The organism is Cyclobacterium sp. (assembly GCF_014762705.1).
Taxonomy (GTDB): domain Bacteria; phylum Bacteroidota; class Bacteroidia; order Cytophagales; family Cyclobacteriaceae; genus Cyclobacterium.
The window spans coordinates 1-57,671 of the sequence record NZ_JABURL010000084.1 but is presented as its reverse complement, the minus strand read 5'-3'; the positions used below and the strand labels follow the sequence as shown (position 1 = coordinate 57,671).

General features: G+C 42.0%; 50 protein-coding genes (1 of these 50 running past the window's edge). 28 read left to right on the top strand and 22 right to left on the bottom strand.

The genetic code is table 11. The features are described 5' to 3' along the window. Together HUJ21_RS15975 and HUJ21_RS15970 are read left to right on the top strand one after the other, a co-directional pair. Positions 1-377 carry the 3' portion of a PKD domain-containing protein gene (locus tag HUJ21_RS15975; RefSeq protein ID WP_291371525.1) on the top strand. 1,114 nt of this gene lie to the left of the window's left edge, so 377 of the gene's 1,491 nt are visible here — the last part of the coding sequence; its start codon lies off the left edge, out of view; its stop codon occupies positions 375-377. A gap of 5 nt (positions 378-382) precedes the next feature. After that, positions 383-1,507 (top strand): glycoside hydrolase family 16 protein, encoded by a 1,125-nt coding sequence (locus tag HUJ21_RS15970; RefSeq protein WP_366483701.1) that lies wholly within the window; start codon positions 383-385, stop codon positions 1,505-1,507. A 536-nt stretch (positions 1,508-2,043) separates the two neighbouring features. Here the strand turns inward: HUJ21_RS15970 and HUJ21_RS15965 are convergent. The 3 genes from HUJ21_RS15965 to HUJ21_RS15955 all read right to left on the bottom strand — a co-directional run bounded on the left by HUJ21_RS15965 (position 2,044) and on the right by HUJ21_RS15955 (position 6,530). Then, positions 2,044-4,053: a cytochrome c biogenesis protein CcdA gene (locus HUJ21_RS15965; RefSeq protein WP_291371523.1), complete on the bottom strand. Its 2,010-nt coding sequence runs from the start codon at positions 4,051-4,053 to the stop codon at positions 2,044-2,046. 93 nt (positions 4,054-4,146) lie between these two features. Continuing rightward, positions 4,147-5,538: a dipeptidase gene (locus tag HUJ21_RS15960; protein ID WP_291371521.1), complete on the bottom strand. Its 1,392-nt coding sequence runs from the start codon at positions 5,536-5,538 to the stop codon at positions 4,147-4,149. Between the two features lie 56 nt (positions 5,539-5,594). Continuing rightward, positions 5,595-6,530 carry a hydrogen peroxide-inducible genes activator gene (locus tag HUJ21_RS15955; protein WP_291371519.1) on the bottom strand — a complete coding sequence of 312 codons (936 nt, stop codon included), beginning with the start codon at positions 6,528-6,530 and terminating at the stop codon, positions 5,595-5,597. A 123-nt stretch (positions 6,531-6,653) separates the two neighbouring features. Here HUJ21_RS15955 and HUJ21_RS15950 point away from each other — a divergent pair, with 123 nt between their 5' ends. From HUJ21_RS15950 to HUJ21_RS15935, 4 genes are all read left to right on the top strand, one after another. After that, positions 6,654-7,682 carry a Fe(3+) ABC transporter substrate-binding protein gene (locus tag HUJ21_RS15950; RefSeq protein ID WP_291371517.1) on the top strand — a complete coding sequence of 343 codons (1,029 nt, stop codon included), beginning with the start codon at positions 6,654-6,656 and terminating at the stop codon, positions 7,680-7,682. A gap of 32 nt (positions 7,683-7,714) precedes the next feature. Next, complete coding sequence (locus tag HUJ21_RS15945; RefSeq protein ID WP_291371515.1) at positions 7,715-9,349, top strand: iron ABC transporter permease; 1,635 nt, start codon at positions 7,715-7,717, stop codon at positions 9,347-9,349. 20 nt (positions 9,350-9,369) lie between these two features. Further along, positions 9,370-10,407 (top strand): ABC transporter ATP-binding protein, encoded by a 1,038-nt coding sequence (locus HUJ21_RS15940; RefSeq protein ID WP_291371513.1) that lies wholly within the window; start codon positions 9,370-9,372, stop codon positions 10,405-10,407. Positions 10,408-10,599: 192 nt separating this feature from the next. Continuing rightward, the gene (locus tag HUJ21_RS15935; protein WP_291371511.1) at positions 10,600-11,796 is read left to right on the top strand and encodes a redoxin domain-containing protein; all 1,197 of its coding nucleotides are present in this window, start codon (positions 10,600-10,602) and stop codon (positions 11,794-11,796) included. 107 nt (positions 11,797-11,903) lie between these two features. On the opposite strand, the gene HUJ21_RS15930 is transcribed toward HUJ21_RS15935, so the two are convergent. The 3 genes from HUJ21_RS15930 to HUJ21_RS15920 are packed head-to-tail and all read right to left on the bottom strand — an operon-like array spanning position 11,904 to position 15,070. Continuing rightward, complete coding sequence (locus HUJ21_RS15930; RefSeq protein ID WP_291371509.1) at positions 11,904-13,433, bottom strand: magnesium chelatase; 1,530 nt, start codon at positions 13,431-13,433, stop codon at positions 11,904-11,906. A 3-nt stretch (positions 13,434-13,436) separates the two neighbouring features. Then, on the bottom strand, positions 13,437-14,537 hold the full coding sequence (locus tag HUJ21_RS15925) for a VWA domain-containing protein (protein ID WP_291371507.1): 1,101 nt from the start codon (positions 14,535-14,537) through the stop codon (positions 13,437-13,439). A 53-nt stretch (positions 14,538-14,590) separates the two neighbouring features. After that, complete coding sequence (locus tag HUJ21_RS15920) at positions 14,591-15,070, bottom strand: GNAT family N-acetyltransferase (RefSeq protein ID WP_291371505.1); 480 nt, start codon at positions 15,068-15,070, stop codon at positions 14,591-14,593. A gap of 128 nt (positions 15,071-15,198) precedes the next feature. On the opposite strand from HUJ21_RS15920, the gene HUJ21_RS15915 reads away from it, so the two are divergent. Together HUJ21_RS15915 and HUJ21_RS15910 are read left to right on the top strand one after the other, a co-directional pair. Next, positions 15,199-15,978, top strand: a complete 780-nt coding sequence (locus HUJ21_RS15915) for a type III pantothenate kinase (RefSeq protein ID WP_291371503.1) — start codon at positions 15,199-15,201, stop codon at positions 15,976-15,978. 91 nt (positions 15,979-16,069) lie between these two features. Continuing rightward, on the top strand, positions 16,070-16,441 hold the full coding sequence (locus HUJ21_RS15910) for a DUF805 domain-containing protein (protein ID WP_291371501.1): 372 nt from the start codon (positions 16,070-16,072) through the stop codon (positions 16,439-16,441). A gap of 17 nt (positions 16,442-16,458) precedes the next feature. On the opposite strand, the gene HUJ21_RS15905 is transcribed toward HUJ21_RS15910, so the two are convergent. The 3 genes from HUJ21_RS15905 to HUJ21_RS15895 form a co-directional block, all read right to left on the bottom strand. After that, on the bottom strand, positions 16,459-18,030 hold the full coding sequence (locus HUJ21_RS15905) for an Rne/Rng family ribonuclease (protein ID WP_166150875.1): 1,572 nt from the start codon (positions 18,028-18,030) through the stop codon (positions 16,459-16,461). Between the two features lie 178 nt (positions 18,031-18,208). Then, entirely contained in the window at positions 18,209-19,030 is an 822-nt protein-coding gene (locus HUJ21_RS15900) for a tetratricopeptide repeat protein (protein ID WP_291371499.1), read from the bottom strand. 20 nt (positions 19,031-19,050) lie between these two features. Next, positions 19,051-19,359 (bottom strand): HU family DNA-binding protein, encoded by a 309-nt coding sequence (locus HUJ21_RS15895; protein ID WP_166150879.1) that lies wholly within the window; start codon positions 19,357-19,359, stop codon positions 19,051-19,053. 162 nt (positions 19,360-19,521) lie between these two features. On the opposite strand from HUJ21_RS15895, the gene mutY reads away from it, so the two are divergent. The 5 genes from mutY (at position 19,522) to HUJ21_RS15870 (ending at position 28,862) form a co-directional block, all read left to right on the top strand. Further along, entirely contained in the window at positions 19,522-20,604 is a 1,083-nt protein-coding gene (mutY, locus tag HUJ21_RS15890) for an A/G-specific adenine glycosylase (protein WP_291371497.1), read from the top strand. A gap of 50 nt (positions 20,605-20,654) precedes the next feature. Then, positions 20,655-21,119, top strand: a complete 465-nt coding sequence (ssb, locus tag HUJ21_RS15885) for a single-stranded DNA-binding protein (protein WP_166150883.1) — start codon at positions 20,655-20,657, stop codon at positions 21,117-21,119. A 57-nt stretch (positions 21,120-21,176) separates the two neighbouring features. Further along, positions 21,177-22,526 (top strand): gliding motility-associated protein GldE, encoded by a 1,350-nt coding sequence (gene gldE, locus HUJ21_RS15880; protein WP_291371494.1) that lies wholly within the window; start codon positions 21,177-21,179, stop codon positions 22,524-22,526. Positions 22,527-22,891: 365 nt separating this feature from the next. Beyond that, positions 22,892-27,385 carry a glutamate synthase large subunit gene (gene gltB, locus HUJ21_RS15875; protein ID WP_291371492.1) on the top strand — a complete coding sequence of 1,498 codons (4,494 nt, stop codon included), beginning with the start codon at positions 22,892-22,894 and terminating at the stop codon, positions 27,383-27,385. Position 27,386: 1 nt separating this feature from the next. Continuing rightward, positions 27,387-28,862: a glutamate synthase subunit beta gene (locus HUJ21_RS15870; RefSeq protein ID WP_291371490.1), complete on the top strand. Its 1,476-nt coding sequence runs from the start codon at positions 27,387-27,389 to the stop codon at positions 28,860-28,862. 390 nt (positions 28,863-29,252) lie between these two features. On the opposite strand, the gene HUJ21_RS15865 is transcribed toward HUJ21_RS15870, so the two are convergent. The 3 genes from HUJ21_RS15865 to HUJ21_RS15855 all read right to left on the bottom strand — a co-directional run bounded on the left by HUJ21_RS15865 (position 29,253) and on the right by HUJ21_RS15855 (position 31,810). After that, positions 29,253-29,852, bottom strand: a complete 600-nt coding sequence (locus HUJ21_RS15865) for a TIGR04282 family arsenosugar biosynthesis glycosyltransferase (protein ID WP_291371488.1) — start codon at positions 29,850-29,852, stop codon at positions 29,253-29,255. 117 nt (positions 29,853-29,969) lie between these two features. Continuing rightward, positions 29,970-30,395: a DUF4890 domain-containing protein gene (locus HUJ21_RS15860; RefSeq protein ID WP_291371486.1), complete on the bottom strand. Its 426-nt coding sequence runs from the start codon at positions 30,393-30,395 to the stop codon at positions 29,970-29,972. An 89-nt stretch (positions 30,396-30,484) separates the two neighbouring features. Beyond that, positions 30,485-31,810: an NAD(P)/FAD-dependent oxidoreductase gene (locus HUJ21_RS15855; RefSeq protein ID WP_291371484.1), complete on the bottom strand. Its 1,326-nt coding sequence runs from the start codon at positions 31,808-31,810 to the stop codon at positions 30,485-30,487. Positions 31,811-31,978: 168 nt separating this feature from the next. Here HUJ21_RS15855 and HUJ21_RS15850 point away from each other — a divergent pair, with 168 nt between their 5' ends. The 4 genes from HUJ21_RS15850 (at position 31,979) to HUJ21_RS15835 (ending at position 33,926) form a co-directional block, all read left to right on the top strand. Then, complete coding sequence (locus HUJ21_RS15850) at positions 31,979-32,686, top strand: YebC/PmpR family DNA-binding transcriptional regulator (protein ID WP_166150897.1); 708 nt, start codon at positions 31,979-31,981, stop codon at positions 32,684-32,686. Positions 32,687-32,716: 30 nt separating this feature from the next. Then, a complete protein-coding gene (gene yjjX, locus HUJ21_RS15845; RefSeq protein ID WP_166150899.1) occupies positions 32,717-33,286 on the top strand; it encodes an inosine/xanthosine triphosphatase in 570 nt (189 codons plus the stop codon). A gap of 87 nt (positions 33,287-33,373) precedes the next feature. Next, the gene (locus HUJ21_RS15840) at positions 33,374-33,688 is read left to right on the top strand and encodes a thioredoxin family protein (RefSeq protein WP_291371481.1); all 315 of its coding nucleotides are present in this window, start codon (positions 33,374-33,376) and stop codon (positions 33,686-33,688) included. Then, entirely contained in the window at positions 33,669-33,926 is a 258-nt protein-coding gene (locus HUJ21_RS15835) for a hypothetical protein (RefSeq protein WP_291371479.1), read from the top strand. Before HUJ21_RS15840 ends, HUJ21_RS15835 begins: the two co-directional genes overlap by 20 nt. 93 nt (positions 33,927-34,019) lie before the next feature. Here HUJ21_RS15835 and HUJ21_RS15830 read toward each other — a convergent pair whose 3' ends face one another. After that, the gene (locus tag HUJ21_RS15830) at positions 34,020-34,988 is read right to left on the bottom strand and encodes an NTPase (protein WP_291371477.1); all 969 of its coding nucleotides are present in this window, start codon (positions 34,986-34,988) and stop codon (positions 34,020-34,022) included. A 95-nt stretch (positions 34,989-35,083) separates the two neighbouring features. Here HUJ21_RS15830 and HUJ21_RS15825 point away from each other — a divergent pair, with 95 nt between their 5' ends. Next, positions 35,084-35,980, top strand: coding sequence for a M28 family peptidase (locus HUJ21_RS15825; RefSeq protein ID WP_291371475.1), 897 nt, complete (start codon positions 35,084-35,086; stop codon positions 35,978-35,980). 2 nt (positions 35,981-35,982) lie between these two features. Here the strand turns inward: HUJ21_RS15825 and HUJ21_RS15820 are convergent, their stop codons facing one another. The 3 genes from HUJ21_RS15820 to HUJ21_RS15810 form a co-directional block, all read right to left on the bottom strand. Continuing rightward, the gene (locus HUJ21_RS15820) at positions 35,983-37,698 is read right to left on the bottom strand and encodes a capsule assembly Wzi family protein (protein WP_291371473.1); all 1,716 of its coding nucleotides are present in this window, start codon (positions 37,696-37,698) and stop codon (positions 35,983-35,985) included. 7 nt (positions 37,699-37,705) lie between these two features. Continuing rightward, positions 37,706-38,368, bottom strand: a complete 663-nt coding sequence (locus tag HUJ21_RS15815; protein ID WP_291371471.1) for a hypothetical protein — start codon at positions 38,366-38,368, stop codon at positions 37,706-37,708. A gap of 359 nt (positions 38,369-38,727) precedes the next feature. Beyond that, positions 38,728-41,253: a bifunctional UDP-N-acetylmuramoyl-tripeptide:D-alanyl-D-alanine ligase/alanine racemase gene (locus HUJ21_RS15810; protein WP_291371469.1), complete on the bottom strand. Its 2,526-nt coding sequence runs from the start codon at positions 41,251-41,253 to the stop codon at positions 38,728-38,730. A 97-nt stretch (positions 41,254-41,350) separates the two neighbouring features. Between HUJ21_RS15810 and HUJ21_RS15805 the strand changes: the two genes are divergently transcribed. Further along, complete coding sequence (locus HUJ21_RS15805) at positions 41,351-41,773, top strand: hypothetical protein (protein ID WP_291371467.1); 423 nt, start codon at positions 41,351-41,353, stop codon at positions 41,771-41,773. 354 nt (positions 41,774-42,127) lie between these two features. Here HUJ21_RS15805 and HUJ21_RS15800 read toward each other — a convergent pair whose 3' ends face one another. From HUJ21_RS15800 to HUJ21_RS15785, 4 genes are all read right to left on the bottom strand, one after another. Further along, positions 42,128-42,694 carry a DUF3244 domain-containing protein gene (locus HUJ21_RS15800; protein WP_291371465.1) on the bottom strand — a complete coding sequence of 189 codons (567 nt, stop codon included), beginning with the start codon at positions 42,692-42,694 and terminating at the stop codon, positions 42,128-42,130. A gap of 393 nt (positions 42,695-43,087) precedes the next feature. Then, on the bottom strand, positions 43,088-43,459 hold the full coding sequence (locus HUJ21_RS15795) for a hypothetical protein (RefSeq protein WP_291371463.1): 372 nt from the start codon (positions 43,457-43,459) through the stop codon (positions 43,088-43,090). 100 nt (positions 43,460-43,559) lie between these two features. Further along, the gene (locus tag HUJ21_RS15790) at positions 43,560-45,743 is read right to left on the bottom strand and encodes a S9 family peptidase (protein ID WP_291371461.1); all 2,184 of its coding nucleotides are present in this window, start codon (positions 45,741-45,743) and stop codon (positions 43,560-43,562) included. Between the two features lie 142 nt (positions 45,744-45,885). Then, positions 45,886-47,115: a histidinol-phosphatase gene (locus HUJ21_RS15785; protein WP_291371459.1), complete on the bottom strand. Its 1,230-nt coding sequence runs from the start codon at positions 47,113-47,115 to the stop codon at positions 45,886-45,888. A gap of 141 nt (positions 47,116-47,256) precedes the next feature. Between HUJ21_RS15785 and HUJ21_RS15780 the strand changes: the two genes are divergently transcribed. The 4 genes from HUJ21_RS15780 (at position 47,257) to HUJ21_RS15765 (ending at position 51,964) form a co-directional block, all read left to right on the top strand. Beyond that, complete coding sequence (locus tag HUJ21_RS15780; RefSeq protein ID WP_291371457.1) at positions 47,257-47,703, top strand: PA2169 family four-helix-bundle protein; 447 nt, start codon at positions 47,257-47,259, stop codon at positions 47,701-47,703. Positions 47,704-47,824: 121 nt separating this feature from the next. Then, positions 47,825-49,162, top strand: coding sequence for a pitrilysin family protein (locus HUJ21_RS15775; RefSeq protein ID WP_291371455.1), 1,338 nt, complete (start codon positions 47,825-47,827; stop codon positions 49,160-49,162). An 18-nt stretch (positions 49,163-49,180) separates the two neighbouring features. After that, positions 49,181-51,229, top strand: coding sequence for a pitrilysin family protein (locus HUJ21_RS15770; RefSeq protein WP_291371453.1), 2,049 nt, complete (start codon positions 49,181-49,183; stop codon positions 51,227-51,229). 18 nt (positions 51,230-51,247) lie between these two features. Beyond that, positions 51,248-51,964 (top strand): peptidase, M16 family protein, encoded by a 717-nt coding sequence (locus HUJ21_RS15765; RefSeq protein WP_291371451.1) that lies wholly within the window; start codon positions 51,248-51,250, stop codon positions 51,962-51,964. A 35-nt stretch (positions 51,965-51,999) separates the two neighbouring features. Here HUJ21_RS15765 and HUJ21_RS15760 read toward each other — a convergent pair whose 3' ends face one another. Next, positions 52,000-52,443: a DoxX family protein gene (locus HUJ21_RS15760; RefSeq protein WP_166150927.1), complete on the bottom strand. Its 444-nt coding sequence runs from the start codon at positions 52,441-52,443 to the stop codon at positions 52,000-52,002. A gap of 71 nt (positions 52,444-52,514) precedes the next feature. After that, positions 52,515-54,161, bottom strand: a complete 1,647-nt coding sequence (locus tag HUJ21_RS15755; protein WP_291371448.1) for a M61 family peptidase — start codon at positions 54,159-54,161, stop codon at positions 52,515-52,517. A gap of 115 nt (positions 54,162-54,276) precedes the next feature. On the opposite strand from HUJ21_RS15755, the gene rpmH reads away from it, so the two are divergent. The 5 genes from rpmH to HUJ21_RS15730 all read left to right on the top strand — a co-directional run. Continuing rightward, positions 54,277-54,435: a 50S ribosomal protein L34 gene (gene rpmH, locus HUJ21_RS15750; protein WP_092170336.1), complete on the top strand. Its 159-nt coding sequence runs from the start codon at positions 54,277-54,279 to the stop codon at positions 54,433-54,435. 45 nt (positions 54,436-54,480) lie between these two features. After that, on the top strand, positions 54,481-54,864 hold the full coding sequence (gene rnpA / locus HUJ21_RS15745; protein WP_291371445.1) for a ribonuclease P protein component: 384 nt from the start codon (positions 54,481-54,483) through the stop codon (positions 54,862-54,864). Then, positions 54,857-56,521, top strand: coding sequence for a S41 family peptidase (locus HUJ21_RS15740; RefSeq protein ID WP_291371443.1), 1,665 nt, complete (start codon positions 54,857-54,859; stop codon positions 56,519-56,521). Before rnpA ends, HUJ21_RS15740 begins: the two co-directional genes overlap by 8 nt. Before the next feature lie 22 nt (positions 56,522-56,543). Further along, positions 56,544-57,233: a tRNA (adenosine(37)-N6)-threonylcarbamoyltransferase complex dimerization subunit type 1 TsaB gene (tsaB, locus tag HUJ21_RS15735; protein WP_291371441.1), complete on the top strand. Its 690-nt coding sequence runs from the start codon at positions 56,544-56,546 to the stop codon at positions 57,231-57,233. Next, the coding region (locus HUJ21_RS15730) for a DUF2480 family protein (protein WP_291371439.1) at positions 57,230-57,671 on the top strand (442 nt) is incomplete at its 3' end. The genes tsaB and HUJ21_RS15730, both read left to right, overlap by 4 nt.

Below are 57,671 nucleotides of genomic sequence, written 5' to 3'. Positions count from 1 at the left end.
ATGATCCGATGGAAGACATCTTTGGAGAACCCTATATGGGATTAGAAGAAGAAGGATGCCAGCCGGTAGCCAACCTTTCCGGCACGGTTGGTGAAGCCTGGGGGGCAGGAACACATACTTTTAGTTTTACAGAGGCTACCGAATCTGAAAATGCCCGCATTACGGTCACTGGTACCGGAGCTTTTATTGCCTTGCCAAAAGCCTTTAACCAGGGGGAATATGAAACAGGGCCTCCTGTAGAAGACAGGTCGGTTTCCTACGAGGTAATCGGATACGTCAATGAAGATGGTCAGGAAGAATTGACTTTGACCATAGACATTACCGATTCAGGTGGCGTATTCTGGACTTTTGTACTTATTCCTGAAGTTGAATCATGATGCTTATGATGACGAAATTATTTCAGATGGTTTCATTAGTGCTCACCTTATTTTCTGCAAGCAGTTGCAATCAGGAAGAAGTGGACCAGCGGGTGTTGCTGCCACAAAACCTGGAGGTGACCGTGGAAGAGGGAGAAAATGGATTGGTACAGGTAAGCTTCACCGCTGATCAGGCCAACTTCTTCCGGGTGAGTTTTGGTGCTGGAAGTGATATGCCGGAGCTGGTAAGTGGAAATCAATCCAGCTACCGGTACGATTCCCCAGGTGAGTATACCATAATAGTACAGGCCCATGCCACTGAAACTGATTTTATTAAAGAGGAACGAAGCGTTACCATTACCGAACAAATGCTGGGCATAGGATTTCCGGACTCAGGCTTCTCCTCTCCCATGACTTATGAGGCCTATGATTTGGTCTGGAACGATGAGTTTGAAGCGCAGACACTTTCTTCTGATTGGGTATTTGAAATCGGCGATGGTTGTCCTAACTTATGTGGATGGGGCAACAATGAACTGCAGTATTACCGCAGAGAAAATACGGAGCTGAAGGATGGCTACCTCGTGATTACCGCCAAGGAGGAAAATATGGGGGGTAAAAACTATACTTCTTCCAGGCTCAAGACACAGGGACAGCAAAATTTTCAATTCGGAAGAATCGATATCCGGGCAGCCTTACCTCAGGGACAAGGTATTTGGCCGGCTTTCTGGATGCTGGGAGAAAATATTACCGAGGTCCCCTGGCCTGCTTGTGGAGAGATCGATATCATGGAAATGATCGGCGGTGACACCGATGGCAGAGACAATACCGTTCATGGTACCCTGCATTGGGATAATAATGGAAACTACGCTTCCGATGGCGGAAAGAAATCCCTATCCGATGGGGCTATCCTGAAAGATAATTTTCATGTTTATTCCCTGATCTGGGAGGAAAACCAAATCACCTGGTTGCTGGATGATGAGGTATTTCATTCGATGGACATTTCGCCTTCAGCCATGGATGAGTTCAGGGAGCCCTTCTTTATGCTGATCAACATGGCAGTGGGGGGTAACTGGCCAGGCAATCCCGATGCCAGTACCCGTTTTCCACAGCAACTGGCAGTGGACTATGTGCGGGTTTTTGAGCGGGAATAGAATTTATTTGATTGCCAATTGGTTTAAAAAAAGCGGAATCTTACGATTCCGCTTTTTTTTTCGCCTTACAGAGTAGAGATCCGCTAAACTGGTTTTCTAAACCTGATTAGGTTTGTTTCAGAGAATGCAAATTCCATAATCTTTATATGGTTCAAAAAAGCAGGAACCATATAAGGAATATAAGTGCATTGAAGGGTGCTTGCATTAGCAAAACGATTCTTTTTTTACCTGAGCGGGTGTGACCAAAATCATGAAACATGTCCATTTAAAAATATCTCACCATGTAAATCAAAAACCCTTATATGTACTTCAATGCCTTATATGGTTTAAAAAAGCAGGAACCATATATGGCATTGAAGGGTGCTTGCATTATCAAAACGATTCTTTTTTTACCTGAACGGGTGTGACCAAAATCATGATACATGTTCATTGAAAATATGTCACCATGTAAATCAAAAACCCTTATATGTGCTTCTATGCCTTATATGGTTAAAAAAAAGCAAGAACCATAATTTTGGTAAAAAACCGTTTATTTCCTACTGCCGCCTGGCAAATTCGGTCTTGGCGGCATCCAGAAAATCGATAAATTTTTGAATATCCGTCTCATAGGCAATGGGGCTTACCAACAATTCTTCCTTATGGTCCAGGATCACATAATAGGGCTGGGCGTTGTTGTTAAATCTGGTGATTTGAAAGTCTGCATTCTGTTTGCCTATGGTGCTTTTCACCTTGTTGTCATAGCTTGAAGTATACCATTCTGCTTCAGGTAGTTCGTACCGTTCATCAATGTACAGGGCCACCATCACAAAATCTTCTTTTAGCCGGCTCAATACCCTGGGGTCTGACCAAACACGGGCTTCCATTTCCCGGCAATTGACACAGCCATGTCCTGTAAAATCAATAAACAGGGGTTTGTCCTGTCTTTTGGCAGCAGCCAATGCCTGCTCATAATCAAAATAGCCCTGTATTCCATGGGGGAAATGGAGAAAATCGGCATATTTGGGCACTTCATCAAGGGTTTGATCTGATGAGAAGGAGTTTTCTCTGCTGATTTTCACGAGGTCAAAATCATGGGATGACAAAGGTGGAAGGTATCCACTCAGGGCTTTTAATGGCGCTCCCCACATTCCGGGAATCATGTACAGTACGAAAACAAAAGTAACCATGGCAAGAAGCAGCCTTGGAACCCCCAAATATTCCATGGGACTGTCGTGTGGCAGGCGCAGTTTGCCCAGCAGGTAGATACCCAGGAGAGCAAAGATGACGATCCAGATGGCCAGGTAAATTTCTCTGTCTAGCATGCCCCAATGGTATACCTGATCAGCAATACTCAGGAATTTAAATGCGAGGGCAAGTTCCAGGAAACCTAAAACTACTTTGACAGAATTGAGCCAGCCGCCTGATTTTGGCAGAGAGTTGAGCCATTCGGGGAAAATGGCAAATAAGGTGAATGGAAGCGCAAAAGCCAGTGAAAAGGCAAACATGCCCAAAATGGGCTTTAACAAGGCTCCGCCCGCAGAACTAATCAGAATTGATCCAACAATCGGGCCGGTACAGGAAAAAGACACCAGCACGAGGGTAAAGGCCATGAAGAAAATGCCCACCATGCCCCCTTTATCCGCCTTGGCATCCATTTTATTTACAAAGCCCGTTGGCAGATTGATCTCAAATAAGCCAAGAAAAGCCAGGGCAAAGAAAATGAATACGGCAAAAAAGAAAACATTGGGAATCCAGTGGGTGGACAGCCAATTGGCAAATTCAGGACCCTGTATGGCAGCCACAATGGTACCCGCTATGGTGTAAATGGCAATGATGGAAAAACCATATATAAAGGCATTTCTAAACCCCTGAACCTTGGATTTGGCCCTGCCCGTAAAAAAAGTTACCGTCATGGGTATCATAGGAAACACACAGGGTGTAAGCAAAGCGGCTAAACCTGCAAGGAAAGCAATGACCAGAAATCCGATTAGCGACTCCTCCGGCCGTTCCAGAGAAATACTTTCCGAGGATTCAGTTGAATCTTCCAGCTCATTAAAAACGCCGGCATCTGCTTCACCTGACTCGGGCCCGGAGGCCTGTGCATTGCCCAGGGCAATGCTGAATTCCTCCTGATAATTGATGCACTGATTGGTAATGTCAGAACACATTTGGTATTCCAGGGTACCCTTGATCAGTGCATTTTCATCTTGTACTAACAGGGTTTGCCGGAATTCCCCTTCTTTTTCGAAATAAGTAACATCACCTTCCCATATTTCATCATATTTTGTCTTTGGGTCAATGGCCTGCAGCTTACCAAGCGGGCTGATCCCTGTGGTGTCTTCCCAAACGATTGCTGTCAGGATAGGGCCTAGATCCGGATCAAAATCATTGGAATAGATGTACCAATTGATTGGGATGTCTGCTTTAAAGATCAGGTTTACTTCCTCCCCTGTCTTTGGCTCAGGGTTTTCCAGGGCGATATCCCATTTAGGGGGAGCAATCACCTGGGCCTGTAAGCCATAGGTAAAAAGGAAAATAAATAGGAAGACTAATTTGTTTGAATGCATTATGGATAGATTAATTGCCTTATGGTCCGGTACCTTTTGCTAATTAAAAAACGGGATGATAAGTTCCTGTTTTACTTCAATAAGCGCAAATGCTTATTTTTTCTTACCCAAAAGGTTAAAATGCTTGAAGAATAAAGCGATGGTTTCAATGCCCTTGAAATAATTATCCACTCCGTAATGTTCATTGGGCGAATGAATGGCATCTGTGTCCAAACCAAAGCCAAGTAAAATCGGATCCAGGCCAAGAACTTTTTGAAACAATGCCGTGATAGGAATGGATCCTCCTTCCCTGGTAGGAATCGCTTTCTTTCCGAAAGCCTCAAGTATGGCGGCTTCTGCTGCTTTATAACCTATGGAATCTGTAGGAACCACTGCTGCCTGACCACCATGGTGAGGTACCACTTTAACTTTTACTGCGGGAGGAGCAATGCTTTTAAAATGGTTTTCAAATAGTCTAGCGATGCTTTTATGGTCCTGATCGGGCACCAGACGCATGGATATCTTAGCTGCCGCTTTGGAGGGAAGTACCGTTTTGGCTCCCTCCCCAATGTAGCCACCCCAAATGCCATTTACATCCAATGTGGGTCGTATACCTACCCGCTCAATGGTGGTATATCCTTTTTCTCCGTATGTTTCTTTGATATCCAGCTTTCTTTTAAATTCACCTTCGTCAAAAGGAGCCTGATTCAATTTGTCCCTGTATTCCTTTCCATATTCCCGGACCTGATCATAAAACCCGGGAATGGTAATATGGTTGTTTTCATCGTGCAGTGAGGCGATCATTTTACAAAGCACATTGATGGGATTGGCAACTGATCCGCCAAACGTGCCGCTATGCAGGTCCTTATCGGGCCCGGTAACTTCCACCTGCATGTAAGCCAGCCCCCTTAAACCTACAGTCACAGAGGGATGCTCCAATGAGATCATGGAGGTATCGGATATCAGGACCACATCTGCGGCAAGTTTTTCCTTGTTTGCCCGGACAAAAATGTCCAGGTTTTCGGAGCCTACTTCTTCTTCGCCTTCAATCATGAATTTGACATTACAGGCCAGCTCCCCACTGGCCAGCATGGCTTCAAAAGCCTTAACATGCATGAAAAATTGACCTTTGTCATCTGCCGACCCTCTCGCAAAGATGGCACCATTGGGATGAAGTTTGGTCTTTTTGATTACAGGCTCGAAAGGAGGAGAATCCCACAATTCCAGGGGATCGGCGGGCTGCACATCGTAATGTCCGTAGACCAGTACGGTGGGTGCTTCCGGATTTGTGATTTTCTCGCCGTATACGATGGGATAACCAGCTGTTGGGCATATTTCTGCTTTGTCCACACCGGCTGCTTCCAGGCTGTCCTTCACAAAATCAGCTGCTTTAAAAACTTCATTCTTGTAAGCGGGATCTGCACTGACAGAGGGGATTTTTAACAGATTCACCAATTCTCCTAAAAATCTCTCTGAATTCGATTCAATATATTGTTTTAATGGCATGCCTTAAATTTGCTTGATTTGAAGACCGAAATTAAAACATTTTGAAGGATTTCACCTCATAATTTGAAATTTACAAGCTTTCCATTTTTGTGGGAAAGCATGTGTTTGGGAACAACGTATTGAATCTCCTCAAATAGCAAATTCACCAATTTCTGCTTTAAAAAACTCCTGGTCAGAATAAGGCTGACTTCTCTGATAGGGGCATCGCCTTTGAAGGGGCGCAAACGATTGGATTCCTCTTCACTCAGCCCATCAGTAGCTAGTTCCGGGAGAAGGGTAATGCCCTTATATCGGTTAACCATATTTTTCAGGCCTTCAAGAGACCCGCTTTCATAATGGAAGTTCATCCGTTTGAATTTGTTTTGATCGCAGAGGTTGAGCACCTGATCCCGGAAACAATGCCCTTGTTGCAAAACCCATAGATCCTCCGCCATGATATCGGCCGCAGATACTTCAGACTGTTGCAGCAGGGGATGGTTCTTTGACAGGTAAGCATAAAATTTCTCGTAAAAAATGGGTTTTTCTACAATTCCGGGTTCCTGTAAAGGGGTTACCACCAGGCCGATATCCAACTCATCATTTTTAAGCTTTTTGAGGATATCTTCCGTCACCATTTCCTGAACTTGCAACTGTACTTTGGGGTATTTATGAATAAAATTTTGAATAAACAAAGGCAGGAGATAGGGAGCCAAAGTAGGAATGACACCCATTTTTATCAATCCGCTAACATCTCCCTTTAATTGGTAAACCAGTTCCAGTATTCCTTTGCTTTCAGAGACCACTTTTTTGGCCTGGCCGATGATCATTTCCCCGATTTCCGTTGGAATAACAGGCATTTTTGATCGATCAAAGATGATGATTCCTAATTCCTTTTCCAGTTTGCTTACCTGAGCACTGAGGGTAGGTTGGGTTACAAAGCAAGCCTCAGCAGCCTGGCCAAAATGGCGAAACTTTTCTACAGCCAATATGTATTCCAATTGTTGAATAGTCATTTTCCTAGCCCCGGGTGGTTAAACCTTGCCATTTTTATGAAGGCGTAAATATAAAAATCTTTTTCCTTTTATTTAGATTTGTTTTAAATAATACCTAATTTTGCCTCAAAATGCACCACGATTATGGACAACTTTAAAAGTTTATTATTATTTGCTTCTATCTTCTTGATAGGAATCTTCTCTTGTAAAGAAAACACCGGTGAAGAAGTGAACGTTTACACCCACAGGCATTATGATGCAGATCAGCAGTTATTCGATGCCTTTGCCGAAGAAACGGGGATAAAGGTAAATGTAGTGAGTGCCAGTGCTGATGAGCTTATTCAAAAGCTGGAATTAGAGGGGGAGGGATCACCAGCAGATGTGTTGATCACCGTTGATGCTGGAAGACTACATAGGGCAAAGGAGAAAAACCTGTTTCAGGCGGTTGATTCAGAAGTACTCAATGCAAACATTCCCTCCAAATTTCGCAATCCGGAAGGCATGTGGTTTGGATTGACTTATCGGGCAAGGATTCTTGCTTATCACAAAGAGAGGGTCAATCCCGACGACCTTGATTCTTATGAAAGCCTTACTGAAGAACAATGGAAAGGAAGAATTCTAACCAGGTCTTCAGAAAACATATACAATCAATCTCTTCTTGCATCCCTTATTGTGGCACATGGAGCTGATGCAGCAGAGGAATGGGCTGCCGGACTATTGAACAATATGGCGAGAGACCCCAAAGGTAGTGATAGGGATCAGGTAAAAGCCGTGGCTTCAGGAGAGGGTGATGTGGCTATAGTGAATAGCTATTATATAGGAATAATGTTGAATGATGCCAATGAGGAAACGGTAAAGGCCGCCAAGCAGGTGGGCATTTTCTTCCCAAACCAGAATGACAGGGGTACCCATATCAATGTTTCCGGAGCGGGCGTCACCCGGCATGCACCGAATAAAGAGAATGCCATCAGGTTGATAGAATTTTTATCCGGGGAGAAGGCTCAGGAAGTATTGGCCAATGTAAATTATGAATATCCGGTCAATCCCAATGTAGCACCATCCGAATTGCTTCAGAGCTGGGGAGACTTTAAGGCTGATGAAATTAACCTTTCTCTTCTAGGGGAGAACAACAGCGAGGCAGTTATTATTTTTGATAAAGTAGGTTGGAATTGATCGAAACTGCAGTGGGAGGCAGGATTTAGTTCGTGGGATTAGCCAAAAGAAGGTTTTATTGGTGGAACAGCTGGATGACGGGTACTTTGCTGGTGCTGTTATTGATTGCTACCCCTTTGCTTACCATTTTCCTCAAACTTTTTACTTCGCCCGGAAGCAGCTGGTCTCATTTGACGGAAAATTTACTGGCCGGATATCTTCAAAACACCCTCATTTTATTGATGGGTGTGGCTACAATCACTTTTTTGTTGGGTGTTTCTCTGGCCTGGATAGTGACCCACTATGAGTTTCCCTGGAGAAGGCATTTTGAATGGCTCCTGATTTTGCCATTGGGGTTCCCGGGGTATATTATGGCGTATACCTATACTGGGCTCCTTGATTATTCCGGTCCTTTGCAGGCTTTTTTGAGAAATCAGTTGGATATTCAGGTGGTGGGGAGTTTACTGGATATCATGAATCTTCCAGGGGCTGTATTTATTCTGTCCATTACCTTGTTTCCCTATGTATACCTCTTGTCAAGGGCTTCCTTTTTACAGCAGTCCAGAACATTTCAGGAGGCAGCGGCCTTATTGGGTAGTAATGATTGGTATACTTTTATCAAAGTAGCTTTGCCCATGGCAAGACCAGCCATAGTAGGAGGGATCGCTTTGGCCTCTATGGAAGTGCTGAACGACTATGGTACAGTGAAGTATTTTGGTGTGGGTACTTTTACTACCGGTATTTTCCGCTCTTGGTTTTCCATGGGAGACGTGACCACCGCTATTTATTTGGCTGCAATCCTCATGCTATTGGTATTTTCCATTTTATTTTTGGAAGTCATTCAAAGGGGGAAAAAACGGTTTTCGCCCATCAATTTTATGAATAAGCCCCTGATAAGGCTCCGGCTTTCAAGGGGAAAAAGAGGGATGCTAACTGCAGCCTGTACCTTGGTTTTTCTGATCAGTTTTTTTATTCCCTTTTTGCAGATCATTCAATGGGTTTGGTTAAGCTATGAGAAGTCAATGAATGCTGACTTTTTTTACCTGGTACTGAGGAGCTTTGGCCTGGCTGCCGTTTCCGGTTTGTTGGTTGCTGTTTTTTCAGTGGTATTGTTGTACAGTTTGCGACTTAGTCCCTTTAATTGGCTCAAGAACCTGACGAAAGTTGCGACCCTGGGATATGCCATTCCCGGAGCGGTAATCGCTATAGGCATCATGGTGCCGGTGATAGGTCTGGATCACTGGTTGAGGGATTATTTGTTTATGGGAAATGGGCAAATGATCGTTTCTGGAACTGTTTCGGTATTGCTATTTGCCTATATGGTCCGCTTTATGGCAGTAGGTTATCACCCTCTTGATGCCGGATTTCAGAAAACAGGTATTCAGGTCAATGAGGCGAGTCGGCTTTTGGGTCAGAATTCCTGGAAAACACTCTGGAAAATAGAATTGCCTTTGGTCAAGGCCAGTTTTTTTAGCGCCATCTTGCTGGTTTTTGTAGATGTTTTAAAAGAATTACCCTTAACTTTGATTCTTAGACCGTTTAACTACCATACCCTGGCGACCAAAGCTTTTGACATGGCCACTAATGAAATGATAGCAGAATCGGCTAATTCTGCGCTGATCATTATCCTCACGGGAATATTGCCCATAATATTTCTTAACAGGATGATCCGCAATGTTAACATATAGACAAAATCAGAAATTTTTGCATGGGTATACTCAGGCTACAGGGCATAGATAAACAATATACTACATCTGAAGATTATGCGGTAAAGAACATTTCCTTTGAAGTAAAGGAGGGTGAAATACTTGCGCTGGTGGGTGCAAGCGGTTCTGGTAAAACAACGCTGCTCAGGTTGATTTCCGGGTTGGAGCACCCGGATAGCGGTGCCATTGTATTGTCTGGTAAAACCATGGTGGAAGACAGTAAGTCTGTGCCGGCAAACAAAAGAAAAGTGGGCATGGTATTTCAGGACTATGCCTTATTTCCACACCTGAATATTCTGGAAAACGTAACCTATGGCATTAGGAATGCCAATCAGGATGCGGAGAAGTTGGCCAAAGAATCCTTGCAACTGGTAGGGCTGAAAGAGAATTTCAACAAGTACCCGCATCAGCTTTCCGGAGGTCAACAACAGCGGGTTGCCCTGGCAAGGGCCCTGGCTCCAAACCCAACCATTTTGCTTTTGGATGAGCCTTTTAGCAACCTGGATGCTATGCTAAAGGATCAGGTAAGGGAGGAAATGAGGCAAATTATAAAACGAACAGGAATTACTGCCATTTTTGTTACCCACGATACCAGAGACGCATTATCTACGGCAGACCGCATTGCCATCCTGCACAAAGGTCACCTGCAGCAATTGGATACCCCCCGGAAATTGTATGAAGACCCGGTCAATGCTTATGTGGCCAACTTCTTTGGAAGACGAAATCAAATTTTGGCAACGGCTACCGAAGATGGCTTTTATACCCCTTTTGGTTTTATCGCTGACGAAAGGTCCAGGATATTTCGGGATAAAGTAAGGATACTCTTTCGCCCGGAAGAAATAAAATTCAAAAAGAGTCTGAGACAGGCCCTTATCGGAACAGTGCTCCATTGTGCTTATTTTGGGGATCACCAGATGGTAAAGCTGAGTGATGAAGCTGGTAAGTCCATTTATGTCAGGGCCAGTCCTACCCGGCATTTTCTTATTGGAAGCAGTGTTTTTTTTACCATAAGATCCTTTAAAGCAGAAGATGCCTACTAATTGCTTCAGTTGCCTGGAACTATTTAAGAGCTATTCAGCAGGCGGGGGATTTTAATAGGCAGGTAAAATTTTTCATTCGTTTACACTGAGCTTTAGTTTCTTATGGTTTTATTTAATAGGTATATTGATTAAATTTAATTTTATCAATATACCTATTTCAATATGACCTATTCAAAATCATTAGTTGTATCAATGAAACCTTTCACTTTCCTGTTAATGGTTTCCCTTTTCTCTGCTTGTGGTGAAGGGAAAGAAAATTCGGGTAAAGAAGGGGAGCCTACTTCTGCTGAATCTCCATTTTTCACACCGGATCCTAAGGTGGTGGAGGAAAAGCCGGTGACTACGCTGGCCATTGGGGAGCAGGCACCAGATTTTAAGCTGCCTGGGGTGGATGGACAATATCATGAATTGTCAGATTTTGATGACAAAGAGGTGTTGGTCATTAACTTTACCTGTAACCATTGTCCCACAGCACAGGCATATGAAGAAAGGTTCAACGATCTGGTGAGTACTTACAGTGAGCAGGGAGTGCAGTTTATTGCCATATCTCCCAATTCTCCCATTGCCGTACTTCCTGAAGAACTTGGCTATACTGATCTGAACGATGATTTTGAAAGCATGAAGGTCAGGGCTGAAGAAATGAATTATAACTTCCCCTATCTTTATGATGGGGATGAGCATCATTTTTCAACAGCATATGGCCCTACTGCAACACCCCATATCTTTGTTTTTGATAAAGAAAGGAAACTGACATATCAGGGAAGAATAGATGCCTCTGAAAAACCCGGGACGGGGCAGGCTGAAGATGCCAAATATGCCATTGAAAAAACCCTGAAAGGAGAACAATTGGCTGAAGACAAAGCCACGACTCCTGCTTTTGGTTGTTCCATTAAGTGGGCCTGGAAAAATGAGTACACCCTAAAAGTTAACGAAGACTGGAAGAAAAAGCCAGTGGAACTGAATAAGATCAGCTTGGCTGATTTGGAGGAATTATTGCAGAATGACAGCGATCAGTTGAGGTTGGTGAATTTCTGGGCAACCTGGTGTGGCCCCTGTATTGTAGAATATCCGGAGTTTATCAAAATACAACGGATGTATGGAAACAGAGATTTTGAGTTTGTGTCCGTAAGTCTGGATAATCCGGAATCCGCCGACAAAGCCTTAAAATTCCTCCAGAAAAAACATTCAGCTACCACCAATTATCTGGTGGATACTGACGACAAGTATGCCATCATAGATGTGGTTAAAAATGATTGGGACGGTAGCCTCCCACTGACCTTATTGGTAGAACCTGGTGGAAAAGTCCACTACAAGGTACCCGGAACCATCAAACCCCTGGCGCTCAAAAAAAAGATCGTAGATCACCCCATGATTGGGCGGTATTATTGATAAATCAAAAGTTTGTATTTTTGTAAGCCGGAGGGATTTAAATTAAAGAAGAGAAAAGCCCCTAAACAAAAAGGGAGGGAATAAATTTATCCCCTCCCTTTTTATCTTTAATTGAAATCTTCGTCTTCCTCATCCATGCCTGGTGCACCCAGATCAAACATGCTGCTGAAAAGATCTTTAAACTGCATACCGGTATCCAGCAGTTTTTTACTCAACTGGCTGTATTCGGCCAGGCCGTGAAGGGCAAACTCCATGTAGAATTCCTTTTCTTTTTCCGGAAGGGCTTCCACAAATTGTGTTGTTATTTTTTCCAGCCCAGGGACTTCAAGAAGGGCTTTTTTATATTCTTTATCGCTTTGGGTGGCCAAAATATCCAGACTGTTGCCCTCTCCAAACCAGGACAAGGGAAGTACATAAGGGTTGCCTTCTTTTTCCTTATCTTTTTTCTTTTGTTCTGGAGATGGGAAATATTGTACAAAAAGATTTCTTATGGCTTTTCCGATCAGGTTATAGGCCACCAATCCGGCACCTTCCTGTTCTCCCTCGTACACGAGCTCCACTTTGCCGGTAATAGCGGGAATCACCCCAATGAGGTCCACTATTCTAACCATGGTGTTGGTTTCCCCATTCAGGTAAAGCCTCCTCTCTGCGGCAGAGATCAGATTTTCGTAAGCAGATATTGTCAGCCTGGCCGATACCCCACTTTTTTCGTCCACGTATTCACTTTCACGGGCCTCTACCGCAATCTGTTCGATCAGGTCTTTCATCAGCTCAGGAACATGGATTTTTTCCAATGGCCTTCCTTTCAGTTTTGCTTCCTGCTCAGTGATTTTTCTGCCAATGGCGATACTTTTTGGGTAGTGGGTGATAATTTGGCTTTCTATCCTGTCTTTAAGGGGTGTGACGATGCTACCACGGTTGGTGTAATCTTCAGGATTTGCAGTAAAGACAAATTGGATATCCAGAGGCAATCTGAGTTTGAAGCCCCGGATTTGAATATCGCCTTCCTGAAGGATGTTGAATAAGGCTACCTGAATTCTGGCTTGTAAATCCGGTAATTCGTTGATTACGAAAATAGACCGGTGGGACCGGGGAACCAAACCAAAATGGATGACCCTTTCGTCGTTGTAGGATAGTTTCATGGTCGCTGCCTTGATGGGGTCAACGTCTCCTATCAAATCCGCAACGGATACATCTGGAGTAGCCAGTTTTTCTGTATACCGGTCTTCCTTTGCCCACCAGATAATGGGGGTATCATCTCCCTTTTCTTCAATCACCTGTCGCGCAAATGTAGAAATGGGCATTAGCGGGTCATCATTCAATTCGGCCCCTTTTACCACCGGAACAAAATCATCAAGCAGGAGGGTCATCATTCTGGCAATTCTTGTTTTGGCCTGCCCCCTCAGACCTAGCAAGTTGATGTTGTGTTTGGAAAGTATGGCCCTTTCTATATCAGGGATCACCGTATCTTCATATCCCCATATGCCTTCAAATACATTCTCTTTATTTTTTATTTTCTTGATCAGGTTACTTCTCAGTTCTTCTTTAATGGTTTTGTGTGAATAACCGGAGGCTTTTAACTGGCCTAAAGTTTTTATTTTTTGTATCTCTTTGCTGGTCATTTTTGTGTATTCCATGCTTTAAAAACGTTTGGTTCGGTTTCGCCTGTAATCTTCGAAAATCAAATGACCCAGGCCTTTCAGGTTACTGTAATAGGCATTTCCATTGTTAACCGTCGTGAATTCCTTTACAAATTCTTTGAGGTAAGGGTCGGAGGCAATCATAAAAGTGGTTACAGGAATTTTTAATTTTCTACATTGAGCTGCAAGTTTCAGGGTTTCTTTTAGGATTTTGCTATCAATTCCAAAACTGTTTTTATAATACTTGATGCCAACTTTCATACAGGTGGGTTTCCCATCTGTAATCATAAAAATCTGCTTATTTGGATTTTTTCTTCTTCTCAGCAGATCCATGGCCAGTTCCAAACCAGCCACTGTATTGGTATGATAAGGACCTACTTGCAGGTAGGGGAGATCCTTTATCTCTATTTGCCAGGCATCATTGCCAAATACGATAATATCCAGCGTGTCTTTAGGGTAACGCGTCTTGATGAGTTCAGCCAGTGCCATGGCTACTTTTTTGGCTGGTGTAATCCTGTCTTCTCCATAAAGGATCATGGAGTGTGAAATATCAATCATCAAAACGGTTGATGTCTGGGTACGCATTTCACTTTCCACCACCTCCAGATCATCTTCAGTCAATAAATAGTCTCCGGAAAAACCATGATTGGCCTGGGCATTCCGCAGGGAATCCGTCAGAGCGATCTGATCCAGATTATCCCCAAACTGAAAAGGTCTTCGGTCCGAGCCTCTTTCCTCTCCAGGTCCGGTATGGGTGGTTTTGTGTTGCCCTCCTTTCCCTTTTTTCAACTTTCCGAATATTTCCTCCAACGCGCTTTTCCTTATGGTCTGCTCGGATTTTCCGGTGATTTTTAATTCTCCCTTACCCTGCTTTTCATCCAGATAGCCCTTGGTTTTTAAATCCTCTATAAAATCACCAATCCCATATCCGGGTTTGGTCATGTTATATCGTTTGTCCAGATTGGTAAGCCAACTTAAGGCTTCTGCCACATCTCCACCAGTCATGGTGATTAGCTGTAGAAATATATCCAAAAGCTGTTCAAAGGAATTTTTATCCGGGTCTTTTTGGGGAACGAATTTAGTGAATCTGAATCCTTTCATATTTACACAACAAGAATTAGGCTCCTTGGGTTTTAACTTTTCTAAATACCTTTTCAGGATTGAATGAGTGCGGTTATTTCCTCCGCCTGCAAATGGCAATTGAGCCATTCTTCTTCAAAGCTGGCACCGTATTTTTCGTAAAACTTAATTGCAGGTTCATTCCAATCCAAAACCTGCCACATCATTCCGGTACATTTTTCTTCCAGTGATTTGGCCAGTACCCTTTCAAAAAGCAATTTGCCGGCTCCCTTACCTCTTTCCTGCTCGGTGATGATGTAATCTTCAAGGTAAAGCCTTTTCCCCTTCCAGGTACTGTACCTGAAATAATAAATTGCCGTTCCAATGATCGATTGATCTTCGTCCCTAACTACCACAAAAAAACCAAAAACAGGTTGCGGACCAAAACCGTCTTTTTCCATCATTTCCAAAGTATTGGTCACTTCTTCAGGTGCTTTTTCATACAGAGCCAGCTCCTTGATCAGGTCAAATATCGCTGGCAGATCTTCTTTTTTTCCTTCTCTAACAGTGTACATGATTTGAAATTAATAAAAATGGATCAGATTAGCTGTAAAATCGGGTGCTTACTAAAAAAATAAATATTTGTCTTGAGCAGGGGATTTCTGTATCAGTTTTTATATTTGAAAACGTAATCGTATACGCCATGTTTTTATCAGTAGATGCAGGAAATTCAAATATTGTTTTTGGAATTTATGAGGAAAGCAGTGATTCCTGGCTTAATGTACTCAGGGTAGAAACCACCAAAAAATTATCCGTTTTACAATTGGAAAAAGCTTTGGGTTTGTTTTTTCTGGAGAACGGCCTGCATCCTGACACCATCGATGGCATTGGGGTGAGTACCGTAGTCCCTGATTTAAAAACAATATTGTTGAGATGCACAGAAAATTTTTTTGGTCGGATGCCATACATGATCAATGAAAAAAGTTATGATAAACTCCCGGTTAAAACTTCCAATCCTGAAGAAATAGGGTCTGATTTGATGGCCAATATTACAGCTGCCTATGATTGCTTCAAAGAAGCTTGTATCGTTGTGGATTTTGGCACAGCCCTTACTTTTAGCATCATAGACAGTAAGGGCAATGTGATCGGGATCAATATTGTGCCTGGTATCAAAACGGCTATAAATTCATTGTTTACCGGTACGGCCAGATTGCCAAAAGTAAGCCTGGAGATGCCCGATTCCGTATTGGGGAAAAACACGGTCCACGCCATTCAGGCAGGTATTTTTTATGGATATACGGGATTGGTTAAAGGAATGCTGGCATCCATTTCAGCAGAAACTCAAATGAAATTTAAGGTCCTTGCTACCGGAGGCCTGTCTCCGGTGATGCAGCACCTGTCAGCCGAATTCGACCTCATGGACATCCACCTGACATTGAAGGGGATTTATCAGATTACAAGGATAAATTGTAAAAAAGGTTAACTTTTCAAAAAAATTTGGAGATCTAATTTGGAAATGGCTTTATAAAATTTTAGTTTAAATCTTTTCAATTTCCACCGTAAAACCAGATACTATGAATCCCCAAACACAACCTTTTGATTATTATCTTGATGTATTAAAAAACAAATATGCTCAATTTGAGGGGCGCGCCAGAAGAAGTGAATATTGGTATTTCGTTTTGTTCAATGTACTGGTGAGTATTGGAATCGGCATTGTGGGGACTTTTCTGGACAGTAATTTCCTCAGTATGATTTACAGTTTGGGTGTATTTATTCCTGGTATTGCAGTGGCAGTGAGAAGACTTCACGATACCGGCCGGTCGGGATTGTGGATTTTGATAGGGCTCATTCCAATAATAGGACTAATTGTGCTTATCGTTTTTATGGTCGAGGATAGCAAACCGGATAACCAATATGGTCCCAACCCTAAAACAGCGGTTCAATAATAAAAAAAAAGCGGGTCTTATTCAGACTCGCTTTTAACAATAACTTCTATAGGTTCTCCTGAATGATCCAGGAATTTGTACTCCGTCACCGGTAGTGAAGAATCTTTAATCAGACTGATCCATTTGTAATATTTAAAAAACCATTGTACCCTTTTGGAAATCATGCCATGTGTAAAATAGGCATATAAATAGGGATGCAAGGCTATTTTAATCTTCGATTCGTTTTGATGTGTTGCAAGATGTTCTAAATCTTTTTCCAATTTGTCAGCCACCAATATGGAAGCCTGGATTTTCCCTGTTCCATTGCAGGAAGGGCAGGTCTCTTTTGTGACAATGTTCATTTCGGGCCTGACTCGCTGCCGGGTGATTTGCATCAATCCGAATTTGGTAAGCGGGAGTACCGTGTTTTTAGAGCGGTCATCTCTCATGGCATCTTTCATCGCTTCAAAAATGGCCCGCTTATTTTCTGCCTTTTTCATATCGATAAAATCGATAACGATGATACCCCCCATGTCTCTAAGCCTCAATTGTCTTGCAATTTCTTTTACAGCCACTAAATTGGTTTTCAGGCCTGTATTTTCCTGATCACTTTCCTGATTGGACTTGTTGCCACTGTTTACATCCACCACATGTAGGGCTTCGGTATGCTCAATAATGAGATAACCGCCCTGAGGTAGGCTAACAGCAGATCCAAACAGGCTTTTGATCTGTTTTTCAATACCAAAACTTTCAAAGAGCTTTGCTTTTCCGTTGAAAAGCTTAACAATTTTTTCTTTTTCTGGAGCAATGGATCTTATATAAGATCGCATCTGATCGTAAATTACTTCGTCCTCTACCGTGATTGCGTCGAAAGATTCGTTGAGCAGGTCTCTGATAATAGAAGAGGCCAGACTCATTTCTCCGATGATTTTGTCTTTTACCTTGGCTTTTTGAAGCTTACTCATACCTTCTTCCCAGGCCTCAAGGAGGTTTCTGAGATCTTTATCCAGTTCTGTGACAGATTGTCCTTCTGCAACAGTACGGATAATTACCCCAAAATTTACGGGTTTGATGGATGTGATAAGTCTGGATAACCTTCTTCTTTCTTCGGCACTACGTATCTTTTTGGATACATTGACCGTGTCAGAAAATGGTACCAACACCAGGTATCGACCAGCAAGGGAGAGCTCACAGGATAATCGCGGGCCTTTTGTTGATATCGGTTCTTTGACCACCTGAACAAGAACCTGATTGTTTTTTGACAAAACCTGGGATATTTTACCCAACTTGTCTATTTCCGGTTCGTTTTCAAAACCTTTCAGGTTTAATTCCTTTCGGTTTTTATTCCGGATTAGTTTTACCAGTTTATTTAAACTGTTTACCCGTGGTCCAAGATCTTGATAATGTAAAAAAGCGTCTTTTTCAAAACCTACGTCTATAAAAGCGGCATTCAAGCCATTGACGATTTTCTTTACAGTTCCAAGATAAATATCACCAACCTTAAACTTATTGTCTTCCTCTTCAACGTGAAGTTCAATCAAGCTTTTGTTTTTCAACAAGGCGATGCGACTACCATTTTGAGATGAATCAATTAATAATTCTGAGCTCAAATTGTGTCTCTGTTATAAAATAAAAGAACGTGTTAAATGATTCAAAGAAGTACACTTACTTCTTCTTGTGTCTGTTTTTCCTTAATCTTTTCTTACGCTTGTGCGTAGCAATCTTATGTCTCTTCCTTTTTTTACCGCAAGGCATAATTTTATGGTTTAAAGTTTAACAATATTATAACTATAATCTATCTAAGTAATTCTCTATTCCGGACAGGATCTGAGGATCATCCGTCTTTTCTTTTAAAGACTGCAATTGCTCTTTGGCCCGGGTTTTTTGATTGGATTCAAATAAACTAACCCCCAAATAAAACTGACCCTGAATATTGTCAGGATGATTGGCTACCAGTTTTTCGAATCGCTCTACAGCCCTTTTATACTGTCCGCTTTGCATGGAAAGTATGCCCATATTAAACAAAGCTTCTTCATTATCCGGGTCCTCTTCAAGAATTTCCCTGAGCATGGTTATTCCTTGCATGGGATTGGAAGAAGACACGTATGTCATGGCTATTTTGGTTTTCAGATCAAGTCTTTCAGGTTGGCTTTCCAATACTTTTCCCAGGTACCGCCTGGTATTTTCAGCCATCCTTTTGGTTTTGGCATCATCCATAGAAAACCCAAAAGCCTCGTAATAAGTATTACCGGCCTTTTCCCAGTTTTCAACGCCAGGTATTTTTTCAGCAATTAAACTGTAAAAGAAAGCAGCACTATCAATTTTTCCACCAGCTTCATAAACTTTGGCAATGGAATCTGCAAATATAACAAAATTTTTGTCATCAGGTTCACCTTCCATCTCCGACATGAGGTTTTCGATTACTTCCAGGTCACGTTCATCCAGTGAACTGTTATGAGTGTCTCCATCAGCGGAAAAATCAGATCCCAAACCACCACCGCCTTCAGCAAGTTGCTGCTCCTCATTGTCCACGACTACCATTGGCAATCTGTAGAGCAGGTAAGTAAGCAGCAATCCGGCCAGGACGAAAACAATTTGGGATCTTTTCATAAGTTTAATTTTCCAGGTAATTATTCCTGGGGTGCCAATTCTTTAACGGTTTGGCTGTTCTTGATTTTTTCAATAAAAGATTTGGAAGGTTTAAAAGCGGGAACATAATGCTCATCTATTACGATAGCCGTGTTTTTGGAAATGTTTCTCGCAATTTTTTTAGCTCTTTTCTTGTTGATAAAGCTGCCAAAACCTCTGACATAAATGTTATCTCCTTCCGCCATTGAATCCTTTACAACTTTAAAAAACGCTTCAACGGTTTGTGTAACATCGTCCTTTTGAATTCCTGTCTTCTCTGAAATCTTTGTGATTACCTCTGCTTTAGTCACTGTCTTTAAATTTTATTGTGTAATTCAATAGAGGCTTAACCTCCTATTAACCAAGTAATTTTGGGAGTGCAAATTTACAATAACCATTCCAATTAAAAAATAAAATGAATAAAATTAGCTTGTTTTGCTAAATTAAAATGAATCAACAAACATTTGTTAATTTTGACATTTTCCTATTTCACTGAAAAACTTCTTCGTTGGTATCCGGTTCACCGTCGGGATTTGCCTTGGAGAGGCACAAAGGACCCATATATCATTTGGTTGTCTGAAATTATTTTGCAGCAGACCCGAGTGGCTCAGGGGCTGCCCTATTTTCGTACTTTTGTGGAAAAATTTCCCACAGTGTCACAACTGGCAGCAGCCCCTGAGGAAGAAATACTGCGCACCTGGCAGGGGCTGGGCTATTACAGTCGGGCACGCAACCTGCATGCATGTGCACGGGAGATTGTGGATAAATGGGAAGGCAGCTTTCCGGACAATTACATTGGCCTGCTGAAACTAAAAGGTGTTGGCCCATACACTGCGGCCGCTATTGCCTCCTTTTCGTATCGGGAAGCAGTAGCAGTAGTAGATGGAAATGTGTACAGGCTGCTTTCACGGTATTTTGGCATTTATTCCGATATAGGCTCTACTGCCGGGAAAAAAGAGTTTGAAACGCTTGCCAATCAAATAATTCCTGAAAATCACCCGGATCAATACAACCAGGCAATTATGGAATTTGGTGCCCTGCAATGTGTACCGAAAAACCCGGATTGCGGTAGCTGCCCGCTTCGGGAGAATTGCTTTGCCCGGAAAAACGACATGGTGGCTGCATTGCCGGTCAAGGAGAAAAAAGTAAAGGTGAGATCCAGGTATTTTATTTATTACCACATACAGGCAGGGGAGTATACTGTGGTAAACAGGAGAGGACCCAATGATATCTGGCAAGGCCTTGTAGATTTTCCTTTGGATGAATGTCGATCCATGGAGGAAATCCAATCACCTCAACCTGAAAATCTGTCGCTTTTCAACGAACTTTCTTCATTTGGACCGGTTTTTGGGCTGTCGGGAGAAAAACCACTAAAGCACCTTCTTACCCATCAGAAAATTTTCGCTTCCTTTGTGAAAGTTACCTTGAGACCCGGCCAGAAGGAGGCCTTGGAATCCTGGGCTGAGGGTAAAAATTATGCCCTGGCAGATGAAGAGAGGTTAGAGGAGATGGGCAAACCGAAATTGATCTTGAGGTATTTGAATCAAATCAAATAATTGATTATATTTATTTAGCTTTTTGTACCAACTAAAAATCACAAAAAAATATGGCGGGAGTTAATAAAGTTATTTTGATAGGCAATCTTGGCGCTGACCCTGAAGTCAAGCATTTGGAAGGAGATAAAGTAGTAGCCAACCTTAGGTTAGCGACTACAGAAGCCTATAAAGATCGCTCTGGTAACCGGGTGGAAAATACGGAATGGCATGACCTTGAGCTCTGGGATGGGCAGGCAAGGGTAGCAGAGCAATACCTTAAAAAAGGTAGCCAGATATATGTAGAAGGAAAAATTAAATCCGATACCTGGCAGGATGAGCAGGGCAATAACAGGAAAAAAATCAGGATCAGGGTGCTTAGTTTCACCATGTTGGGATCCAGAAGTACAGGGCAGGATGGAGGCCCATCGGGCATGGAAAATATGTCTGGCAATGCTGCAGGCAGCAACCGAAATCAGGTCGCTTCAGAGCCATCCATTGATAATGAGGAAGATGGGACAGATGATTTACCATTTTGATAGGATAGGGTTTCGGTTAAAATCCTTAGCTTTGCAAAAAATAAGATTAGTTTATTAATGGACGACCCCTACCCGAGTTTGCTGCTGTTGGCCGACTTACTGGCTGTTTCACCGGTTTACCTGGTAGCCAATACGATTTTGTTTTTCGTTTTATTGGTCTTATCAGCCTTGGTTTCCGGATCAGAAGTAGCTTTTTTTTCATTGGACCATGAAGACGTGGAGTCCATTCAGGAAGTGTCTGATGAGCGTTCGAAAAAAATAATTGCACTGATTGAAAACCCTCAAAAGTTATTGAGTACCATATTGATTCTCAATAACATGATCAATATCAGTATTGTGACCCTAACCACATTTTTTACCTGGTCGGTTTTTGGGACTGATACTTCAGGGATCATTATTATCCTATTCCAAACCATAGGTGTCACCTTTGCGATCGTTTTTATCGGTGAGATAATACCAAAAGTATATGCCAATTCCGCCAGGGTTGCTTTTTCCAGGCTGACGGGGAGTTTCATTTATTATTTTTCAATTCTGCTGAGCCCCCTATCCTATATGCTGATGGCAATGAGCAATGTGATAGAAAGACGTATAGAAAGAAAAGGGTATTCCCTGTCTGTGGATGAGTTACACCAGGCTCTGGAAATTACTTCCCTGGACACCAGCAATAATGAAAGAGATATTTTAAAGGGAATAGTAAATTTCGGGACCTTATCCGTAAAACAGGTAATGAAGTCCCGAATGGATCTGACAGCTGTGGACCTGGAGATGGATTTTCATGAGTTAATGGATAAAATCAACAAAAGTGGCTATTCAAGAATTCCGGTTTATGAGGATACCATTGATCATATCAAGGGAATACTTTACATCAAAGATCTTTTGGAACATATTGAAAAGGATGAACATTTCCAATGGCAGGACCTGATCAGGAAAGGGTATTTTATTCCCGAAAACAAAAAGCTGGCAGACTTGCTTAAAAACTTTAAAAACAAGCGGGTTCACATGGCCATCGTAGTTGATGAATATGGAGGCACCTCAGGGCTGGTTACCCTGGAAGACCTGATTGAGGAAATCATTGGTGATATCAACGATGAGTTTGATGAGGTGGAGGAATACTTGTTCAAAAGGCTGGATGACAGAACTTATTTGTTTGAAGGTAAAATTTCCCTTAACGATTTCTGCAAGAAGCTGGAGTTGGACATTCAGCTGTTTGATGATGTTAAAGGGGAGAGTGAATCTCTTGGAGGCTTATTACTGGAGCTGAATTCCAACCTTCCCAAAAACGGAACCAAGATCAGGTTCGAAAACTTTGAATTTACTATAATGGCAGTGGATACCAGAAAAATTAAAAAAGTTAAAGTGGTGATGGATGAGCCTTTAGATAAAAATATCCCAGACCAGGCAGACTGATAGGAGCCAGAGGATCGGACTATTGTAAGAATGAATTTAATTTTTGTTGGAGAGGTTTATTTTTCTGATTTTTTTTTTGTAGTTTTAAAATTGCGTAATTCAAACTTAAAGGGTTAAACAAGGAGGGAGTCTTAATAAAAAGTGGTTTTAATTTAAACCATAAAATTCAATATTAACATAAAATAAGCTTAATTGACTTAAAAATAAAAGATAAACTCTTATTCTCTTAATCATAATTTTTTATTTAGTTCTCAACTATTATTTCATTTTTGTGTTACCTTTATTGTCTTGAATTTAAAAAATGAAAAATTTATTATGAATTTTTCAAACTGGATTCAGTACCAATTACAAATAAATATAACAGAATGAATCAAGGATTATATCGTTCACAATTCGAACATGATGCCTGCGGAATTGGCGCTGTTGTTAATGTGAAAGGGCAGAAAAGCCATGAGACGATAAGTGATGCTTTGCTGATGTTGAGCAATATGGAGCACAGGGGAGGAAGAGGAAGTGACCCCAAGACCGGCGATGGTGCAGGTATCTTGATCCAACTTCCCCATACCTTTCTTAAGGAAATCACTTTAAGGCTTGGTTTTGAGTTGCCTGAGGAGGGAAGCTATGGCGTAGGTATGGTTTTTTTTCCCAGAAATAAGCAGTTATATAAAAAGAGTAAAGCCAGTTTAAATACTATAATAAAGGAATTGGGATTCGAACTCCTGGGCTACAGGGCAGTTCCAACCGACGAAACCATTCCAGGCTCAGGTGCATTGGAAGTGATGCCCAATATTGAACAGGTTTTTGTTCGTCATTCCGACCATCTCTCTGGTCTGGATCTGGAAAGGAAATTATATGTATTGAGAAATTATGCCACCAGAATCATCAACTCCACTATTCCTGGTGTGAATGATGCTTTCTATTTTGCCAGTTTCAGCAGCCAAACCGTAATTTACAAGGGTCAGCTGAGAACTGATCAGGTGTTGACTTTTTACAAAGACCTGCAAAACAATAAATTAACCTCTGCCATTGCATTGGTACACTCCAGGTTTTCTACCAATACCTTTCCCAATTGGCGACTAGCCCAACCGTTCAGGTTTCTTTCTCATAACGGTGAGATCAATACCATCCGGGGCAACCTGAACAAAATGAGGTCCAAAGAAACCCTGATGAAGAGTGGGCTGTTTTCGGATGAGGAACTTCAGATGTTGATGCCGATCACCAATGCCAAGCATTCTGATTCGGCCAACCTGGATGCCATGGTGGAATTACTGACCTTGAGTGGAAGAAGCCTGCCCCACGTAATGATGATGTTGGTTCCGGAAGCCTGGCAGGATAACAAAACCATGGGTAAGAAGAAGAAGGCCTTTTACAAATTTCATGCTTCCCTGGTGGAGCCCTGGGATGGACCTGCGGCTTTGCTTTTTACCGATGGCAAGTCGCTGGGCGCTACCTTGGATAGAAACGGTCTTCGTCCGTTACGGTATTTTGTCACTTCCGACGATCGCTTGATTCTTTCCTCTGAAGCTGGTGCCTTACCTATCAGAGATGCCACCATTGTAGAAAAAGGGAGGGTAAGCCCCGGAAGAATGCTGCTCGCCGATTTGGCCAAAGGAAAAGTGGCATTTGATGAGGAGGTAAAAGAAGAAGTTTGTAACCGAAAGCCCTACGATTCATGGATCAGAAAAGAAAGGTTAAAATTAAGGCTGATTCCTTCGCCTGAAAAACTTTCTTTACCCTATTCTACCGAACAAATCCGAAAAAGACAGACCATATTCGGGTATAGCCAGGAAGATTTGAAAGTATTGCTGGCACCCATGGCTGATACTGCCTATGAACCTATTGGTTCTATGGGGGCGGATACGCCTTTGGCAGTTTTGTCAAAGCAAAGTCAGCATATCTCCAATTATTTCAAACAGCTTTTTGCCCAGGTTAGTAACCCTCCTATTGATCCTATAAGGGAAAGATTGGTGATGTCCTTATTCACCAGAATCGGGGAGAGTTACAATATTTTGGAAGAAAGCCCGACCCATACCCGTCAAATCCATATTTCACAACCAGTACTTCTCAATGAAGACCTGGAAAAATTAAGGAACCTGGAAAATAAAGGGTATCGGTCCGCGACATTGCACGCTCATTTTGTTGCCGACCATCAGCCCGGCAGATTGCTTGAGGCATTAAATAAATTGTGCCAGGAGGCAGAGGATGCCATTAAAGAGGGCAAAAACATTCTGATAATTTCAGATAGGAATTGCCAATCCACCACTGCCCCAATACCTTCTTTGCTGGCAGTAGGGGCTGTTCATCATCACCTGGTCAACCAAAAAATACGTACAAAAGCAGGTATTGTGGTAGAGGCAGGTGACATTAGAGAAACCCATCATTTTGCCACGGTCATTGGGTATGGAGCCAGTGCCATAAACCCTTACCTGGCATTGGAAACACTGCTCTATCTCAACGATAATGAGATGTTGTCCAGGAAGATCCCTCAGAAAAAATTATTTGAAAATTACAAAGAGGCGATAGGAAAGGGTTTATTAAAAGTATTATCCAAAATGGGTATCAGTACCCTTCAGTCTTATCAAAGTGCGCAAATTTTCGAAGCGATCGGACTGGGTCCTGAAGTAATTGAGAGGTGTTTTAAGGGAACAGTAAGCCGAATCAGCGGGGTTTCTTTTGATGAACTGGCGGATGAGGTACTGGTAAGGCATCATGCTGCTTACGAAACCGAAAGCCCTTTATTGGAAGCAGGCGGGATTTATCAATGGAAAAGAAGGGGTGAAAAACATCTTTTCAATCCTGAGACCATACACCTGCTGCAAAAATCTACCCGACTCGGGGATTTTGAGCTGTATAAAAAATTTGCCCAAAAGATCAACGATCAGACCAAGGATGCCTTGACCCTGAGAGGTCTTTTGGAATTTAAGAAAAGAATATCCATTCCATTGGAGGAGGTAGAGCCTGCAGAGAAAATCATGAAGCGGTTTGCCACCGGTGCCATGTCCTTTGGCTCTATCTCACATGAAGCTCACTCTACTTTAGCCATTGCCATGAACCGAATCGGGGCAAAAAGCAATAGCGGAGAGGGTGGAGAAGATGAAATCAGGTTTGAGAAAAAACCGAATGGAGACTGGGAAAGATCTGCCATCAAGCAAGTGGCTTCGGGAAGATTCGGAGTGACAAGCAATTACCTGACCAATGCTTCAGAATTACAGATCAAGATGGCTCAGGGAGCTAAACCAGGTGAGGGAGGACAGCTTCCCGGACACAAGGTGGATGACTGGATCGGAAGAGTAAGACATTCTACCCCTGGGGTAGGCTTGATTTCTCCTCCTCCTCATCATGATATTTATTCCATTGAGGATCTTGCACAGCTAATCTATGATCTCAAAAATGCCAATAGGAAAGCCAGAATCAATGTGAAGCTGGTTTCTCAGGCTGGTGTGGGAACAGTAGCTGCGGGTGTGGCGAAAGCGCAGTCCGATGTGATCCTGATATCGGGGGCAGATGGAGGAACAGGTGCCTCACCCCTGAGTTCTATCAGGCACGCAGGCCTTCCCTGGGAACTTGGCTTATCAGAGGCACACCAAACCCTTGTAAAAAATAATCTGAGGAGCAGGGTTACCTTACAGACGGACGGACAGCTGAGAACAGGAAGAGACCTGGCGATAGCCGCCCTGCTGGGAGCCGAAGAATGGGGAATTTCCACTGGAGCCCTGGTCGTAGAAGGCTGTATCATGATGAGAAAATGTCATCTCAATACCTGCCCGGTAGGGATCGCTACCCAAAATCCGGAACTTCGTAAATTATTTACCGGAGACCCGGAGCATGTGGTAAACTTCTTCCGCTTTTTGGCTGAAGACCTTCGGGAAATCATGGCGTCACTTGGTTTCAGGACGGTAAATGAGATGGTGGGTCAAAGTGATGTGTTGAAAGCAGCCAATGGGCAAATGAACCATTGGAAATGGGAAAAACTTGACCTGAGTCCTATTTTCCATAAAGTGGAGGTACCTGACCATGTTGGGATATACAAGCAAATTGATCAGGATTTCAGGTTGAAAAGAGTATTGGATAGAAAACTGATTCAGGCAGCTACACCTGCATTGGAACAAGCCAACCCTGTGAGGGGAAACTTTGAAATTAAAAATGTAGACCGTACAGTGGGTGCCATGCTGTCCAATGAGGTATCTAAGTTCTTTGGAAGCCCGGGCTTGCCAGACAATACCATCCACTTCAGGTTTAAGGGATCTGCCGGGCAGACTTTCGGAGGCTTTTTGGCTAAGGGAATAACCTTTGAACTGGAAGGAGAGGCAAACGATTATTTTGGTAAAGGTTTGTCAGGAGGTAAACTAGTCGTTTTCCCCAGCAGGAATGCCAATTTTGTGGCAGAGGACAACATTATTATAGGTAATGTGGCCTTTTATGGTGCTACTTCCGGAAAAGCTTTTATCAAGGGTAAGGCAGGAGAGCGTTTCTGTGTAAGGAACTCTGGTGTGGAAGCAGTAGTTGAAGGAATTGGAGACCATGGTTGTGAATACATGACTGGTGGCCTTGCCATTATCCTCGGTGAAATAGGCAGAAACTTCGCTGCCGGTATGAGTGGTGGAATTGCCTACATTTTCAAGGAAAACCTCGGCAATATCAATAAAGAAATGGTGGATATCGATCCACTCAACGAGGATGATTTTGCTACCATCAAATCCTCTTTGCAGGACCATGTGGATTTAACCTCCAGCAATATTGGAAACAGGATATTGGAGGATTGGGAAAACAGCAAGCAGCGGTTTGTCAAAGTTATTCCCCGGGACTACAAGGAGGTACTGAGAAAAAGAGCGTTGGAAAATTCAAAAACATTAGTATAATATGGCGGATAAGGAAGGTTTCTTAAAATACAAAAGACAGCTACAAAGCTCAAGATCCCCAAAAGACAGGAAGAACGATTACAAAGAGATTTACAAGCCTTTGGACCCAAAGGTGCTCAACCAACAGGCAGCACGCTGTATGGATTGTGGCATACCTTTTTGCCACAATGGCTGTCCTCTTGGAAATGTAATCCCAGATTTTAATGATGCGGTTTACCATAAGGAATGGGAATTGGCTTACCAAATACTCAGGGGCACCAATAATTTTCCTGAATTTACCGGAAGGATCTGTCCAGCTCCCTGTGAGGCAAGTTGTGTATTGGGGATTAACAAAGATCCGGTAGCAATAGAGCTGATTGAAAAAAGCATAGCTGAAAAGGCATTTGAACTCAATTTGGTCAAGCCAAAAATTCCGGCCCATAGGACGGGTAAGAAAGTGGCTGTGATCGGTTCCGGTCCAGCAGGTCTGGCAGCAGCAGATCAGTTGAATCAGGCAGGACATGAGGTGACCTTGTTTGAAAAGGACAAGGAAGTAGGTGGACTGCTTCGCTATGGTATTCCTGATTTCAAATTGGAGAAATGGGTTATCGACCGCAGGGTGGATGTGATGAATGAGGAAGGTGTGATTTTCAGCAAAGATACAGAGGTAGGGTTCAATATCAAGGCAGACAATATCCTGCAAAATTACGATGCGGTGGTACTTTCTACAGGTGCCCAGCACCCCAGGGACCTGAAAATCAACAATCGGGATGCAGAAGGTGTGCATTTCGCCATGGAATTTTTGGGCAGGCAGAACCAGGTAATTTCGGGTGAATTGGAGGAGAATCCGATCAATGCCAAAGGCAAACACGTTATTGTAATCGGAGGAGGAGATACCGGAAGCGATTGTATCGGAACTTCCAACAGGCATGGAGCGGCTTCCGTTACCCAATTGGAATTATTACCAAAGCCTCCTCAGGCTAGAACTACCCTTAATCCCTGGCCCGAGTGGCCCATGACGCTGAGAACATCCAGCTCTCATGAAGAAGGGGCTGACAGGGTCTGGTCCGTACTGACCAAGGAGTTTACCAAAGATGCCAAAGGAAAAGTCACTGGCCTGACTGTAGTGGACATAGAATGGAAAGAAGAGAATGGCAGAATGCAGTTCTTTGAAGTGGAAGGCACCCAAAAAACACTGCCATGTGACCTGGCTCTTCTGGCCATAGGTTACCTGGGTCCCAAATCAGGCTTGTTGGAAGCTTTTGATGTGGATCTGTTGGAGAATGGGCTTCCAAAGTCAAAGAATTATCAAAGTTCTGTACCCAAGGTGTTCCTGGCAGGAGACATGCGCAGGGGCCAATCTTTGGTGGTTTGGGCCATCGCAGAAGGCAGGGAATGTGCTGTGGAGGTGGATAAATTTCTAAGTGGAGGTAAATCCTCTCTGGCCAGAAGGGATCAATCCTTCTATTCTTATGAGGAAAGTGAGGCCGAAGCCTGAAATAGAAATTCAGATTTTAAGGAAGAAATACAAAAGACAGTTTGAAAAAGCTGTCTTTTTTTATGGAAAGTCTGGTATTACTCTATATTAATTTTCGGCTGAATTAGCCGCCTATCGGAAATTTTTGGGCAATTTTCCGTGGAATTTTTTTAATGGCGCCGAAAAGTGAGTGGCATGTATATATCCGAGGCTATCAGCAATATCATTGATATTCATGGGAAGATCATTTTTGAGCAAAATACTATTGTTACTATTAAATTGGATTCAACCCAATCCAATTTTCAATGGTTGGTGTGCGATAGGCATATTGGACATCTTCTTGGGAAAGAAAAAAACCTTCAAGGATATTAGGCCAATCTTTCAAATATTTGGTTTCATTATAGTGAAACATTAAAACTGATCCAGCATTTCCTTTAATTCTCCCAAATCTTCATACCGGTCCACATCATTAAGCGTGTCAAGCAGGCTGGTGGACATACCGGCGCCCGCTGCCTTTTTCAGCGTGGCATGCAATACCGTGGAAGTACTCCATGAAATACCCTTAAATAATTTGGGCCAGAATGTCTTCATACCCAATAAGTAATACCCTCCATCCCGGGCAGGGCCAAGGACCACATCGTTTTTTCCCAGGGCCGAAAAAGCTTGGTTCAGGTGTCCGCTTTTCAGTTCATAGCAATCCGTTCCGATTACCAGTACCTGATCAAAACCCATTTCAAATACTTTCTGAAATGCCAGGGCCATCTTTTCCCCCAGGTCATTCCCTTTTTGGGGAAAAAAGGAATAGCCTTGTTCCGGGTATTCATGAGCAACAACAGGTCCCTGGTGGAAAACAAAAATGCTTGCATCCATTTCTCCAAGCTGCTGGTGTGTATGTCTAAGCAGGAATTCATATAGCTTTGCTGCTTTTTCTTCTCCAATACTTTGGGCCAGTCTTGTTTTTACTTTACCGGCTTCGGGAAATTTCTGGAAAACAATAATTGCTCTTTTCATAAATATTCCCAAATTAGAACAATAAAATGTAAGTCCATAAAAAAACCGGTGTCAATGACCACCGGTATTTATCCATTAATTAAACCCAAAAATAGATTGCAAATCAATCTATAACCTTTAGCCGGGTCTATTGCCTCCACGAGCTCCCCGGTTCATCATTCTTTTTTCAGGGCTCCTGCGCCCTTCATTTATCCTTTGGCGGTTTTCTTGCCGCATTGCTTCCCACTTCTCCTGCTGCTCCGGAGTAAGGATTTGATTAATTTTTGCTTCATGGGCATCTCTTTCTGCTTTCATTGCATCCCTCCTTGCTTCCATGGCTTCTTTTCTCTCCTCCATCTCATTTTTTCGCTTCTGGGCCTGTTCCAGGTGTAAGGCATGAATTTCTTTCTGCTGTAACTCATTCAGTCCCAATCTTTCGCTCATCCTTTCTGTCATCCGGTCGGCCAGGTTTTCTGGGGAAATATCCCGGCCCCGCTCTTTTTGTGCATTTACCTGAAATAGAGTAGCGATCATTACTGCGGAAATCATTAATAACTTTTTCATGGTCTAACTAATAATTGGTTTATAAGTCTTAGACCATGGAAAGTGGAAAGGGTTTAATCGGCCAAATGTTAACAAACGTTAAATTGTATTTATTTTTTACTTACCTCTACCAGTTTTTCCCTGTCTTTTGGCTTCACGTAGGTTGGGCGGATGAGTAGTCGAAGAGAAGGGTCAAAAGACAGGTAGTTCCAGGCCCAGTCCAGAAAGATAAAAATCCGGTTTTTTACCCCCAAAATGGCCATCAGGTGTACAAAAAGCCATGTCAACCAGGCCAACATACCCTGGAATTTAATGAAAGGCAATTCCACCACGGCCAACCGGCGTCCAACAGTAGCCATGCTTCCCAGGTCTTTGTAAGTGAAAGGCCTGGGATTGCCGCCCTTTGCTTGAATGATCAGGTTATTTGCCAGGTTTTTGGCTTGCTGGAGGGCCACCTGGGCCACCTGCGGATGTCCTTTAGGAAAAGCCTCCGTCACTTGCAGACATAAGTCACCAAGTGCATAAATATTTTCAGTCCCAGCTAACTTGTTATATTCATCAACCAACAAGCGGCCGTTTTTGAAGGTTTGATGGTCTGTTAATCCTTCAATGCCGTTGGGTTTAATCCCGGCCGCCCAGAGCAGGGTTTGCGTTTTAACGGCTGTCTCACCATTAATGATCACGTTTAATCCATCATAGTCTTCTACAGCTGTTTTCAACATGACCTCAACCTTCAGGTTTTCCAGGTATTCTCTTGCCTTTGTGCCGGAAGTAGGAGACATGCCAGGTAACAATCGGTCTCCTGCCTCCATCAGGACCACCTTCATATTGTTAAAGTTTAGCTGTGGATAATCTTTTGGAAAAACTTTATTCCGCAATTCTGCCATTGCCCCGGCTAATTCCACTCCTGTTGGGCCTCCTCCAACAATAACCACATTCATCAGGGCTTTTCTTTCCTCCAAATCGGTGATATTGATGGCCCTTTCATAATTGGATATAATTTTATTCCGGATAAATAGCGCCTCTGATACCGATTTCATGGGGATGCTATTTTCCATGATATTCAGCAAACCAAAGTAGTTGGTATCTGCGCCCATGGCCATGACCAGGTAGTCATAATCCAAATAACCAATATTGGTATACAGCCTTTTTTGATTTTGGTCTATTTTTTTTGCTTCGGCAAGCCTGAAGGTTACATTTGGGGTATTATGGAAGATTTTCCTTAAAGGAAATGAAATGGCACTGGGTTCCAAACCTGCTGTGGCAACCTGGTAGAAAAGAGGTTGAAATTGGTGGTAATTGTTCTTGTCGAGCAAAATCACCTGAAAAGCTTTGTTCTTCAAAATCCTGGCTAATTTGAGACCTGCAAAGCCTGCTCCAATAACCACAATTTTTGGATAGGGAGATTCAGGCAGGTTTGGAATTGGTTCTTGCATGGTGCTGGCGTTAAAGTGAAAATACCTGTTATATAAACGAAACTATTGGGTTAGGGTTTGAGGATTGGAAGGCAAATTTATGGTTTTGCAGGAAAAGTTCTTTGTTTACTTTAATGGTAGTCCAAATCAAATTTTTAATTATTTTTACAAACCTGAAATAAAAAGTATATGGGAAGAGCATTTGAATTCAGAAAGGAAAGGAAATTCAAAAGATGGAGCAAAATGTCCAAGGTGTTTACCCGCCTGGGCAAGGAAATCGTAATGGCTGTCAAGGCAGGTGGCCCGGACCCTGTCAACAATGCCAAATTAAGGACGGTGATTCAAAATGCCAAGGGGGCTTCCATGCCCAAGGACAGGATAGAAGCAGCGATAGCCAGGGCAAGCAATAAAGATGAGAAGGATTATGAAGAGGTGGTTTATGAAGGATATGGTCCTCACGGCATTGCGGTAATTGTAGAAACTTCAACGGATAATATCAATAGAACAGTGGCCAACATACGGCATTATTTTACGAAAGCAGGTGGTTCACTGGGTACATCTGGATCCGTAAGTTTTATGTTTGAAAGGAAAGCTGTTTTTCGTTTTGAAAAGGGGGCTTGGGACCTGGAGGAATTGGAACTGGACCTGATTGATTATGGATTGGATGACATTGATGAAAATGAAGGCGAAATCTTTGTTTATACGGCCTTTGAAGACTTTGGCAACATGCAAAAGGCCCTGGAAGACAAAGGTATAGAAACCATTAGTGCGGACATGCAGCGTTTTCCCATGTCTACTACAGAAATAACCCCAGAGCAGGAGGAAGATATCAATAAAATGATAGAGCGGATGGAGGAAGATGACGATGTAAACCAGGTATATCACAACATGGCCTAAAACCAATTATTTTCAACTTTAATTCACCCAATGGCATTCCCTAAAAGAAGAAACCTGCAGGACCAGAAAAGGCAAAAGTTAGTTATTGTAGGAAGCAAAAACCCTGTTAAGATCAAATGTACAGAAAACGCATTTCAATCCATTTTTGAAGACTATTTTATCGTACAGGGTCTTAATGCAGACCCGAATGTAAGTGCCCAGCCTATGGGAGATGTAGAAACTTATACAGGAGCGTACAATCGGGCATATGAATCCAAAAAGGCGTTTCCGGAAGCTGATTTTTGGGTGGGTATTGAAGGTGGAGTTGATGAAGTGGGTGAGCAAATGGTAGCCTTTGCCTGGATGGTAGTGATGGACGGCAGCAATAAAATCGGAAAAGCCAAGACCGCCACGTTTTTCCTCCCGGAAGCCTTGTCAAAATTAATCAGGGAAGGCATGGAACTGGGAGAGGCTGATGATCAGGTTTTCAAAAGAACCAATTCAAAACAAAACAACGGGGCTGTGGGTATACTTACCAACGGTATTGTCAACAGGATGGAATATTACCAACAGGCCGTTACCCTTGCATTAATACCTTTTGTCAATAAAAGCATTTATTAAATGTCACATAAGACTCATAGATATAATCAATTGGATTTTAAAAATAATAGTTACTAAATTTGCGGCTTATTTAAAACCAAATATTATATGCTACAAGAACTAGAATCAGATAATTTAGCTCAAATTATTCAGGACAACGAGAAAGTTGTGGTACAATATGGTGCCACCTGGTGTGGGAACTGTAGGATCATGAAGCCAAAAATGAAAAGGTTGAGCAAAAATTTTGAAGATATTACCTTTCTTTATGTGGATGCAGAGAAATTGCCAGAATCCAGGAAACTTGCTCAGGTAACCAATTTGCCAACTTTTGCTGTTTTTGATAAGGGAGCCATTGTCAATCAGGTACAAACGAATAAAGAAGAAGTTTTAAAAACATTGATCAATGAGATTACCAATAATTAAACATGTATTGCAATTTATTGAAGAGAATGACGAAGATTGGGTGGTTGAGACCATCGAATTGTTGGAATCAATGACCGAAATCAGTAGCCTTAAGGATGAAGAATTGGATGTAATGGGTGAATTGCTCTCAAATCTTTATGGTACCCTTGAGGTGAATCAAATGATCAAAGATGGTACGGATAAAAAAGAAGCCATGAATACTTTTATGAAGCGGGTAGTGGGTTCAATTGATAAATAATTGCACTTTGAAAAGGTAGGAAAGTTGTTTATCACCCAAAAATCAATCTACTGAAACGAAGTGTAGGGTATGTCCAAAGTGGCATACCCTTTTTTATGGTACGATTTGTTGCAAAAAACTTCTTAAGGCGGTATTCCAGTCAGGATCAGCATCCCATGTTTCCCCTATATACAGCTCATTTCTAACCAAAAACCGGATATAATACTTCACCACAATTCTATCGGGGTTTTCAATGTCCTGAACAGACACCCCCATACTTTGCATCAAATCAGCTTCCCGTCCTTCCTGTTTCATCAGAATAAACTGAATTCCTTCACCGATCAATTCCTGATTGGATTTGGCACTAGTCAGGAATTCCACCTGATAAGGGTAATGGTTGGAAAATATGGACTCCAAACCTTCTCTTTCCGCCCTTTGCTCGGCCTCTACCTGAGCCTCGGGTTTTCCATAAATGTCATGTCTGAATGTAGTCAGAAAACCTTCATTTCCAGACGCTCCTGTTAGCAATATGCCCAATTTAAAGGCATCGAGGTTTAATGGTGCCCTGGGTATAAAGGCACTTCCGGCAGCACTAGCTTCCAGACCAGGTACCATAGGATATTCTGGCACCTCTATGACCAAAAAATTTTCACTTTTTTTACCGGTGCCAATGGATGCCAATTCCTCTTTTAGCCCTTCCAAATTTGATGAGGTACCCGACCAGCTGTTTCCCGGAGAAATAATATTTGCATTGCCCGAAAAGGGGAAAATATGGCCGTAATAATCACCATTACTTTTTCTGATTAGCAGAACAATGTTTTTCACCAATCTTTGATTGAAAAAAGCGGCATAGGTATTTTTAATGGCATCTGATAAAATGACTTCTTCCAATTCATAATAGGCGATGGGATCTCCACCTGCACGTATAAGTGCAGGATGAATTTCCTCAGCAAGGCCTTTCCAGCTTAAAGCAGGATCTGCGGTACCTGAGGCGGAAATTAAAACGACCGATTTCCCATTTAAAAATTGATCTACTGTGGTGGATTGGCCATAACTTTGCAGGGAAAAAAAAGCTAGAATCACTGCTGGAAAAAGATATTTCATACACAAAATCACATCCACATGTTAAAGTTTAGTATTTTCACGAATATACACAAGTTCTATTAAAATCTTTTGATATGAAAACGATTGTGCCACTTATTTTATTATTTTTTGGGTTTGGTCCCCTGGAAGGATGGTGCCAGAAAATTGATCAGCAGACTCTAATTGAAGATATTCAGTATCTTTCTTCGGATGGCCTTGAAGGTAGGTCAGCAATGAGTGAAGGAAATATCAAAGCAGGGAAATTCATTGCAGAGCGTTTCAAAGCCTTGGGTTTAAGTAGTCAATTTCCAGGGTTTGTCCAGAAATTCAGGCTTGAAGCCGGCAATCAGGACATGGGTCAGGGCACAAACTTTGTCGGCTTTATTCCAGGCACAGTCACCGATGACATACTGGTGATCATGGCCCATTATGACCATTTGGGAAAGAAAGGAGAGGTGATTTTCAATGGAGCCGATGACAACGCCTCTGGTACGGCGGCCCTTCTGAGCATCGCGGCTTATTTAGCAGAAAATCCTCCCAACCATTCGGTTATGATAGTGGCATGTGATGCGGAAGAAAAGGGATTATTGGGTGCCAGAGCCCTGGTTAGGGATTTTCCTTTTCCATTGGAACAGGTGAAAGCTGTAATCAACATGGACATGATCAGCAGAAGTGATGACAATACCCTCTATGCAGTAGGCACCCGGTTTTATCCTCAATTCAGAAGTCATTTGCTTGACGCAGCGGGAAATTCTCCCATTCGTTTGGTATTGGGGAATGACGGAGCTCCAGGAGAGAAGGACTGGAGCAAAGCATCAGACCATGGCCCTTTCCATGAGCGAGGGGTGCCCTTCATTTATTTTGGAGTAGAGGATCACCGGGATTACCACCAGCCAACTGATACTTTTGAAAATATACAACAGGATTTTTTCATCCAGGCAAGCGAGTTGATTTTAGAAACCATTATCGGTATCGATCAAAGCATACCTTGATCTCATTTGATGAGGTAGGAAATTCCAATGTTACCTACAATGGTATTTTGGTCAAGACCAGGCACGAAATAAATTTCAGGATGATTTTCCAGATACCATTTGTAATTAAGGGTACTCACATACTGGAATGTTCCGGAAACCAGCAGGTTATCGAACCTCCATTCTGCCAATATTGAGGGTACAATGTCCACATATTTTCTCCGCCAATCCTTGATTTCTTCAAAACGCTTGTAATAGAAATCGTTGTTATGGTTGATATACTCCAGTTGAAACCCCAATCGGTTAAAATTTTTCACCCAGGAAGCGTCCAGAGAAAGCACATTGCTTCCGGGACCATAACCAAAACCCAAAACCTGGCCCTTGTGTGTGTATCCATGCCTCACATGAGGGTGGGTGTACCAGCTGTTTTTGGCAAGAATTACCTCCCTGATGGTTTGACCGGTTTGCGTCATTTCCATGCCTATTTGAAAAAATTCTTCACTATTTTTTAAAGGAATCAGGTTGATAAAACCAAAAGTAAATGCCCTGTTTTTATCCGGATTGATCAGAAAATCTGAAAGGCTTCTGCTATTGCCATTGGAGCCGTATTCGCCGTAAAATTCAAAATGACCACTGACATCCATCCACCTGAAATAACCGGCACTGAGCTGGTTCCTTTGGTCTACATCAGGCCTGGAAATGCTTTCCGGTCCCTTTTCTCCGTTAAAAACGGGCAGGTAATCGGCCAGGTTTTCCTGATCTGTATGGTACATTTGGGAGACAGAACTAAAGCCAAGAAAGAGACCTGGCAACCACTTGGGTTGGTAAGTCAGTATCAGGCCCGATACATACCTCCAATCCTCATCCCGTCTTTTGGGAACGTAAAGCGGCGTATTGGCATAAATATAATTATGGTGTGGAGGTTCAAAACCTGAGGACTGTAATTTCCCTGCGATCAATTGACCTTCAAATCCGCCGATAGCTGTTTGGACAGGCTTTCTGGTATTTAAGGTGAGGTGTAGAAAGCCGGGAGCATTGTTGCTCATCAAGAGGGACGACCTTCTGCCAGGACCCCACCAGAGGTTTTCGTTGGATATGCCCAATGAAAACTCCCTTACATTTAGCCGTATACTGGATTGTCCCAGGCCCAATTGGGTATAAGGAGAACCCCCAAACCTTTCCGGTATATCAGCAGTATTGAGCCATTCGTAATATTGCAGCCAGGTACTTCCCCAATGATCCAGTGGAAAGCCCTGAAAATCCTGGTTAGCAGCATGCAGGACTTCAGGTTGGAACTGAATGCTCAAGGGCCCATATTCAAAAAAAACACCTGCATTAAAAAGGTATTGCATGCCCTTATTGGGAATCATGGGGCCGTCATTGATGCCAAAGGCGTATTCCGCATTATACTGCCCCCTAAACATCAGGGGAAGTACCTGAAAACGGCCCTTTTTATCTTTGGTGCTAAAATTGAATTCGGATAAATCCTCATCGGTAAAGGTCTCATCCAGATCAAGCCCATTTGAAGTATCAAATACCTCGGTAGGGTATAATGGGCGGATCATAAAACTACTTTCTTCTGATAAATTCCCCAAAAGCTGTTGCCTGCGCATATAGTCTCCATAAACCGGAAGGTTGAGGCTAACACTTTGGCTGAAAACCCGGGATGGGAATACCACACAGCTTATTAAAACGAGGAAGCAGACCAGAGAATAGGGGGAAAGGTATTTATTGCTCATTTTCAGTTCAATTTAGCGTCATGGTGCTCACCTGAATTCTTGCAATGGACCAGCTCTCATCGCACACCGGATCGGCCGCATTTTCCTGTTTCAATTCATCTCCGCAGACGATTTCCAGATTACTTGCCGAGTGGCTGATGATTTTGGTGATTTGGTAGCGGCTGGTCCAGCCCAGGCTGTTTTGATATTGGCAACGACCCGGTAGATCGCTGCTCTCAGCTGCTGTTTTGGGTTCATAAAACCGGGGATAATTATCCGGGTAAGATTGGTATAGGCAATAGGTGGATTCACATGGGCTGTTGGAGAAGGTGGTCCGCAGCACTTCCTGTCCATTCAATTGCATGTACCAGAAGTCAGGACCACCGATATTGTCCGGATTTCCGTCCCAGCTATCATGCAGCAAAAGATCAATTGTCACTTTGATGGCATTGTGGGCAGGGAGATCCCGCAGGTTCAGGAGAATTTCTTCATTGTGGAAATAGCCCAAAACCATATCCCCGTTAAAATCAAATAACCTCCCACTTTCAAAATTCAACAAGTCGGATTGAGAAAAGTCATTATCATAAATTTTCACCTCTTCCTGTAGCCTCGTCTCGCAAGAGAACCAACAGCCCACAAAAATAATTTGAAGTAGGGAAAGGAGCTTGTTTTTTATCGAAAAGGATAACATCAGGGATGTTTTTTTAAATAACAGAATGTAAAACGTTTTGTGCAGCAGGATTTTATTCCACTTATCCCAAAACTCCGGGAACGGATCTGATCCTTTTGCTTTACCACCTGGATTTGCAAGAAATCAATAGCATGAAATCGAGCATGACGAATCCGTAACACAGTGGTATAATTTTAAAGCATGCGAGATTCCATCTGACCACTTAAAGACAAATTATATACAGATGAAATCAGACACTAGATTGACTCAATTTTTTCTCAAGCTTACGGATTAAAACCTATTTCAACCTCAGAATTAAATCACAAATAAACGAAAATATATCCAATACAGCAGCTGTTTTGGACGAAATACACTGAGATTCAATCCAGGATATATTGTCTTTTGACGCGCATGCCTATTCCTGTGAGTAATTCGTAGGGAATGGTGCCTATTTGAGCTGCTAAATACTGAAGGGAGGGTTCTTTGCCAAACAGGATTACCTCATCTCCTTCTCTCACCTGCAAACCTGAAACGTCTACCATGCACATATCCATACATATATTGCCAATAGTGCTAGCCCTTTTTCCTTGTATCATTACAAATGCCTTTCCGTTGCCAAAACGCCTGTCATATCCATCTGCATAACCAATTGCCAGAGTTGCGATTTTTCCATCCTGCATCAATTTCCCTTGCCTCCCATATCCTATGGTATCTGCTTTGGTCAATTTTTTTATTTGAGACACAACCGTTTTTAAGGTAGCAACAGGCAGTAGCTTCTCCTGCTCAAGTTGGTTGATTTCTATTCCGTGTAACCCAATTCCCAGCCGGACCATGTCAAAGGCCTGATCCGGAAAACGGACGATACCTGCAGAATTCAGGGCATGTCTTATTGGACGACAAGAAAGGGTACTCATGATGACTTTACTGATCCGGTCAAAGGTCTTGAGCTGTTTCCTGCTGAAATCTTCATGTATGGCCTCATCTGCACCAGCCAAATGTGTAAAAAGTCCCGCTAATTGGATTTCCTTGTGCTTTCCGAGTAGTGTCAGGATATCTTCCAGATCGGTTTCAACAAATCCCAATCGGCTCATGCCAGTATCCAATTCCAGATGAATGGAAATACCCTTCGGCTGGCCAATGGGTGAAGAAGTCAAATCCTGTAAAGTTCGCCTATTGTAAACAACAGGTTCCAAATCATATTCCTGAATCAAATTTAAATGTTGCATGTCGGGATTCATGACCATTATGGGAAGGGTGACACCCTTTTGCCTGAGGTATACTCCCTCATCTATATAAGCAACTGATAGATAATCGGCGCCGATTTTTTGCAAGTGGTTCGCAATTTCTGCGGATCCACCACCGTACGCAAAAGCTTTTACCATCACCATTATTTTGGTTTCCGGGCGAAGAATGCGCTTATAAAAATTGAAATTATGACGCAGTGCATTTAGGTTAATTTCCAAAACAGTCTCATGTACCTGTGCTTCCAGCAATTGAATAATCTTTTCAAAATGAAAATCCCTGGCTCCTTTTACCAAAATCAAATCTTTATCCAAACTGAAACCGGGTATATTTTCCAATAAGCTAGCGGTATCTGAAAAAAAAATGCTTTGTTTTGGGAACAAATGCATGTAATGGGAAAAGTGCTTTCCAACACCTACAAATAAATCAATTTCGTAATGCTCCGATAAACCTGCAATTTTCTGAAAAAGAGCAATCTCATCACCTTCCTGGAGCATTTCTGAAAGGATCAATATTTTTCTTCCCGTGGGATTCCTTTGGTGAGCCATAAATTCCAGGGCAATTTCCAGTCCGGCAAGGTCATTGTTATAGCTGTCATCAATTAAGAGAGACCTGTTAATTCCCGACTTTAGGGTCAGTCTCATTTCTACTGCGTGCAGCAACTGCAAGCCCTTTTGTATATTTTCAGGCTTCATTCCCAAAGTCATACAGGATACGATCACATGCCTGATATTTTCCAGGGAGGCGGGATCTCTGAAAGTAGTAAAAAACGTGTAGGTCCGTAAATCTCTGGCCGCCATAAATATTTTAGACCCGTTTTTTTCCGGTCGAACAGAAAGCATATAATCTGCCCCGCTTTTATCCGACCAACTGATCAACCTATCGTGATCAAAGGCCTTTTTGAGGAGGTGATTTATTCTTGAATGGTCTTTTCTGTAAATCAGGTATTTAACCTCAGTGAAGAGTTTGTATTTTTCTTTGATTTTTGTTTCCAAATTATCAAAGTTCTCATCATGAGCACTGCCGATATTGGTAAAAATACCAAGTTGTGGTTGAATGATTTGCTTTAGACGGTCCATTTCTCCCGGTTGGGAGATTCCTGCCTCCAGCAATGCAATCTGATGCCGGGATTGGATTTCCAATGCCGATAATGCAACTCCTATCTGACTGTTGTAGCTTTTTGGGCTTTTAAATACCTGGAAATCCTGAGATAATACTTGTGCCAACCATTCTTTTACGATGGTTTTACCATTGCTACCCGTAATGCCTACTACCGGCCCCTTAAATGCTTCCCTGTTCATTACCGCCAATTCCTGTAAGGCATAGAGGGGTTTTTCCACCAATAAAATATTGGAATTTTCAAGGTTGTCTGTATTTTTTTCCCCAGCTAAGGGAAGAATAAAATTTCTAACATTTCGCCTGTGTGCATCCTCAGCAAAATCCGAACCTTTCTGCCTCGATCCATCCAGGGCAACGAATAGGGTTTCCTCTCCCGATTGGATTTTCCTTGAGTCAATGGCAACCTGGCTAATTTGGTCGCTGCCTGATAAACCAAGGAACTTTCCCCCATAATTGCCGGCAAATTTTTTTATATTAATAGGTTGAATCATCTTTACCCTGATTATTTTGGTTCCCCTGGTAAATTTATCACAATAATTACTCATTTATGTAAGTTTTACCAGCTTTGTCTATTGCAACATGTTAGGCAGGAAAGGGAGTGGGACGGGATAGAGGCTCAAGTTTGGTCCACGATAAAAATTTTTGTATTTTTATAACATTATTACAAAAATAAAGGTTGATAAAGCATATGAACAGGAAAACATCATGGGTTTACAAAATTTAATATTGAAAACAGCTTTTAAAGCTGTAATATTCGGATGTTTGTTTTGTATGTTTTTAACCGTTAACTTATTTGGGCAATCGGAAAGGGATGTAGTAATCGCTGATCCAACCAAGAAGGAAAAAGCTTATCACCCCTCGACCTCAGAAAATGAAAAAGGAACAAATCAAGAGACTTTTTCAGGATATTCCTCGAAAAAAGACCAGGATTTGGTGAGGGAAAGAAATAAGTATAAGGATCATTCAGAAAAAAGTGATTGGAAAAAGGAGGAAGTAAGCGAAGAGGTATCAACATTATCCTTTAACATTTTTCTTTACGTTTTGGACAGGTTCAAGGAGGATTAATTGGCTTTCCCTTGATGGTTTTTTAATTTATTAATAAAATCAGTCTTTTTACTTCAATAAATTCTTTGGCTTTAAAATTTTAATCCGGTTTATTTCTAATTATAATTTTTAAATCCGTTTTAGTGACTGTCTGGTTTATGTTCCGGAACTCAGACTTCAACTATATATCCTAAGGGAACAGATGAAGTTGAATGTAGATCAGTAAGAAGAAATAATCAAACAAGGGGTGACCAAATACTTTAAAGGGGATGATATCTGTAGAATGGGTAGTTTTAGGGTATAGCCATCTTTCTTTGAACATATAAAAAAAAGCCCCTGATGATAAATCTGGGGCTTTTTTCGCAGTGCTTTTTTTCAATCGAAATACAGGTATTTGATTTTTCCATCTGCACTCAAAACCCTTATGTAAACCTCTTCCAGCTTCATGAATTTAAGGTGATACTTTTTAGAAAAGCCACCAGTTTCCTGGATGTTATCCGTACCAATTATTTTACCACTACGGTCGAAAATGGTTACTTCCGTTCCTGCCTGCTCTACTCCCAGAACTTTCAGGGAAAAGGTCTTTGTATCAATGGGTTTAACGTAGGCCAAAAGCTTTTTCTCTACCTCCTTTTTATTTTCCAGCTCAAAATCTATGGTTTCTTCTTTTGTTTTGAGTTTAATTTTATATTTTCCCTCAGGCACCTTAGTCATGTTAAAAGGGATGTTGGTCGGTCCTTTGACTATAAATAAATTTCGTTCTATCACCTTTCCATTGGAATTAATGATGGATACATGTATTCTTCCTACCGCTTCAGTCAGACTAAGCGTAAATTTTTGTTCGCCCACTTCTATGGAGGAAATTTCCATTAGGCTTTTTTCTGCTGCCAGGCTTCCGAATGCCAGGCTCATTGTCATTAATAATGTTACTAGAGTTTTCATGGTATGCGCGTTTTTGTTTTGGTTGCTTTTGCATGACATCATACCAAACCTGTACCATGAAAATCTCTATTTATCCATAAAATATTTTCCAAAAAGAATTATTATAAATTAAAACCCTGAATACACCATTGGTTTAGGCTCTACGTGTACGATAAGCGTACAGTTTTGGTAAAAAACGTCTGGTTTCAATACACTTTTCACCTCATTTCAGGGAGGGAGTGGACTGGAAAAGGAAAAATAAAAATCAAATATTTTTTTTAAACAAAAATACCAGGATCAGGAAGTTTTAAATTTAGTGGAATTAGTGTACGATAGCGTACGTTCGCTTGTAGTTATCCGAACAATAGAAAGAATTTTATTGGTAGGTAAACCCTTGTGGGGAAACATTGAAGATCAGTACCTTAATGGTTTTTTTCTCCTTTTAAACCCTCCTTTTTTTCTTTTATTGGTGGTGTAAAAATTATATAGAAAATTGACGGCAATAAGGGTGACCGTTAGGGGAACGAAAAAAGAAGGCAACATTACTTTGATGCCCAGTAGAATAAAAAGTGTAGCAATAATTCCTATTTTGAATGAAGTATGGCTTTCTGGATAAATACCGCTGACCAGGGCAAGACTACTTATTTCGATTATTATGAGGATGACGATCATCCAGGTAAAGATCGTAGAAGCAGTGTTTCCGGAACCAATGTAGTACCAGGCAAGCAGTCCGATTACTGCTATCAGGCTCAGACTATGAAGAGTGGTATGTATGTTTTCTTTCATGATTTTGGGATTTATTGCCATCCTGAATATAGAGTAATTTCCCCAAAAGCCAAAAGAGGGAATGAAAATTACTTTGCATTTCCATTCAAGTTATCTTGCATTACAATTTCTCCTTTATGAACGCTGTCATCATTTGATACAAGTGCCAGCTTGTATTTCCCCCACTAATACCATGGCTGCGGTTAGGGTAATAAAAAGTGTCAAATTGTTTATCCGCAGCAACTAATGCGTCTACCAGGTCTACCGAATTCTGAAAATGGACATTATCATCTCCGGTACCGTGGATGAGCAGAAAATCCCCATTCAATTTGTTCACATGATTGATCGGACTGAAATTGTCATAACCTGCAGGATTTAACTGCGGGGTTTGCAGGTATCTTTCGGTGTATATGGTGTCATAATAACGCCAGGTGGTAACAGGTGCCACGGCTATAGCCATTTTAAAAGTTTCATTTCCTACCATTAAGGCCAATGAAGACATATATCCACCATAAGACCAACCCCAGATGCCAATCCTTTCTTCGTCAATAAAAGGCAGGGTAGCCAGGTGTTGGGCGGCAGCGATTTGATCCTGCGTTTCCAGATTTCCCAATTGACCATAGGTACTGTGCTTAAATGCTTTTCCCCTTCCACCTGTGCCCCTGTTGTCCACACAAGCGACAACATAACCTTCAGCGGCAAGGTGTTGGTGCCACCAGTCCCGGGTACTGCCCCATGCGTTCATTACATTCTGAGAACCCGGTCCCCCGTAGACATAAAGCAATAAGGGATAGGTTTTGGAGGGGTCGAATGCCGGGGGTTTTATCATATATCCATTCAGGGAAATTCCATCCGGAACCTGAAAGGAAAAAAAAGTTTTTGGGTTAAAGTGATAAGAAAGCATTTTTTCCTGAAGGTCCTGGTTGTCTTCCAATAGTTTTATTTGTTTTCCTTTATTGTCATATAGGCCTATTTGAAGTGGCTTGTTTGCATTGCTGTAGGCATCAATGAAAAACCGGTGGTCCGGACTCATATTAATGCTGTGGGTACCATTCTCAGGACGGAGCAAATTTTTCCTTTTTCCGTTGAGGGCAACGGAATAAAAATGACGTTCCAAAGGAGATTTTTCGGTCGAAACAAAGTATACTATTTCCGCTGCTGCATCAACCCCTATCATTGAAGTTACCTCCCAATTTCCCCTGGTTATTTGCCTGATCTGCTCGCCTGCTATGTCGTGATGATAAATGTGTTTGTAACCGTCCTTTTCTGAAGTGGTAATGAAGCCCCTTTCTTCTGGTAGAAAAATAAAGTTGTCATTGTAATTCAGGTCTACATAGGTGACGGACTTTTCTGATAAGATCACTTTGGATTTGCCGGTATCCACCTCGGAAAATAAAATGTCCTTTTGGTTTTGGAGCCGATTTAATCGGATGATAGCCAAAATTTCACTGTCATCTTTCCAATACATTCTGGGAAGGTAAATGTCCGTTTCTTTGCCCGTATCCATGGTTTTGGTTTGCGTCGTTTTAAGATCATATACCTTTATGTTTACCTCCGCATTTTTTTCCCCTGCCTTGGGATATTTAAAATGATAATCTTCGGGATACAATTTCCCCCATTTTTGCATGTTGAACTCAGGAACCTGCCTTTCATCAAATCGGATGTAGGCAAGCTTTTCCCCATCAGGAGACCATTCAAAAGCTTTTGCCATCGAGAATTCCTCCTCATAAACCCAATCGGCGGCCCCATTGATAATGGCATTTTTTTGACCGTCCATTGTGACCTGCACTTTCTCCCCAGATTGCAGGTCCTCATAGAATAAATTATTCCCTTTGACAAAGGCCACTTTTTTATTATCAGGAGAAAGGCTGGCATAGGAAATTTTTTCCCCATTTTCCAATTGTCGAAGCTTACCCGTTTTCAGGTCCAACAGGTGATAGGTGGCCTTGCTTGACCTGCGGTAAATGGGAATTACCTCTGATGCGAGTAAGGCCATACTTTCTTCCGGATTAAAGGCATACTCAGTAAAATTCAATCCAATTTCGCGGCCATCAATCAATACGGCTGTTTCTTCACCGGTAGCCAGCTTGATTTTTACCACCTGGGAATGGCCGTCCACCACGCTGAGGGAGCTGTAATATTGACCGTCCCGCATCCAGTTGATGCCCTGAACCGTTTGTGGAAGGAAGCTTTGTTTTTTGATTACATCCTCCAGGCTTATTTTTTTACCCTCCTGTGCAATGAGAAATTGTGGGATGAGAAAAGCCAGGAGTAAAAGGGCCCCAATTTTAGAATAATGATGCATGTATCGTTTAATTTGTGGGTATTATTACCAAAATTCCAGGATTAAATGAAAAGATCAATTGATTGTCGTTTCCTGTCCGGATTTGGCATTCATTATATTTTTAATCAGCGCACCCATTTTTTTTGACTAAAAGACAAAACTTTTATTCCGGTTGCACAGGTTGCGTCCAGGCAAGCTGATTGGTCATGTTTTCTACAGGATTGGGCTGGGGTTCGGAAGAGATAATTTTACAGCGCACAAAAAGCATGTCCTGACCTACCTCAAATTCAGCTGAATTGCCCTGAACAGTTTTTAAAACCCTGGTTTCTTTTTCACCTTTTTCACATCCTATAAATTCCAGGGTATAGTTTACGCCCTCTTTGGCCTGTGCCACTACCCGTAAAGTATTGTCGGTATAGCTAAGCGTTTCCAGGGTTACTCCCGTGGATGCATAAAAATCTCCCTGCTCAAGGGCCTGGATCAGGGAAGCCGGGGAAAGGGTATCCGTTTGGACCATCACCCATCCTCTGCCAGCATTGGCCAGTTTGCTGGATTGTTCATGATAGCTATGGCTATCGTCAGTAGCCAGTCCAAAAAGAAGGGGTTGTTTCTTTTCCAGGTAGGCGATGTTGATGAAATCCCACATTTCCTCATATCCAATCCGGGTCGAATCTCCCAGGTTATTGACAGAAGGATGACCGTTATACACCTCAAAAAATCTTTCTCCCTTCAGCCGGATCATGTCCTCCAGGGTGATGGCCCATCTGAAATTGGGGTGATTGATATGGACCATCATGGGTTTTCCTGAAGCTTCCCGCTGCTCCAGGACTGCATTGATATTATTTTGTAAAACTTCTACCACACTTCCTCCCTCTCTGGGTTGAATCAATTTATCCAGGTTGGTGGCATTTAGGTGCAGGGGTTTGCCCTCATATCCGGCTGAAATTTCTTCTGCCGGTAACATGATAAATCGTTCTGCTTCGTGGTACAGCGGGGCGTATTCATCAAAAGTCTTCAATTTCACCTTCAGGTCTTCGCCTTCTTCTTCATAAACCACCCATTCCTCACCATAGGCTGTCAGGTAATCCTGAAAAGCGGTCCGATACAGACTGTCCTTCCTGATGTTGACCCATTTTTCTCCCTCCTGAAAAATATTGTGATCGGATAGAGCCACAAAATGGTATCCTTTTTCTTTGTACCATTGCATGATCACTTCCGGAAATTCATCCCCATCACTCCAATAAGAATGGGTATGCAGGTTACCTTTATACCAGTTTTTCTTTTCGGCCTCCTGCACATTACTGGATGAACAGCTAAATATAAATAGGACAATTAGTAAATTAGAACTTCGCCTGCCGATTTCGGCAACAATGGTTTTGAATAATGGAAGCATTGGAAATCAGGTTGATTTAAGGGGTGAATATATCGAAACCCCGGGTAATATCAAATCTGAAAGAAAGCTATTGCCAGTGCGGATAGGTAGGATGAAAGCATTTTGGTATATTTAACCCTTCAAGCATACTTAAATTTATCTATGGCCATCCAACAAAAACTGATCAAATACCTGAACGAAATACTCAAGCATACCCATGATGGGATAAAAGGATATAAAGATGCCGCAAGGAATATTGAAGAGGGATCTCTTAAAGATTTTTTTATAGAGCGGGCAAAAGAAAAGATAGTGTTGAGGGATGCCCTCAATGAAGAAATCTACCGATTGGAAGGAAAGCCCCTTGAAGAGGGGAGTTTCCTTAATTTGTTTCAAAGATCCTGGAAAAATTTTAAAACCTCGCTGGATCACGACAACCAAAAAGAAATTGCAAAATACTGCATGGAAGCTGAAAAGAAAGCGACCAGGGAGTTTGATATTTTATTGCGAAATCCAGAACTGGTTTCAGAGACTTTTTACTCCTTGCTGGAACAGCAAAACGAGAAAAACCTTGCTGCCATAAAAGCGTTATTAGAGAGAATCAAGCCCTGAGGATTGATGTTTATTGGCATAAAATTAGCCCTTAACGAAAATGTTAACCGATAAACTTTTAAATTAAGGGTCAAATAAATTAAGAAATCCATTAACGACAATAACATTTAAATAACTGCCTATGAAAAAGCATATTATTTGGCTTATTGGTGTGTTTTTCTACCACACCATTGCTTTAGGTCAGACCAACATAGATTTCAGGGAATTTTCCCTGGATAATGGTCTTCATGTAATCATGCATAAGGACAATAAGACGCCTATTGTGGTAACATCGGTGATGTACCATGTGGGATCTAAAAACGAGGATCCCGAGAGGACCGGTTTTGCGCATTTTTTTGAACACCTGCTTTTCGAGGGCTCTGAAAATATTGAGAGAGGACAATACACCGATCTGGTTGAAGGTAATGGAGGTGCATTGAATGCATTTACCAGCAATGACATTACCTATTATTACGAACTAATGCCTTCCAATTACCTGGAATTGGCACTATATCTGGAAAGTGAGCGCATGCTTCATGCTAAAATTGATGAGGTAGGTTTGGAGACACAGCGAGAAGTGGTAAAGGAAGAGAAAAGACAGCGTTATGACAATCAGCCTTATGGTACCATACTTCCTGAAACATTGGAAAGAGCCTATACCAAACATCCTTATCAATGGGCACCAATAGGATCTTTGGAACACCTGAATGCCGCAAGTCTTGACGAGTTCATGCAATTTTACAATGATTTTTATGTGCCAAACAACGCCATTCTTACAATAGCAGGAGACATTGATTACGATCAAACAGAAGCCTGGGTAAAAAAATATTTTTCTGAAGTACCGAGGGGTGAAGAGGAAATATATAGGCCGGATGTAAAGGAGCCCAGGAAGACCGAGGAAATCAGAGATGTCATCTATGACAATATTCAGATACCCGCCATCATTCAGGCGTACAATTTACCACCCAAAAATCACCCTGATGCCTATGCGATGGAAATGCTGTCAACCTACCTCACTGGGGGTAAGTCTTCCTTGATGACCAAAGAACTTGTTGATAAGCAACAAAAGGCCCTGGTGATTGCGGCCATTCCGCTGGATCTGGAAGATGGGGGGATTTTCATCATGTATGGTATAGCCAATATGGGCGTTGAACCCGAGGATCTTGAGAATGAAGTGGATTTGTTGATACAGAAAGTTCAGAAAGAAGGCATTTCGGACCAGGATTTCCAAAAACTCCAGAACATTATTGAGAACGATTTGGTGAGTAAAAATTCTTCTATTGAAGGGATTGCCCAGAATCTGGCTGAATCCAAATTGTTTTATGGAGACACCGGTTATATCAACAGGGAATTGGAAAAATACAGGGAAGTCAGTAAAGCTGACATTCAACGTGTGGCCAGGGAGTATTTAACTTTAGATGGCCGGGTAGTTCTCTATTATTTGCCAAAATCACAGCAGACCGCCGCAAGCCAGGATTAAACCAAAAAGCCGAGAACAATGAAAAATCGATATTTAACTCTTTTCGCCTGCTTATTTGTTTTTCAACTGCAGGCTCAGGTTGATCGCAGTGTTTTGCCCAAACCGGGACCTGCGCCCACCATTGAATTTACCGACCCTGCTACTTTTACCCTGGAGAATGGGTTAAAAGTTTTTGTGGTACCCAATGACAAACTGCCCAGGGTTTCCTTCTACATGATACTGGACCGGGACCCTCTTTTTGAAGGAGAGAAGGCTGGTCTTACGAGTTTTGTAGGGGATTTGATGATGGCGGGCACCGAATCCAAAACCAAGGATGAACTGGACGAAGCAGTAGATTTTATTGGAGCTTCCCTCAGTGCCAGTTCCACTTCTATTTCTGCTTCTTCATTGAAAAAGCATCAGGAAAAAGCATTGGAATTGATGACAGATGTTTTGTACCATCCTGTTTTTCCTCAGGAAGAGCTGGATAAACTTAAAAAACAATCCCTGACCAACCTTGCTGCTTCCAAGGATGATCCTGATTACCTGGCGAGTGTGGTTTCGGGAGCACTTGTTTACGGAACCGACCATCCCTATGGGGAACCCCTAACTGAGGAAACGGTAGAGAATGTGACAGTGGAAGATGTAAAGGGCTATTATAATACATTTTTCAAACCGAACATCGCCTATCTGGCTATAGTAGGTGACATTGACGAAGAGGAGGCCCGGGATCTGGTGGACAAGTATTTTGCAGCCTGGGAAAAGGCAGATGTTCCTGAGTTTGACTACCCAACCCCTACACCTCCATCTGAAAACCAGGTAGCTTTACACGATCGTTCCTCCGCAGTTCAATCTGTTATAAATATAGCATACCCCGTTGAGATGCACCTTCCCAATGATGATTACATGGCCACAAGGGTACTGAACTTTATATTGGGAGAAGGGTTCAATTCCAGATTAAACGGAAATCTTAGGGAAACTAAAGGTTATACCTACGGGGCCAGGTCAAGTTTTGGATCGGATAAATTGATCGCCCGTTTTTCTGCCAGCACCTCCGTTAGAAATGCCGTTACGGATTCCTCCGTGTATGAAATGTTGTACGAGATCCGGAATCTGGCAGAAAATGGTATCACCGTGGAGGAGCTTGAAATGGCAAAAGCCAATTTAAGTGGGAGATTTGGTCGATCTCTTGAAAATCCAAATAACATTGCTTCTTTCGCCATCAATATTGCGAGATATGGACTTTCTAATGATTATTACAGCAACTACCTGCAGCGGCTGGATGCCCTTACCGTTGAAGATATCAATGAGGTAGCCAAAAAGTACATGATGCCGGAAAACTTGTACATAACCGTGGTTGGTAATGGGGCAGAGATTAAGGAAGGTTTGTCCCGGTTTGGGGAAGTCAGCCTCTACGACGAAACCGGAAAAGAAGTTCAGGAAATTGAATTGTCCGATGTAGATAAAACGGCCTCTTCAGTCATAGATGATTACCTGGCGGCCATTGGAGGGAAAGAATCTGCAGAAAATATAAAATCGGCCAAAGTGGAAATGTCAGCAGAGGTACAAGGTACCAAATTGGACATGGTAGCCCTTCATGACATGGAAGGACAGCGAATGATACAAAAGGTGCTGATGATGGGCAATGAGGCTTCCAAAACAATCCTTAAGGATGGTGAAGCCAACATCAGTGGAATGGGGCAGTCGCAAACCCTTACAGATGAACAATATGAAGATCTGAAAATGGCCTCCTTATGGTTGATACCAGAATTGTATTATGAAACAATGGGCTACACCATATCTTTAGATGGTGCAACAGAAATTGAAGGGCAACCTGCTTACAAAGTGGTGATTTCAAACCCCACTGGTGGCAAAGTGACAAACTACTACAGTATGGGTAGTGGACTTAAGCTCAGAAGTGAAAATCAGATTTCAGGAGAGACTACTTATAAGGATTATCAGGAATTCGAAGGGGTAAAGATACCGGTTTCAATGGCTATTAAAAGTCCGATGATTCCTGTGCCGCTAAATTCCAAAGTAAATAATATAGAAATAAATGTATCTTTGTCCGATCAGGATTTTGAATAATTTTAAAAGGATTTTGTAGTGGTTAGACTTGTTTTTCTACTGCTTTCCGGAGTAATGCTTCTCTTTGTAAATGGTAAATGGATTAAGGATGAAGCGGTAAAACCTTCTCTGGGAAAAACTCCCGGAGAAGTGATAGAGGCTTATGTGCAAGCGATTGGTGGGGCTGACAAAATCAATCAAATTAAGACGCTGGTGTTGGTAATGGAAGCTACGGTTCAGGGTATGGAGGTGGAAATGAGTACCATTCGGGACATGGAGCAGATGCGAATGATGCAACAAATCGTCATGGAAGGAAATGTGGTTCAGAAAACAGTAGTAAAAGGCAATGAGGGATATATGAGTGCCATGGGCCAGGTTCAAAATTTAACAACAGATCAACTGGAAACCCTGAAAACCAATATTTTTGCTTTCCCGGAATTACATTATGAGGGAATGGGTTTTACCATGACCATGGGAGAAAATGAAGAAATCAATGGAGAAGAAGCTTATACTTTGCTCTTAAACAATGGAGAAGGTATGAAGAGTAAGGAATTTTTTAGTGTGGCAACCGGACTGAAATTAAAAATGGAGACAGATATTGCCGGAGATGTGGAATTTATGGATTACCAAGAGATCGAAGGCATTCTTTTTCCCATGAAAATCAATATTTCAAATCCCATGATTCCAGTCCCACTGGAAACAAGAGTGATCGATATCCAAATCAACCAGGCTCTGGATGATTCGATGTTTGAATAAAAACTTAGATCGGCTAATTTAGCCGATCTAAGTTTTTAAGCGTTTTTGTGATTTTCCATGTATTCATCTACAGAAAATTTACCTGATCCAAAAATCAAAAAAACCAACAGAAGGACCAGGACAGTAAGGGAAACCCAAAACTCCCCGCTATTGGTCACTGAAAGAAAACGGGAGTCCATGTTGGCAAAAAATACCGCTCCTATCAATATGGGAACCTGTACTACTACTGCCCATCTTGTAAGCAGTCCCATAGCAATCAAAATTCCTCCTACCAGATGAGCAAAGGCAACATAATGCGCAAGGGCCATGTGAAAGAATCCTATATCCATTTCCCGGATAAGGTTCATCAGTTCATCGGTATTGGAGATGAACATGATCCCCTTGTATAGGATAAATAAACCCAAAGCAATCCGGATGAAATCTATCCACCTGGGATGATGCCTGTCTGCCCAATGTTCGATTTGATGTATTGTATCCATAGCCTGATATAATTGGTTTACAGCTGTTTATACGCATATAGATAAGTTTTGTTTGGACAGGAGCCTATTGCTTAACTTTCGATGAATTGGCTGAATGCTGCTGATTTTCCTGTCAGGACAAGTTTGTAATCCATATAAAAGCTTGTTTCACCGGAAGCGGGAAGGAAGATGACATTTTCCTTCTTCCATCGTTCAAAAGTCAAATGGAGGCCATTTTCTTTAAATTGATAGGATATAATGCGGTCACCAGTCATCAGGTGATGGTAGGCCAACGATTTGGGGTGAATTTTCAGGACCTGACCTTTTTTATTGGTTTTCAGGCCAAATTCGCTTTCCAGTTTATTTTCTTTCGGAATTTGCTTCATTTCCAGCCCAATAGTCGGGAGTAGTGATCTTAGGGTGGGAAGCAGGTCTTCTGTACCAAAGACGAACCGGTCAAAAAAGGAGGATATTACTTCAGGATGTTGGGCAAAGGAGGCGACTATGGCTTTAAAATCCTTTATAGTGTATCCTTTATGCGAAGTGCCAAAATTGGTCCACATTACTTTCATTACCTTATGCATTCGGTGACCACTTTTCATTAAGATCAGGTCCAGGGCCAATGTCAGTAACGCTCCATGCGTGTAAATGCTTACCTTCTTATCCGGAACACCTGCCTTATAACCGTCAAGCCAGAGGTCCCAACTGGATTCCGTTATGGATTGATTTTCCCATCCCAGGTTTTCAAAAGCCCTTTCAAACAGTTTTTCCAATGATTCCAAATATTCTGAGACACTAAAAAAGCCGGATTTCAGCAAGTAATAATCCCCCATAAAAGTAGTCACGCCTTCAGCTACCATTCCTTCGGAAAGGTAGGCCTCCTTTGAAAAATCATAAGGCTGTATGGCCTTGGGCCTTATCCTGCATACATTCCAAAAATGATACAATTCATGGCTGCAGACTCCAATGAGTCTGTCCATTCCAGATTTTTGACCCATTGCTTCATCCGGTCCTATGGTAATGACCGTTGAATATTGGTGTTCTACTCCGTGGTAATGGGTGAATGGGAGTAAATGAATTAAAAAATGATAATTTTCTGCTGGAAACTCTCCAAAATCAGCGATTTGTTTTTCTGTGAATTTTTCAAATTGTTTTAAAAGAATATCCCAATCAAAATATATCTTTCCGGATATCCAAAGGTGAAATGTACTGTCCTTGACGGTATAAGAGCGATGCTGCAAATCGGCTGAAGCGATCAGGGGGCTGTCTACCAATTCCTGGAAATTTTGTGCCAGTAAAAGATGCTTTTTTGGTTGGGGTAGAGCACATGCCAATAGGTATTCCTCGGGCAGGTCCAATTTTACTTCTATGGATTCGGTTTCACGACCCTCAATGGCGAAGGCAAGATTGATAAAATTGACATAAACCTCTTCAGCATCTGCCCAGCTTCCTCCTGCATCCATCTGTGCAGCATGATAGCCATAGCTTACTTTGTAGACTCCTTTTTCTTGAGCCTGGAATTCCCAAAGGTCTTTGGTCCTTTTATGGCAATGGACCTGGCCTTCAGGCCCGGTGACGTTTAAGTTTTTAAGGAATTGTGCATAGTTGGCTATTTCGTAACGACCAGGCCTCCAGCCTGGAAGTTGTAATACCAGGTTTTCTCCTTTTTCACAATTGAGTTCAAGATGGATATTTAGGAGTTGTGAGGCAGGATTTGGTACGGAAAGTGAATATATCATTGCAAGTAAAGCTAGGTTATAAACAAAAGTAAGCCACTGATTTGTAAATAAAAAAATCCTACCTATCTTTGCACTCCTTTAAAAATCAGAGTCAACTCATTAAAATATAGCAATAATGAAAAGAACCTTTCAACCCTCCAGAAGGAAAAGAAGAAACAAGCACGGTTTCAGAGAGAGAATGTCCACTGCCAATGGCAGGAGAGTACTTAAAGCCAGAAGAGCAAAAGGCAGACATAAATTATCGGTATCTTCAGAGAAGACCCTTAAGAAGTAATGTTTTTTTAACTATCTTTATGAGATAGCTATTTAATGAGATTTTATGGATTGTAAATTTTCAAAACAGGAAAGATTACATTCCAAAAAGTTAATCAAGGAACTTTTTGACAAAGGTTCCTCTTTTTTTTTATATCCCTTTAAGGTTATTTATTTTGAGCCAGGTGAGCTATCCAATCATCAGTTTTTGGTTTCTGTTTCAAAAAAGAGGTTTAAGAAAGCCGTAGATAGAAATTATATCAAGAGAAGGGTAAAAGAAGCCTACCGCCAAAATAAGTTTTTGTTGAAGGACGCAGATACAGCTAATCCCAGGAAACTTATAGCACTGGTTTACGTTTCTCAGGATTTGATGAGATTCCATGATATTGAGTCAAAGGTCATCAGAGTCCTTAAGAAAATTCCGCAGATTAAATCTAAAAAAAATGCATAAATTGATTCAAAACAAGGTATTCCTGGGTATTTTGGCCCTATTGGGAACAGCAGTAATCCTGCTTTCCTTTCAACCGAAGAATGATAAGCTTTTCAGTATTGCCAAGAACCTTGACATTTTTGCTTCACTGGTGAGAGAATTGGACTCTTATTATGTGGATGAAATAGACCCGGATGATCTTGTCACGGTAGGGATCAATGCGATGTTGGCAGAATTGGATCCCTACACAGAATATATTCCTGAGGAGGAATTCGATGATTTCAGGATGATGACCACAGGGGAGTACGGTGGAGTAGGTGCTTTAATTGGAAACAGAACAGGTACCAATATGATATTGATGCCCTATAAAGGTTTCCCTGCTCAGGAATCTGGCCTGCGGGTTGCTGATGAATTGCTAAAAGTAGATGGAGTAGACGTAGTTGAAAAAAACACTTCGGAGATATCTGAATTATTGAAAGGTCCTGCCAATACAGAGGTGGAAGTAGTTGTAAAACGTGGTGAAGAGACGCTTTCTTTCAACCTTACGAGGAAAAAGATTGTTATCAGCAATGTTCCTTATCATGGGATGGTAGACGAGGAGACAGGATATATCAAACTGACAGATTTTACTACCAATGCATCAAAAGACGTGGGTATGGCATTGCAGGATTTAAAGAATGCCGGAGCAAAAAAGATAATTTTGGATGTCAGGGATAATCCCGGAGGGATTCTCAATGAGGCAGTAGACATCGTAAATCTTTTCATTCCCAAAGGAAGAGAAGTGGTCAAAACAATAGGGAAGCTTGAAAATGTCAATGCAGAGTATAAAACCAGATTCTCCCCTATGGATAAAGATATCCCCCTTGTGGTAATGATCAATGAAAGAAGTGCTTCCGCTTCAGAAATTGTAGCAGGTGCATTGCAGGATTATGACCGTGCAGTACTGGTAGGAAGGAAATCTTTTGGTAAGGGTCTGGTTCAAAGCACCATCCCCTTATCCTACAATTCCCAGGTTAAACTTACCACTGCCAAATATTACATTCCCAGTGGGCGCTGTATTCAAGCCATTGATTACAGTACCAAAGATGAGGATGGTAATGGGAGTTATGTAGCGGATTCACTGAGAAAGGAGTTCAAAACCAGAAATGGAAGAACTGTTTTTGATGGGGCGGGTATTGAGCCGGACATAGAAGTGGATTCACGTTCCTTTGCCCCAATTACCTATAGTCTGGTTACCCGGAGTTTGATTTTCGATTTTGCCAGCGAGTTTTCCCTTAAACATGATTCCATACCTGATCCGAGGAAATTTGAAGTTAGTGATGAGTTGTACGGTCAATTTGTGGATTGGCTTCAGGATAAAGAATACGATTATACTACTCGTGTTGAGAAGACCATAGAAGACTTGGAAAAGTATGCCGAGCGTGAGAAGTATTTTGAGGATATAAAAGATGAATTGGCTTCCTTAAAAATAAGCGTCAGCCATAGCAAGGAGCAGGACCTGATTACGTTTGAAGATGAAATCAAGAATGCCCTGAAGGATGAGATTGTTTCCAGGTACTATTATCAGGGCGGCATTATCGCCGCTTCCCTGGACGACGATCCTGAGCTGCTTCAGGCAATGGAAATATTGGAAGATACAAACCACTATGATCTGACCTTGTCTTCTAAAAAGGACTAATGTCAAATTATTCGGTATAATTATGTGTAAAATTCTTTCCATAGAAACGTCCATTGCCGTTTGTTCCATTGCCATACATGAAAATGGGCAGCTTTTGGCCTTGATGGAATTGTTTCAGGACAATGTCCATGGTAGCAAACTGGTGCCCAGCATCAAGTCTCTGATGGACCAATCCGGATTGGGTTTGAAAGATCTTGGTGCCATTGCGGTATCACAAGGCCCGGGATCCTATACCGGCTTAAGAATAGGTGTAGCTACAGCAAAGGGTCTTGCCTTTGCACATGACCTGCCCTTAATAGGTGTAGATAGTCTGGATGCACTTGGCCGTCAACTTGCTCACCAGGTTGAGGAAGATGCTTGTATTGTTCCTATGATAGATGCCAGGAGGATGGAAGTTTACAGGAAGATTTTGGATCATACCGGAGAAACTTTGGTTGACCTGAAGCCAGAGGTTTTGGATGAACATGCGTTTCAGGAATATTTGTCCCGGAGCAAGGTTTACTTTTTAGGCAATGCGAATGCAAAAACCAGGTCTGTGATCAGTTCTTCAAATGCTGTTTTTGTAGACAAACTCAATTCGGCAACCAGTGTGGGGGAAATTGCCTTTCAAAAATACAAGCTGGGTTTGTCAGCAGATATTGCGTATTTCGAGCCGAACTACTTAAAGGAGTTTATGGTTCTTAAGTCAAAGAAAAACCCATTGTTGTCATGAATGAGAATGATATTGTAAACCGGGTAGCCAACAGCCCGATAGTTACCATAGACCTGGAGAACTTTTACCAGAAAGGAGAGCGTGTGCAGTTTGATCTTGCTCCCTTCCTTTATCAGGGCCTGGTGGTTAAAGAATTGGATTTTCGGCAAAGTATGAAAGAACTGGATTGGTCGGTATATTCCGGCAAATTGGTTGCGGTACATTGTTCGGCAGATGCGATTATCCCTACCTGGGCTCTGATGCTTGCGGTAGTTAAACTCCAGGAAGTGGCGAAAGATGTGGTTATTGGGGATTTGAACGAGCTGGAGATTCATTTAATGGCGAGTGCTTTAAAAAATTTGGATGTAGAGGGTTTGAGAGACCGGCCGGTGGTGATCAAGGGTTGCAGCAAATTGCCTGTACCGGATTACGCCTACGGTGAAGTGATAGGCATAATTA

Excerpts from the sequence above, each read along its gene's own strand:
- HUJ21_RS15820 (WP_291371473.1), bottom strand. The coding sequence starts at position 37,698 with ATGAGCAATAAATACCTTTCCCCCTATTCTCTGGTCTGCTTCCTCGTT.
- HUJ21_RS15950 (WP_291371517.1), top strand. The coding sequence starts at position 6,654 with ATGGACAACTTTAAAAGTTTATTATTATTTGCTTCTATCTTCTTGATA.
- HUJ21_RS15940 (WP_291371513.1), top strand. The coding sequence starts at position 9,370 with ATGGGTATACTCAGGCTACAGGGCATAGATAAACAATATACTACATCT.
- HUJ21_RS15865 (WP_291371488.1), bottom strand. The coding sequence starts at position 29,852 with ATGAAAAGAGCAATTATTGTTTTCCAGAAATTTCCCGAAGCCGGTAAA.
- HUJ21_RS15955 (WP_291371519.1), bottom strand. The coding sequence starts at position 6,530 with ATGACTATTCAACAATTGGAATACATATTGGCTGTAGAAAAGTTTCGC.
- HUJ21_RS15855 (WP_291371484.1), bottom strand. The coding sequence starts at position 31,810 with ATGCAAGAACCAATTCCAAACCTGCCTGAATCTCCCTATCCAAAAATT.
- HUJ21_RS15770 (WP_291371453.1), top strand. The coding sequence starts at position 49,181 with ATGAAAAATCGATATTTAACTCTTTTCGCCTGCTTATTTGTTTTTCAA.
- HUJ21_RS15910 (WP_291371501.1), top strand. The coding sequence starts at position 16,070 with ATGAATCCCCAAACACAACCTTTTGATTATTATCTTGATGTATTAAAA.
- HUJ21_RS15780 (WP_291371457.1), top strand. The coding sequence starts at position 47,257 with ATGGCCATCCAACAAAAACTGATCAAATACCTGAACGAAATACTCAAG.
- HUJ21_RS15755 (WP_291371448.1), bottom strand. The coding sequence starts at position 54,161 with ATGATATATTCACTTTCCGTACCAAATCCTGCCTCACAACTCCTAAAT.
- yjjX (WP_166150899.1), top strand. The coding sequence starts at position 32,717 with ATGGCATTCCCTAAAAGAAGAAACCTGCAGGACCAGAAAAGGCAAAAG.
- HUJ21_RS15800 (WP_291371465.1), bottom strand. The coding sequence starts at position 42,694 with ATGAAAACTCTAGTAACATTATTAATGACAATGAGCCTGGCATTCGGA.
- HUJ21_RS15925 (WP_291371507.1), bottom strand. The coding sequence starts at position 14,537 with ATGAAAGGATTCAGATTCACTAAATTCGTTCCCCAAAAAGACCCGGAT.
- HUJ21_RS15930 (WP_291371509.1), bottom strand. The coding sequence starts at position 13,433 with ATGGAATACACAAAAATGACCAGCAAAGAGATACAAAAAATAAAAACT.
- HUJ21_RS15790 (WP_291371461.1), bottom strand. The coding sequence starts at position 45,743 with ATGCATCATTATTCTAAAATTGGGGCCCTTTTACTCCTGGCTTTTCTC.
- HUJ21_RS15850 (WP_166150897.1), top strand. The coding sequence starts at position 31,979 with ATGGGAAGAGCATTTGAATTCAGAAAGGAAAGGAAATTCAAAAGATGG.
- HUJ21_RS15740 (WP_291371443.1), top strand. The coding sequence starts at position 54,857 with ATGCATAAATTGATTCAAAACAAGGTATTCCTGGGTATTTTGGCCCTA.
- HUJ21_RS15935 (WP_291371511.1), top strand. The coding sequence starts at position 10,600 with ATGAAACCTTTCACTTTCCTGTTAATGGTTTCCCTTTTCTCTGCTTGT.
- HUJ21_RS15840 (WP_291371481.1), top strand. The coding sequence starts at position 33,374 with ATGCTACAAGAACTAGAATCAGATAATTTAGCTCAAATTATTCAGGAC.
- HUJ21_RS15810 (WP_291371469.1), bottom strand. The coding sequence starts at position 41,253 with ATGAGTAATTATTGTGATAAATTTACCAGGGGAACCAAAATAATCAGG.
- tsaB (WP_291371441.1), top strand. The coding sequence starts at position 56,544 with ATGTGTAAAATTCTTTCCATAGAAACGTCCATTGCCGTTTGTTCCATT.
- HUJ21_RS15960 (WP_291371521.1), bottom strand. The coding sequence starts at position 5,538 with ATGCCATTAAAACAATATATTGAATCGAATTCAGAGAGATTTTTAGGA.
- HUJ21_RS15785 (WP_291371459.1), bottom strand. The coding sequence starts at position 47,115 with ATGCTTCCATTATTCAAAACCATTGTTGCCGAAATCGGCAGGCGAAGT.
- HUJ21_RS15835 (WP_291371479.1), top strand. The coding sequence starts at position 33,669 with ATGAGATTACCAATAATTAAACATGTATTGCAATTTATTGAAGAGAAT.
- HUJ21_RS15965 (WP_291371523.1), bottom strand. The coding sequence starts at position 4,053 with ATGCATTCAAACAAATTAGTCTTCCTATTTATTTTCCTTTTTACCTAT.
- rnpA (WP_291371445.1), top strand. The coding sequence starts at position 54,481 with ATGGATTGTAAATTTTCAAAACAGGAAAGATTACATTCCAAAAAGTTA.
- HUJ21_RS15915 (WP_291371503.1), top strand. The coding sequence starts at position 15,199 with ATGTTTTTATCAGTAGATGCAGGAAATTCAAATATTGTTTTTGGAATT.
- gldE (WP_291371494.1), top strand. The coding sequence starts at position 21,177 with ATGGACGACCCCTACCCGAGTTTGCTGCTGTTGGCCGACTTACTGGCT.
- HUJ21_RS15860 (WP_291371486.1), bottom strand. The coding sequence starts at position 30,395 with ATGAAAAAGTTATTAATGATTTCCGCAGTAATGATCGCTACTCTATTT.
- ssb (WP_166150883.1), top strand. The coding sequence starts at position 20,655 with ATGGCGGGAGTTAATAAAGTTATTTTGATAGGCAATCTTGGCGCTGAC.
- HUJ21_RS15775 (WP_291371455.1), top strand. The coding sequence starts at position 47,825 with ATGAAAAAGCATATTATTTGGCTTATTGGTGTGTTTTTCTACCACACC.
- HUJ21_RS15870 (WP_291371490.1), top strand. The coding sequence starts at position 27,387 with ATGGCGGATAAGGAAGGTTTCTTAAAATACAAAAGACAGCTACAAAGC.
- HUJ21_RS15825 (WP_291371475.1), top strand. The coding sequence starts at position 35,084 with ATGAAAACGATTGTGCCACTTATTTTATTATTTTTTGGGTTTGGTCCC.
- rpmH (WP_092170336.1), top strand. The coding sequence starts at position 54,277 with ATGAAAAGAACCTTTCAACCCTCCAGAAGGAAAAGAAGAAACAAGCAC.
- HUJ21_RS15815 (WP_291371471.1), bottom strand. The coding sequence starts at position 38,368 with ATGTTATCCTTTTCGATAAAAAACAAGCTCCTTTCCCTACTTCAAATT.
- HUJ21_RS15900 (WP_291371499.1), bottom strand. The coding sequence starts at position 19,030 with ATGAAAAGATCCCAAATTGTTTTCGTCCTGGCCGGATTGCTGCTTACT.
- HUJ21_RS15970 (WP_366483701.1), top strand. The coding sequence starts at position 383 with ATGATGACGAAATTATTTCAGATGGTTTCATTAGTGCTCACCTTATTT.
- gltB (WP_291371492.1), top strand. The coding sequence starts at position 22,892 with ATGAATCAAGGATTATATCGTTCACAATTCGAACATGATGCCTGCGGA.
- HUJ21_RS15920 (WP_291371505.1), bottom strand. The coding sequence starts at position 15,070 with ATGTACACTGTTAGAGAAGGAAAAAAAGAAGATCTGCCAGCGATATTT.
- HUJ21_RS15760 (WP_166150927.1), bottom strand. The coding sequence starts at position 52,443 with ATGGATACAATACATCAAATCGAACATTGGGCAGACAGGCATCATCCC.
- HUJ21_RS15795 (WP_291371463.1), bottom strand. The coding sequence starts at position 43,459 with ATGAAAGAAAACATACATACCACTCTTCATAGTCTGAGCCTGATAGCA.